This window comes from Streptomyces sp. NPDC052721 (genome assembly GCF_040678315.1).
GTDB lineage: Bacteria > Actinomycetota > Actinomycetes > Streptomycetales > Streptomycetaceae > Streptomyces.
The window spans coordinates 1-53,166 of record NZ_JBFATL010000046.1; the positions used below are offsets into that span (position 1 = coordinate 1).

Sequence of the window (53,166 nt, forward strand, 5' to 3'; positions counted from 1 at the left end):
CGAGGGCCGGGGCCCGGCACGCCGAGAGCACGCACCTGACGCCGCGCGGCCCGCCCTCCGGGCGGACGACGGGAGTTTGACGACAGGACCTAGGTCCCCGCCCTCCCCGCCCCGGCATCCAGGTGCGCGGCTCCCGGCCGGCCGTACCCCACCCCAGGAACAGAGAGCGACCATGAAGATCACACATGTCGAGGTCCACCGGATCGACGTCCCCGCCGCCGACCCGCCCTTCTCCTGGCGGCACGGGCTCAGCGGCAGCGCACCGGTGGGCGACGGCGCGGTCCTGCACATCGGCACCGACGAGGGCGCCGAAGGGGTGGCGGTGTTCGCGCGGCCGGGAGCGGCCGTCACCCTGCGGGAGCTGGTCGACCGGGTCTTCCGGGACGAACTGCTGGGAGCGGACCCCTTCCGGCGCGAATGGCTCTGGCACCGGGTCTGGGAACTCGACCGCATCCACGAGCTGCCCCTGCCCGTGCTCGGTCTGATCGACGTGGCGCTGTGGGACCTGGCGGGGCGGGTGCACGACCGGCCGGTGTGGCAGCTGCTCGGCGGCTTCCGCGAGGCCATCCCCGCCTACGCCTCCACCTCCACCTTCGCCACCACCGAGGAGTTCCTCTCGGTGGCCGACCAGTGCCTGGCGCTCGGCTACCACGGCATCAAGCTGCACGCCTGGGGCGACGCCCGCCGCGACGCCGCCCTGTGCCAGGCGCTGCGCGACCACGTCGGTGCGGACGTGCCGCTGATGTACGACGGCTCGGCGGGCTTCGACCTGCCCGACGCCCTCTACCTGGGGCACGCCCTGGCCGAGGCGGACTACCTCTGGTACGAGGAGCCGATGCGGGAGTTCAGCATCAGCGCCTACCGGCGGCTGGCCGAGTCCGTCGCCGTACCGCTGCTGGTCGCCGAGACCTCCGACGGCGCCCACATGAACTCCGCCGACTTCATCAGGAGCGGCGCCGCCACCTTCGGCGTCCGTGCCGGTACGACGCTGCGCGGCGGTGTCACCGGCGCCATGCGCACCGCGCACCTGGCGGACGCCTTCCGGCTGCGTGCCGAGGTGCACGGCTCGGACATCCCGAACCAGCACCTGTGCATGGCCATCTCCAACACCACCTACTACGAGTCCCTGGTCACCTCGACCACGGTCGTCCGCGAGCGTCACGTCGACGACCGGGGTCTGGTGCACGCCCCGACCGGGCCGGGCATCGCCCTGCCCCTCGACTTCGGCTACGGCAGCGCGCTCCAGCGGTTCGTGGAACAGCCCCGCTGACCGGCCGCCGTCACCACCCCCGCACGATCCCGAACCACGAAAGGCAAGACGATGACGTCTTCGCGCGTTTCGACCACCGGCCGGCGCGGCAGAGCCGTGCGCGCCCTCGCCGCCGGAGCCGCCCTCGCGGCCGTCGCCGCGCTGGCCGGCTGCGCCAGCGCCGACCCGTCCACCGGGTCGGACCACCAGGGCAGCGCCTCCCGGTTCACGCCCGCCCCGCAGAAGGACGGCTCCGAGATCACCGTCTGGACCGACTCCACGCGGCTGCCGTCCGTGCAGGCGTACCAGAAGTCGCACCGGGACGTGAAGATGAAGATCGTCACCTACGACGGCGGCGCCGACGGCTCAACCTACCTCCAGACGAAGGTGCAGCTGTTCGACCGTACCGGCAAGGGCTGGCCCGACGTCGTCTTCGGCACCCCCACGGACGTCACCTGGGCCTCCTCCCCCACCAAGCCGGGCGCCGCCGCCTTCGCGGCCCCGCTGGACGACAAGCTGGTCCCGCGGAGCACACTGGACGGCTTCGCCAAGGGTTCCCTGACACCCTGTCAGTTCCACGAGCACACCTACTGCCTGCGCAACGACATCGCCCAGGTCGTCCTCTGGTACGACAAGTCCCTCATGGACAAGTGGGGTTACCAGGTCCCCACCACCTGGGCCGGGTACGAGGCCCTGGGCCTGAAGGTCGCCAGGGAACACCCCGGCCATCTCGTCGGCTCGGTCGGCGACACCAACTCGCACGAGTCGTACTTCTGGTCCAGCCGGTGCCCGGCCTTCCACCTGACCACGCCGGACACCCTGCGGGTCGACCTCAAGGACCCCGCGTGCACGCGCATGGCGACCTTGCTCGACAAGCTGATCTCCGCCAGGGCCGTGACCACCCAGGGCTTCTTCAGCCAGGGATTCGCCAAGAGCAGCGGCTCCAAGGTCCTGATCGCCTACGGCCCCTCCTGGTACGGCCAGTACCTGTTCAAGGCCGCATTCCACACCCCGGCCAAGCGGATCGCCGCCGCGCCCCCGCTGAAGTGGCCGGGTGAGACCACGGCCAGCACCGGCAATGTGGGCGGCGGCGTCTGGATGGTCTCCTCGCACAGCGCCAACCTCAAGGCCTCCACCGACCTGGTGACCTGGCTGACCACGTCGGACGCGAACCAGGCCACGGCCCCCACCTACCCGGCCTACGCCCCCGCCGCCAACGCCTGGCTGGCCGACCCGGCGCACCGCGGCTACTTCGCCGACGACGTCAGCGGCCCGTTCCGGCAGGCGGCCGACGAGGTGTGGACCGGCTGGTCGAACACCAGGTTCTCCGACGCCACGTCCTGGTCGAGCGTCGTCCTGCCGGCCCTGACCGCCGGAAAGACCCTCACGGCCACCCTGCCGGAGTGGCAGAAGGCCATCAGCGACCAGGCCAGGGCCAACGGGTACCAGGTGACCGACCGATGACACTGCTGGACGCCCAGCCCGTCGCCGTACCCGCTCCCACCCGCCGCGGCGACGCGCCGCGGCGGCGGGGCGGCACGGCGGGTTGTCTCTTCGTCGCCGGGTACACGCTGCTGCTGCTCGCCTTCGGCGTCTTCCCCACCTGCTACGCGTTCTACCTGGCCTTCACCAACGACCGGGGCCGGTTCACCGGCCTCAACCAGTTCACCCGGGTCGCCCGGGACTACCGCTTCCTGCCCGCCTTCGGTCACATCCTGCTCTACCTCGCCCTCTGGCTGGTGGCCCTCGTCGTGCTGACGGTGCTGACGGCCGTCGTCCTGCGCAGCCGGGTCAGGGCGGGAGTCTCCGCGCTGCTGCGGTTCCTCTACTACATACCCGGCGCGCTCGCCGGGGTGGCGAGCGTCCTGGTCTGGCTGTTCATGCTGGACCCGGACGTCAGCCCGGCGTCGTGGCTGCTGCACCGGATGGGCCTGGACAGCTTCGCCGCCGTGCTGGCCCCCGGCAACCTCCCGGTGATCCTCGTGCTGATCGCCTTCTGGACGGGGGCCGGCGGCTGGATGGTGGTGATGTACGGGGCGCTGAACAACATCCCCGACGAGGTGATCGAGGCCGCCCGGATCGACGGGGCCGGGCCCTGGCGCACCGCCTGGTCCGTCCAGATCCCGATGATCCGGCAGTGGATCACCTACATGACCATCCTCGCCTTCGCGGGCGGCACCCAGCTGTTCGTCGAGCCGCAGCTGCTGCAGACCGCCAGCCTGGGCCGGGTCAGCCCGACCTGGTCACCCAACCAGCTCGCCTACGTGTACGCCTTCCAGCAGGGCGACTTCAACGGCGCCGCCGCGATCTCCGTCTTCCTGCTGGCCCTCGGCCTGCTCTGCGCCGGCCTGCTGGTGTGGCGCTCCAGCATGTTCACACTGGAGGAGAGATGACGACCCGGCTCCTCGCGCTCACGCGCTCCCGGAACACGCCCTCGCGGGCCGTCTCCGCCCTGGTGGTCGGCCTGCTGCTCGCCGTCCTGCTGCTCTTCTTCGTGCTGCCCGTGCTGTGGCTGCTGCTGGCACCCAGCAAGACCGCCGGGCAGATCGTCCACGACAACCCGCTGTCGTTCGGCTCGTTCGGCAGGATCGGGGACGCCTGGCGGCACCTGTTCTCCTTCGAGGACGGCGCGGTCCTGGTGTGGTTGCGCAACTCGGCCGTCTACGCTGCCGGTTCGCTGCTGCTGACCCTGCTCACCAGCGTCCCGGCGGGCTACGCCCTGGCCCTGACCCGCTTCCGGGGCCGCAAGGTCCTCCTGGCGGTCACCCTGGTCACCATGATCATGCCGTCGGCCACGCTCGTCCTGCCGGTCTTCCTGGAGCTCAACGCGTTCCATCTGATCGGCACGGCCTGGTCGGTGATCCTGCCGTTCTCGTTCTACCCGTTCGGCGTGTACCTGGTCTACATCTACTTCGCCACCAGCCTGCCGCGCGATCTGCTCGCCGCCGCGCGCATCGACGGCTGCTCGGAACGGCAGGTGTTCCTCCGCGTCGCGCTGCCGCTGGCGAAGCCCGTGATCGGCCTCGTGGCGTTCTTCAGCTTCGTCGGCAACTGGAACAACTTCTTCCTGCCGTATCTGGTGCTGCCGAACAGCGACCAGTTCCCCATCCAGGTCGGCCTGAACCAACTCCTGTCGTCCACCCCGTCGTTCAACCCCGTGGCCGGGGCGGGCCTGAACATCACGATCCCGGAACTCGCCCTCGCCGTCATCATCGCCATCCTCCCCGTCCTGGTCCTCTTCCTGTTCTCCCAGCGCACCCTGGTGTCGGGGATGCTGGCGGGCTCGACGAAGGAGTGACCCGGCCCGGGGCATCCCGGGTGTGCGGGCAGCCGGGCGTGCCGCCGTGGCACAGCCCGAGGCGGTCGCCGGGAGTGTCGGGGAGTGTCGCGGTAGAGAGGTGGAAGGTCTCGTCGTAGTGCGCGGCGAGCGTGGTGAAGGCGGTGGCGGCCATTCGGACGCCGGCGGCGTCGACAGCGCCCAGGCGACCCCCGGGGTGCCGTCCAGGCCCGGCGGGGGTGGGCCGCCCGGTCCGGGGGCCGGACCAGGCGCGGATGCCCCGCTCGTCGCCGTACGCCTGACGAACCAGCCAGCCGCTCGCCCGGCCGAGCGCCCCGGCCCACGCCGGCGTCGAACCGCGCCCGGGCCGCCCGGTCCCGGCCGGACGGCGGCACTGAAGCTGGTGGCGGCCGCCAGGATGGCGGGCGGCTCCACCCCGCCCGCGCCGTACGCGAGCGCGTAGGCGAGCGCCGCGCCACCGAGCACCAGCACGTTCCCCACGACGATCCGAAGCCATCGCTTCCGCAATGCGTTCATGGGCCAACCACGCCAGACGATGAACAGCCACACCTGCCACGCACCGCACACGGCGAGCACAACGGAGATGTGCTCCCGGGACCGGCGGCGTCGACGTGACCGATCACCCATTGCCCCGCCACCGCCGGGGCGATGCCCGCTGCCGCGATCAGGACTCCCACCAGAAGGCGATCACCGTCAGGGGCGGCAGCGCGAATGTGACGAGGGGCGAGAGGACGACAACCGAGTTCTCCGCGCCGCCCAGCCCGAACGCGAACAGCAAGGCGACCGGAACGACCACCAGGAGGCCGGCCACGCCGAGGCCGGGCTGCGTGGCTATGCGGGCACGTTCGGCATCGAGAAACGCTTTGGCGTGCCGGTGCGCCGGAGTCGTCACCGTCGGCTGGTCCGGCAGCTTGCCGAACTGAGTACGGGACGTGGACGTCGGTTGTTTGTGGGGCATGACCCCTCCCTGTTCATGAATGCGGTGGCACTGCCGCAACCATGGCGCGGATCAGCCCTAACGTGCGTCGGACATATCGTTGGACAGCATGTCCGACGTTGCTTTAGACTCCTGAAGCGTGCTACTGCAGCGTGAGTTGCTCGACCGCGAAAGCGGGATTTCCGTGACTGCCGGTGAGGTTGCCCTTCCGGCCTTACTCCTGGCGCACGGGACATGGCACGGCTGATCTGCCATTTCGAATCCAAGGAACCCCATGCCCAAGACGACGTCGGACCGCGCCGATGTTCGCGACATGCTTGTTGTTCACAACGCCTTTCGCCAGGCTTACGAAAAGGCGCCTGGCCTGGTCCGCGATGTGGCTCCGGGCGACACCGGGCGCGCAAAGACCGTCGCGGATCACCTCCAGCTCATCGAGGATTTCCTTCACCTGCACCACAAGGGTGAGGACGAACTGCTCTGGCCGAAGCTCGTCGAGCGTGCCCCGTCGGAGCTGAGTCCGACGCTCCATCTACTGGAAGAGCAGCACGTCGAAATCGACAAGCTCATGTCCGAGATCTCCTCGCTTCTCACGACGTGGCGTGGTGACGCCAACACCGCCGACGGCGAGAAGCTGGCCCACTCACTCGGCCTTCTGGGAAGCAAGCTGGAAGATCATCTGAAGCTGGAGGAGGAAGAGGTCCTCACTCAGGTCGATCAGTACCTGACGGCGAAGGAATGGCACCAGCTCGGCGATCACGCGATCAACGGGCTGCCCAAGAGCAAGCTGCCGATCGTCTTCGGGATGCTCGCAGAGCTTGCGGAGCCGGCCGTGGTCACCCTGATGCTTTCGAGCGCCCCACTCGTCCCGCGCCTGATCATGCCGCTCCTCGGCCCGCGCGCCTACGCCAAGCACGCCAAGCGCGTGTACGGAACCTCAGCACGCTAGACGCCGAGTCTCGCCCAGCGTTCCCAAGCACCCCGTGAACGAAGGTCCCCACATATGAAGATCGCCAACTCGGTCGCACTCGTCACCGGCGCCAACCGCGGCATCGGCCGGCGCTTCGCCGCACAGCTGCTGGAGCGGGGCGCGGCCAAGGTGTACGCGACCGCGCGCAACCCCGAGAGCATAGACATCCCCGGAGTGGAGGTGCTGCAGCTCGACATCACCGACCCGGCCTCCGTCGCGGCCGCGGCGGCAGCCGCCTCGGATGTGACGCTGCTCGTCAACAACGCCGGTGTCCTGACCTTCAGCAACCTGGTCGCCGGGGACATGGACAAGATCAAGCTGGAGATGGACACCAACTTCTACGGCACGCTGAACATGGTCCGAGCGTTCGCCCCCATCCTCAAAGCAGGCGGTGGCGGGGCGATCGTGAACGTCCTGTCCGCGCTGTCGTGGTTCTCCTACGAGGGAGCCAACGCCTACGCCGCGGCAAAGGCGGCGGCGTGGAGCCTGACCAACGGTGTCCGCATCGAACTCGCCGGACAGGGCACCCTGGTCACCGGTGTGCATCTGGGCTCCGCCGACACCGACATGGCCGCCGGCTACGAGGGAGACAAGCTCGACCCCGCTGACGTCGCACGGGCCGCGCTCGACGGCGTCGAGGCGGGCAAGCTCGAAGTCCTCGCAGATGACTGGAGCGCCATGATCAAGGCCACCCTGGCCAACGACCCCAGCCAGTTCTACAGCCAGACGGTGCCCACTACCTGATCCTGATCGGACCTGGTTGGTACCCCGGGTGGGCGCCGTCGACCGACGGCGCTCACCCGCGCGCCGCCGACCCGGCTCCCACCGTCGTTGCCCCGTTCCGCCTCAGGCGATCGTGTTTCCGTCGGGGAAGTCCGTGGATTCGGACAGCTCGCGCCAGCGTGTGAATTCCTCGTCCACGGCCGCGCGCGCCTCGGTGACGAGGCGGACGGCGTCGCTGCCGAGCAGCAGGTGGCCCGGCGGGTTGGGCGCGTCGAGGACTTCGAGCAGCGCCCTGCCCGCACGGGCCGGATTGCCGAGCTGGCTGCCCCTCATGGCCAGGCGGCTGTCCCGGATGGGCCAGGCGCAGGCCGACGAGCGTGCCGGCCAGGCCCCCGTCGTACAGGGCGGGGTGGGACGGCCCGCGTCCGGCCGTCCGCGACCAGGTGTGCCGGCACGGGGATCCCGGGACCGCAGGGGTGCCGGTCCCGGTCGGGCGCCGTGGCCCAGTCCACCGGGTAGCGGGCGGCGAAGCCGTGGACGCCGTCGAGCGGGGTGGCCGGTGCTGCTGCCGTGGCGTACGCCATCGTGGTCCTCGTTGGGGCTGTCGGTCAACTGCCGTGCCGAGTACGCGAGTTGACGGTACGGCCCCGCCCGCCCACAGGGCGTGCAGTCCGGCCGTCCGGAAGGTCCGGCGGGCCTCGGCGCAACCGGCGTCGTCCTCCCCCAAGCAGTCGGCCGGCAACCGCTCGACCCGCGCCATGTGGCCTCCTCACCGGGAAGCGGAGGCCCGTTCCACGAGGACCTTCCGGAGTGAGGGCCGCCCTGCGGCGGGCTCGGCACCTGTGTGGATCAACATTCGATCGACGCCGCTGACCAGGGGCGGAGTCGGTGCCATGGGTGAGCGGGTGCCGGGGGCGGGCGGGGCGTCCATCCGTCGTCCAACGGCACAGCCGTACGCACTGATCGTGCATTGACCGGTGGCTGTCAGTGTTCGGAAGGGGCCGGAACGGAAAGCGCTCCGGCCCGCCCCCCCCTGTGGCCGAACACCGACGAGAGGGAGTCCTGGTGAGCGCGAACACCAACCCGCGGCCTCGTCCCCACCTCCCTTCACCCTCCCCCACCGTCCCACCGCTGGTGCCGCTGGACGAGCGGCAGCGCAGGCTCATCTCCCTTCTGCTGGCCGGTCACACCGACTCCAGCGCCGCCCACCGGCTCGGGATCAGTCCCCGCACCGTCACCAACATCCTGCGGTCCCTGATGGACCGGCTGGGCGTGGACAACCGCTTCCAGCTCGGCGTGGCCCTCGGCATCCAGATGCGCCCCTCCGCGTCCCCCGCGCGCCGGCCGATGGTGCCGGGCCTGCTGCTGGACCGGGTGCACGACGGGAGTCCTCCCGCCCAGCGGGTGCCCGGCCGCCGTACGGCCCGCCCCTACGACTGACCACTGCCCCGCCCCCGCCCGACACCATCTCCACGAAAGGCGACATCGATGAACTTCCACGGCAAGGACATGAGCGCGGCCGGCGACCGGGCCGAGGAGGAGCGCGCGGAGCGCCGTCCGGCCCGGCGACCGGCGACCGGCGGCCGGCGCTCCCTCGCGGTCCGGGCCGCGGTCCTGCTTCCCGTGGCCGCGCTCACCGCCGTGGCCGCGCTCACCGTGCACAGCGCCGGCCACACCGGAACCGACCGGACCAGCGTCCGCGCCGTCGACCCGGTCGACGACTGGAACAGCACCGGGTCCTGACGACCGGTCGGCACACGAACCCGGAGAAGCCGGCAGGCATGGACACGAGATCACGAACGGCCGAGGAGACATGGGCCGCGATCCGAGGGCTGCTGCCGCGAGCCGGGGTGACCCGGGTCGCGGACGTCACCTGGCTCGACCACATCGGGATACCGGTGTTCCAGGCGGTCCGCCCCAACGCCCTGACCCTGTCGGTGTCGCAGGGCAAGGGCACGACACCGGCGGCGGCCCGGGTGTCGGCCGCGATGGAGGCCCTGGAGGTGTGGCACGCGGAGCACTTTCCGCCCACGGGCGTCCACGCACGCGTGACCGATGTCCAGCGGTCCCTCACCTACGAGGTCGTCGATCTGCGGGCGGCACCCCGCAGTTGTCTGAGCGGTGACACGGTACTGGAGTGGGCGCCCGCCCGGACCCTTGAAGAAGATCCCCGCGAGACCCTGCTGCCCGCGGCGCTGTTCCGGCTGGACGCCCTGGTCGCGCCGGAGTGGCAGCCTCCGCTGTTCACCGTCAGCAGCAACGGCCTGGCGAGCGGCACCACCTACGACGAGGCGGTGACGCACGCCCTGTACGAGGTCGTCGAACGCGACGCCCTGGCCACGAGCGCGCGAGCGGGCGGCCGGACCCGGGTGGCACCGGACAGCGTGACCGGGACCCCGCGGCTCCTGCTCGACCGCCTGGCCGCTGCGGGCATGAGCGTCCTGGTGGAGCACTGTCCGTCGGCGGTCGGGACGCCGTGTTTCACCGCGCGGCTGCGCAGCGAGGACCTGCCGGTCGAGTTCATCGGCAGCGGTGCCCACCGCGACCCCGGGCGGGCCCTGACCCGGGCCCTCACCGAGGCCGCCCAGTCCCGGCTCTCCGCGATCGCCGGCACCAGGGAGGACCTCACCAAGGCGATCTACGGCGGCGGCCCCGGTCCTGCCGGGGAACCGTGGGACGACACGGGCGACGGGGTGGACTTCCGGTGGTTCGGCGCGGTGCCGCCCGACACCGCCGGACCCGAGTGGCTGGGGCTGAGCCGTGCGGTGGCGGCGGTGTACGGCACCGCGCCCGTGGTGGTGGATCTGCGCCGCGAGGAGTTCGGCATACCGGTCGTACGGGTCGTGTGTCCCGGTACGTCGTGTCCCGACGATTACTGAACAGGCCCCGCTGATGAACAGGGCTCCCCGATGAACAGGACTCCCCGATGAACAGGACGTACTTCTTCGTCGGCCCGTCCCTGCCCGATGCGGCGGGCCTGGTCGACCCTTCCGTGGTCGGCCTGCGCCCGCCGGTCGGTTCCGGTGACCTGCTGGCCCTGCCCGCGGAGCCCGGGGACTCGGTGGTGATCGCCGACGGCTACTTCCATCACGTACGGGCCGTCCGGCACAAGGAGATCCTGGCGCTCATGGCGCGGGGCGTCCGGGTGTGGGGCGGCGCGAGCATGGGGGCTCTGCGCGCCGCCGAACTCGCCCCGTTCGGCATGACCGGCGTCGGCAGGATCTTCGAGGGCTTCCGTGACGGAACCCTGGAGGCCGACGACGAGGTGACCCTGGTGCACGCGCCGGCGGAGGAGGGGTACCGGCGGCTGTCCGAACCCCTCGTCAACCTCCGGGCCACCCTCACGAGAGCGGTCACGGGCGGGCGGTGCACACCGGACGAGGCCGAGGCGGTCGTCACCGGGCTGGCGGGCATGCCCTATCAGAACAGGGCACTGGGGCAGGTGGCCGTGGTCGCGCGGCGGGCGGGCATCGACCCGCTGCGGGCCGGCGAACTCGCGGACCTGTGCCGCCGGGACTACGTGGACCTCAAGCGCGCCGACACCCTGGAACTGCTGGCGGCGGCGACCGCCCCCGACCCCGGTCCGGCTCCGCCGCCGGTCCGGGTCAACGAGACGATCCACCTGCACCAGTGGCGCGTCGCCCACGGGGATCCCGGGGGCGCGGCGCACGGCGCGCTGCGCGTCTGCCAGCTCCTGGACCCGGAGTACCCGCGGGTGCACGAGCAGCTCGTCATCCGCTTCCTCGCCGGGTGCGCAGGCTGCGCCCGGGCGGCCGGGGAACGCGTCGTCCCCGGGCTCCTCGCCGGTCCGGCGCGGGAGGCCGACCGGGGGGTCGACGCGGCGATCCTGCATGCCGAGCACACGGGGATCCTGCGGCTCGGCGGGGCCGGGCTGCCGTCCTGCGTCGAGCGGTGGACCAGCGCCGAGGAGCGGCGGACGCTCGGCGTACGGGAGCTGCTGACGGCGTTTCTCGTGCGCAGTTTCCGGCTCCGGCCCGGTCTTCCCCCCGATGCCCTGGCCCTCCCGGTGGTGCGTGCACGGCCCTTCCACCGCGAGGCCGAGCGGGTGTGGCGCAGGGCGGCCGAGCTGAACCGGCTCGCGCGCACGGTCCGCCCGGAGTTCGAGCCGGGCCGCCTGCCGGCGCGGGTGGTCCTGCCCTGGCTGGCGGAGCTGTGGCACCGTGCTCCCGACGACCTCGAACTGGCGGCGCTGGACCGCGGGTTCGCGGATCTGCGGCACGCCCTCGACGCGGCCCGCACGGTGTATCTGGCCGTACGGCACGGCGGCCCGGCCCCGCACCGGGCCGGGGAAGCCGCCACGGGGTGACGGGGTGGGCCGGGCAGCGGTGGGTCACCGCCCGCCGCCGGGGCTGGTCGTGAGCGCGGGGTCGGTGAGCGCCACGGGTGCCAGGATCTCGTCCATCGCCGCCTTCAGATCGTCGTCGAGGACGAACTCGCAGGCCGTGGCGTTGGCCTGGATCTGCTCCGGACGGCTGCCGCCGATGATCGCGGCCGACACGTTCGGCTCGCGCAGCACCCAGGCCAGTGCGAGCGTCGCCAGGGGCACGCCCGCCTGGTCGGCCAGGGGCAGCAGCCGCTGGACCGGGCGCAGGATCTCGTCGCGCAGGAGTCCGCCGACGAATTTCCGGCCGAAGCCCTTGGTGTCGGTCGCGCGGGAGCCGGCCGGCGGGGGGCGTCCGGGCGCGTACTTGCCGGTGAGGACGCCCTGGGCCAGCGGGGAGAAGGCCAGTTGGCCCAGGCCCTCGGCTCGGCAGGCGGGGATGACCTCGGCCTCGATCACCCGGTGCAGGGCCGAGTAGCGGGCCTGGTTGGACACCAGCGGCACCCGCAGGTCACGGGCGAGCGCCTGGGCCGCCCGGATCTCCTCGGCCCGCCACTCGGACACGCCGATGTAGAGCGCCTTGCCCTGGCGTACGACGTCGGCGAACGCGACCAGGGTCTCGTCCAGGCGGGTGCCGTGGTCGTAGCGGTGGGCCTGGTAGACGTCGACGTAGTCGGTGCCCAGTCGCCGCAGGGACGCCTCGACGGACTCCAGGATGTGTTTGCGGGACAGGCCCCGGTCGTTGGGGCCGGGCCCCACCGGCCAGAACACCTTGGTGAAGATCTCCAGTCCTTCTCTGCGCTCGCCCTTGAGGGCGCGCCCGAGGATCTCCTCCCCGGCGCCGAAGGCGTACCCGTCGGCGGTGTCGAAGCTGGTGATGCCGGCGTCCAGCGCGGCCCGTACACACCGGGTGGCCCGGTCCGCGTCGATCTGGCCGCCGTGTGTGATCCAGTTCCCGTAGGCGATCTCGCTGACGTACAGCCCGCTGTCGCCGAGCCGGCGGTGTTTCACGTCAGCTCCCGCCCGTCCGGCCCCGGGGACTTCGTCCAGAAGTGGACGGTGACCATCCTGCGCGGGCGGGAGCCGCGCACCTGGGAGACGCCGTGCAGGGACCGGTCGGTCGTCTCGATCAGCACGCTGCGGTTGAACACGGGCAGGATCTGGGCGCTGGGGCCGTCCGCGCCGGGCCGCCAGAGTTCCAGCAGGCCGCCGTCGTCGTCCTGCCAGCCCTCGTTGAGGTAGGTGAACAGGGAGTACCGGCGCAGCCAGCCGGTGACCGGGTGGCGGTTGCCGCCGATGTGGGCGGTGTGCACGGCTCCCCGCGCGGAGACGCGGTAGCTCCCCCAGTCGCCCGCCGGGTCGGTGCACAGATCGGCCGTCCCGGTGACGGCACTGATGTGCTCGGCCAGTTCGGCGGACAGGAGCGTCCGGCACAGCGCGCGCAGGGCGGGGGACGCGGGCTCCAGGTCGAGCGAGAACCAGCGGGGGATGCCGGGCTTCTGGGTCATCCGTCCGACGTCCGGATACCCCCGGGCCGCGGCCCGCAGCGCGTCCGGGTCGAACAGTCCGTCCCAGACGTAGTGCTCGTAGGGGTCGGTGCGCCGGCAGTTGGAGGCCGGGTCGGCGAGCCGGTGGTGCAGGGCGGTCAGGTCGATCACGTCAGTCGTCCTCTCGTCGGGGGTCGGCCGCGCCGGGGTCGTCCGCCCCCTCGGGCGGGGCCGGTACGATGCCCAGCCGGGCCCGTCCGTTGAGGCATCGGCCGCCGGGTACTTCGAAGCGCCAGCCGTGCTGGGGGCAGACGACGACGTTCTGTCCGGGGTCGTGGTCCTCCGCCTGGAGCCGGGCGCCCATGTGCGGGCAGGTGTCCTCGACCAGGTACGTGCCCTCGGCGGTGGTCAGCCGGAAGGTGCCGCCGGGCTGCCGCCGGGCCCGGTCCAGCTGGGCGGCGTGCTCGGCGAGGTCGCCCGGCGAGCTGCGCCGCAGGACGGACATCAGCTCTTCGTTGTAGGCCTCGACCGAGGGCCGCCACGCGGTGAAGCGGAAGGAGAAGAAGAACTCCTCCCAGGTGCTCTCGCCGCTGAGGATCGGCGGCAGGAACCGGGAGTCCAGTGTGAAGCGGTAGTCGTGGCCGGCGTCTTCGGGATCGCCGCCGCGCCACACCCGCAGCCGGCGGAAGTCGACGAGCCAGAATCCGCCGCCCGCGCCACGGATGTCGAATCCGACGACCGCGTCGACGGCCCGGCAGGTCTTCTCCGCCGACCGGAACAGGGCCTGGAAGTGTGCGGAGAAGGCGTCGAAGAGGTCCGTGCGGGGCTCGGGGTGGGCGGCCAGCACCCGTGCGATGGCCGGCGCCCGCCGCCGCGCGTACCGCTCCGTGTACTCCTCCAGCCGTGCCCAGTCGAAGTCCTGCCGTATCCGCGCGTCCGGTGTCAGCTCGGCGGGTCCGACGTCGAGGACGTCGCCCGGCAGCGGGGCGACGCAGCGGGCCGCGAGGTCGGGGTGTTCCGCCTCCAGCCAGCGCAGCAGTTGCGGGGGTGTGGTGAAGATGGACGCGGGATCGAAGAAGTGGGGGGTCAGGGCGGGGTCGAGGAGGATCGGCGGTCCGGCGAAGGCCACCGCGGTGCGCGGGTCGAGTTCCCGCATGTAACGGGCCCAGCGGCGCATCGAGTTGGTCCGTTTGCGTGCCGCGGCCCCGGCCGCCTCCTCGGCGGGGAAGGAGTAGGCGAACGGGAACCAGGTCGCTCCGGAGAACTGGGCCATCACCACGTCGATCCGCGGGTGCAGGCGGCGCAGCGTGCGCAGCTGGGTGCGGTCGACCTGGCAGTCGTTGAGGTTGACGACGACCTGGCCGGTCGCGGTGTCCTCGATGACCAGCGCCGAGTCCTGGTGCTGGGCCATCGGCGACATGACCAGGCGCAACCGGAGCGAGCCGGCCTCGAACACCTCCCCGTCGCCCAGCAGGGTCGGTGCCGGTCCCGGGAGCGCCGCCACCAGCCGGTGCCAGCTGGGCAGCCGGTAGTCCGGCATGAGCAGGCGCACGGACGGGTCGAGGGCGCCGAGGACGCCGGCGTCGAAGTGGTCCTCATGGTCGTGGGAGACGTACACGTGCGTCGCACCGTCGAGCAGGCCGGCGCAGGCGCCGTTGTCCGGGAGCTGGTGCCAGCCCGCCAGGAAGGCGCCGGTCTCGGAGAACCACGGATCGCACACCAGCCGGACCTCGTCGGTCTCGATGAGCGCGCCCGCGTGCCCCAGAAACGTGATCTTCATGGTGTCCTCCCGGTACGGGTCCGGCGGCTCGGTGAGGAGACGGGCGTGTCCAGCCGCCGCAGGTCCGGCTGGGCTGTCTCCAGGTGGGCGATCATCGCGGCGATCCGCGTCCGCAGGCCGGTGTCCTCCGCCGCCGCCTGCCGCTCCGCCGGCGGCAGGGCCAGCAGCTTGTCCGCCGTGCGGGCGAGCGGCAGGCCGTAGTGGAAGGCGGCGACGAGCCGGTAGGCCACCGCGACCGTCTCCGGGTCGCCGTGCCAGCCGCCCTCGGCCAGCCCGGCCTGGTGGCGCGCGACCGCGGCGGCGCCCAGGTCCGCCAGCCCCCGCGCGTCCAGGTGCTGCGCGGGGCGGGACGACAGGACCAGCGTCGCCAGGTCCTCACCGGCCGGTCCCAGCCCCGTCTGGCCCCAGTCGATCGCGACCGTCCGGCCGGGAGCGCGAAAGAGGTTGCCCGGGGTCAGGTCGCGGTGCACCAGGGTGCGGGGCAGCCGCCGCAGCAGGTCGACGACCTGGGCGTGCCGCGCCCACAGGGTGCGCAGTGCCGTGGCCGCCGCGCGCGGGAAGAGGCGCCGCAGCAGCGGATCGGCCGCGCCGGCGGCCTCCTCGACCCGGCCGATGAGAGCGGCCCGGCCGCGCAGGGCCCGCTGTTCGAGGAAGGGCCGGCAGAACCAGGGCCGCGGGCCGGTCGGTTCGGCCAGGTAGCAGGCGTGACAGCGGCCGAGGTCGTACGCCGCCGTGAGCAGGTCGTCGGCCGTCCACCGGTCACCGGGCACGCCCGCCACCCGCTCCAGCCACAGCCGCAGTCCCTGTCCGGCGGCGCCCGACGGGGTGGTTGCGAGGCAGCGCGGTGCGGCGAAGCGGTCGGGCAGCCGGTCCAGCAGTCCCGATCCGAGGACCAGGGCCTCGCGACGCCAGTAGGCCCAGTCCCCCGGTCCGTCCCCGCCGTCGTCCATCTGCCGCGCGAGGTCACCGGGCGTGGGGGTCCAGCGGCGGTGGCGGACCTGCTTGAGGACCAGCCGCCAGGCCTGGTCGCCGTGCGCGGTGCGGGCGGTTCCGCTGACGTCGTACAGGCCGTCGCTGGATCTGCTCCAGCTCTCGTAGCCGATCGCTGTGGCCTGTACGCCCGTCACCTGGGCGGCCGGGTCGCCGAGCAGCGTGCGCACCGGCTGCCGTACGTCGGCGGGGAGCAGGTCGAGCGGCGGGCCCGGCCGGTAGGGGGGACCGTCCGCCGGGGTGCCGGGGCCGTCCGGGGCCGGCTCAGGCGGCATGCCGTGCGGCCGCGACGGCCGCCTCCAGGTAGGTCCGCAGCCGTGCGGAGCCGACCAGTTCGAAGCACTTCAGGGCCGCCTCGTGACCGGATTCGAGCGAGCGCAGCTCGTCGGCGAGGCGGTGGCGCAGGACGTCGGCAAGCGGCGAGGTGTCCTCGGGCGCGGGCTGGATGCGCGACAGGTAGGCGATGACATGGGCGAACGCCAGAGCGGCGTGGACGATGCCGAACGCCGGCCGCTCCTCGTTCTTCCACGGCGAGTGGAAGCTGACGTCCTCGGGGAGGGCGACGTTCTCGGCGGCCAGGCATTCGTTGAGCCACGAGTGGGTGGCCTCGTGCACCAGGGTCTCGGCCAGCCGCAGGGGCTCCTCGCTCCAGTTGAGGACCACGCTGCCGGGCAGGAAGTCGAACGTGTAGCTGCGGCAGGTCTCCGCCAGGGCCCGGACCTCGGTCCAGATGACGACGGCCGTGGAGGAGCGCAGCACCTCGCAGCCGACGGCCAGGGCGGCGTCGATCGCCTCGTTCAGCGTCCGCGCCATCTGCTCCGGCACCTCGGGGACCGGGTCTTCGAGGAGGAACATACGGCTGCCCAGCCGGCCGTCCTCGACCTCGGCGCAGTCGGCGGCGCGGACCACCAGCACCGGTCCGACGGCGGTGGGGACGGCCCGGCGGCGCAGCCGGTCCCGCTCCTGCCACAGCCGCAGGGCGCGCCGGGCGCGTGCGGCGTCCCGGGTGCGCGCGGCGAGCTGGGCCTGCTGGAAGGCGTGGTGGAGGATCGCGGTGTCGAAGGCGTCCGGCGTGCCCTCGGTACCGGCGAGTCCGGCTGTGGGCGCCAGCGCGCCGAGGCTCGCCAGGACGCGGCGTTCGCGCTCGGCGCGCTCCGTGAGGAGGGTCCTGGTGAGCCCGTCCAGCAGCTCGGAGAGGTCGACGGCGGTCGCGACCATGCTGGTGTTCCCTTCTGGTGCTGTGGGGTGGTTGCGGTCTGGCGGGCCGTTGCCGGCCCGGGTGTCAGCGGGCCGCCTCGGGGGCCGACCACTTGGCGAGGTGCTGCGCCTTCTCCGCGTCGGTCAGGGCCCGCAGGGCGCGCATGTAGTCGAACGGGGACTTGGTGGCGAACTGCCGCCGGTTCCAGCACGGGTACATGAAGCCGACGAGTTCGCAGAGCACACCGAAGCCGGCCGTGCGGCCGAGCCGCTCGTCCAGTCCGGGGCGTTGGGCCAGCAGTGCCGCGTACAGCTCGTCGGCCCGTTCCCGCGAGGGGCCCGGCTCCCCGCCGCGCCGCCCGGCGAGGCGGTCGTGGAGCTGGTAGCCGAAGCAGTCGCCGAGCAGGGCGGCCAGCCAGTCCCGGTCCGGGTGGCGCAGCGGGGCGGTGCGCATCCCGACGGACTCCTCGGCCCGCAGCCACTGACCGGTCCAGGCACGGGCCCCCTCGCGCAGCAGGGCCTCGGCGACGGCGACCGGGTCGTCGGGCCGGCCGACGATCCAGGCGAGTTCGCAGGAGCCGTCGGAGTAGGGGCGCGGGTGCGGCTCCGGTGCGTAGACGACCGCGCCGAGCGCGAGGTCCAGCACGTAGCGCAGGCCGGCCTCGTCCAGCACGGCGGACGCGGCCGTGGTGACCTCCCGGGCCGCCGGGCCGGCCGCCAGCAGGGGCCGGGGCCGGCCCGGGGCCCGCGGCTCGTCCGCCGGGGTCTCCAGGACCAGCACCTCCGGTCCGTCGTCGGGGGTGTCGCCGAGCGTGAGCGACGCCGCGGACGGGTCGAACCGGTCCAGGGCGACCCGGGCGGGGGCCGCCTCGGCGAGCGCGACCAGGGCGGTCAGGGCCCGGCCGAGGGGGGTGACGGCGCGGTCCGGGTCGAGGGGTACGGCGCCGGGCGCGGCCGGTGTGCGTACGGCGGCCCGCGGAGCCCGGTCGGCGGCCGTCGGCTCGATCCACAGCAGGTAGGAGTGGATGGCCCGGCCGTCCAGCGAGGCGTTCCAGACGCGGTTGTCCGACTGGTCCAGGTCGATGGCGGGAAGCAGGAACATGGGACGGGGTGCCTTTCAGACGGCGGCCGGCAGCGCGGCCGCCACGTGGTCGATGACCTTGCGCCGGTGGTCGCAGTAGTCCTCCTCGAAGCCGGTGCCCGCGAACCGCAGCCGGTCCGGCAGGGCACCGCCGCGGCAGGTCGCGGCATGGGAGCAGCCGGCGCACTGGGCGAGGAGGGCGGTGAGGTCACCGCGCAGGCGGGGGTTGGTGTCCAGGGTCAGCAGGTCGTCCAGGGACGCGGTGCTGTCCACGGAGCCCAGCAGGGCGCCGGGCATGGTGAGTTCGTCGGAGCTGCCGATGCGGCCGTCGGGGTAGAGCGTGACGATGTACGGCTCCTTGCGCTCGCTGTAGCTGGTGTAGCTGGTCGGCAGGCCCGACAGCGCGCGGATGATGGTGAAGAACGGCTCCAGGACGTAGGAGCGGTACGCCTTGGTGGCACGCCAGTGCTCGAAGGCCTGGACGAGGAAGTCGGCGTACTCGTCGGGCGTGGTCGCCCAGCCGGGCATGCCGCGCCCGTCGGGGTTGAGGATCCGCAGGGACTCGCGGTTGGCGGTCCGGTAGTCCTTCGTCTTGACGTTGAAGTCCAGGCAGCCGGAGAGCTTGACGCCCTTGACCGCCTCGAAGCGGCCCAGAGAGTCGAGGACTTCGTCCGCCCGGCCGAGGATGCGCCGGGTGACGACGACGATCACGCCCACCTGCCGGCCCCGGGCGGCGAGCAGTTCGAGCGCGCGCACCACCTTCGGGTACGTGGGCTTGTCTCGGAAGTCGACGCGGTGGGCGTTGCCCCGCTCGTCGCCGTCGAGGCTGACGCCGATCTCGATGTCCGGCCACTCCCGGTCGAAGAAGTCCAGCCACGCGGCGTCGAGCAGGATGCCGTTGGTCTGCATCGACAGGGTCACCCGGCCCTCGTAGCCGCGCAGCACGGCGAGCAGCTCACCCAGCCTGCGCCGCCCGAGCAACAGGGGCTCCCCGCCGTGCAGTTCGACGGCCAGCGGCCGTCCCTCGCACGCGTCGAGAAAACGCCGGAGCACATCCGGCTTCAGCATGAGGGCGTTCGGGTACGGCTTGCGTCGCTCATAGCAGTAATGGCAGTTGATGTTGCATATCTCACCGGGGAGTTTCAGCATCGCCAGAATTGTCTCGCCGGGCGCCGGAAGCCTCAGCTCCATGGGGAATTCCCATCCTTCGGAATGCGGTGTGCAGAATGCTTTCTGGTCCGGGATTCGCGCGTCAACGCGTCACCGGTCATGTTGCGAGAACCCGCACCCGGGACCGGGCCGGCCCGGCGGACATGCTCGCGACGATCTCCGCGGCCGGCAGCCAGCGCGTCTCGCCGACGACGGCGCGCAGCCGGTCCGTCGCGGGGACGCGGCCGGTGACGTCGCTGCGGCCGGGGAAGACCTGCTCGTAGGGCACGTGCACGACGCCCGCCGTGCTTCCGGTCGCCGCCAGGACGAGGCGGGCCAGTTCGCCGATGCTCGTCTCGCGGGTGGACCCGATGTTGTACACGTTGCCGCCGGGCCGCCAGGCCGGCGCCGCCGCCATCAGGCGCAGCAGCCGGTCGGTGAACTGGGTGACCTCGGTGAAGCAGCGCCGCTGGCTGCCGTCGCCGTGGACGGTCAGCGCCTGCCCGGCCGCGGCCTGCCGCAGGAAGGTGGGCAGGACCATGCCGTAGCGGCTGCGCTGTCCCGGTCCCACGACGTTGAAGGGGCGCACCACCAGAACGGGCCGGCCGGCGGCCACCGCCTCGGCGCCGAGCCGCTCCAGCTCCCACTTGCCGGTGGCGTAGCCCTCGCTGCCGCCGTCGTAGGCGAGCGGTACGGACCGGTCGATCGGTGTGTCCTCGGCGAGCGGGGCCCGCCCGTCCGAGAGGCCGTAGACCGCGGAGCTGGAGAACAGCACCACCGGCACGTCACCGGTGTGCGCGAGGACGTTCGCCGTGCCGGTGCGGCCCACCCGGTGGGCGAGCCCCGCCTGCTCGGCGGCGAGACGCATGCCGACGACGCCGGCCAGGTGCAGGACCAGGCCGGTGCCGGCCGCCGCCGCGGCCACGGCGCCGGGGTCGAGCACGCTGCCGCGGACGAGTTCCACCCCCGGGAGCCCGGCCGACGTGTCGGGCCGGCCCGTCGACAGGTCGTCCAGGACCCGGACGCGGTGCCCGGCGCGCGTCAGGGCGCGGACCAGGTGACCGCCGATGAAGCCGGCTCCGCCGGTGACCAGGACCGGCCTGCCGGGCGCGTTGATGTCCCACATGGAGGACCCTCCTCGGGTGTGCTGTGTGGTCGGTGGGGCTGGGGTTCACGGTGCGCGGCGGTCCGCGCCGTCCAGGAGGCCGATCAGCCGTCTGGCCCACCACAGAACGCGGGGTGCCCAGTTCCGCCGTTCGGGCGGGGCGGTCTCGTCGTGGAACCGCACGTAGGTGACGACTTGGTTCAGGGCCGCGACCGGCTCGGCGATCCGCCAGACCGCCGCGCACCGGGCGGGCGACATCAGGGGCGCCCACCCGGCGAAGCAGCGGGCGAGGGCCCGTGCCCGTTCGGCGGGATCGGCCGCGCTCCGCAGCGCGGGGGCGATGTCCAGGAAGGGGTGGCCGACGGCGGCCTCCGCCCAGTCGAGCAGCGTGATCCGGCCGCCGGCCGGATCGACACCCCAGTTGCCCGGGTGCAGGTCACCGTGGACGAGCGTGTCACCGGGCGGCTGGGTGGCCAACTCGGCGCACCAGGACGGAATCCGGCGCAGCGCGTCGGCCCAGCCGCGGGCCTCCCGTGGCGTGAGGGCGTCCGGGAGCGGGGCGTCCGGCCCGAACACGTCCGCCCGTTCGGCCAGGGTCCGCGCTTCCCGCGCGAGTGAGTCCGCGCGGCGGTCCCAGCAGCCGAGCCCGGTCAGCTCCGCCGCCCCACCGGGCCGCTCGGTCAGCCGGCGCTGGAGCCCGGCGAGTTCGCGCAGCGCGTCGCCCCGGGCCCGGTCCGGCAGCCTGGTGCCGGGCAGCAGGCGGACTCCGCGCGTGCACCAGCCGGGACCGGGCAGGTCCGGGGCCAGCACGGTGGGCACGAGGCCGGGCCGGCGCTCGCCCAGCCGGGCGAGCAGCGGTCCTTCGTGGGCGAGGCAGGGCAGGGCCTGTTTGTAGTAGACGGGGCCGTGCGAGGTCGGGCAGCGCAGCACCGCGGACAGGACCCAGTTCTTGACCTCGGTGACCGGGCCGGTGCGGGTGATGCCCTCGTGGGCGAGCGCGGCGTCGATGCGTGCGGTCGCCGCGGTCGCCCAGCCCGGGTGCCGCCACGGCGCCGCCTCAGTGCCGGAAGAAACGCTCACCGGTCACGATCCAGCTGATGCCGTGCCGGACGCAGGCCTCCCGCAGCGCTTGGGCGTCGGTGCAGCCGCTGGGGGTCACGAGTTGGGTGACGCCCGTCCGTGCCGCCAGTTCCACCACCTCGACGAACGGGAAGTGGTTGTCGGCCGCCAGGGTGACACCGGTCAGGGGCGGTGTCCGGGACCAGTCCGGTTCGCGCCCGGCCAGCCGCGGATCGCGGAGGACACCGGCCAGCTGGTCGCGCACCGACGGCGTCAGGTCGCCCTCGGCGACGCGGGCCCGCCAGACGGCTCGCTGCGCGGCGTCCACATGGTCGGCGAAGCGCAGGGACAGCAGGTCGGGGTGGTGGCGGCGCTGCCAGACCAGCGCGCGGTGCGCCGCGAGGCGGGTGCAGTCCAGCCGGTGCTGCTGCCCCATGCCGATGCCGATCGTCTGCCCGCCGACGGCGAACACCATCGAGTTGGACTGGGCCTGCGCGACCGCGAGGACGGCCACCGCGAGGCTGTCCGGGTCGTGGAGGTCGCCGCAGACGGTGTGCAGGCCGCCGGCGAACCCGGCCCCGCCGGGGATCTCCCGGGTGAGCCGCAGCCCGTGCGTCTCCTGGACCTCCCGCCGTACGGGGGGAGGCGCGGGGGCCGGTCCGCGCAGCACGATGAACGTGCCGTCGTTGAACCGCCGCAGCCGGTCGGCGACTTCGGGGGCGTAGTCCGGGGCGATCACACCGACGGCGTTGGCGAAGAGGGACGGGTCGACGTCGCCGGTGACCGGGCGGGAGACGGCCACGAAGTCGGCGTACGCGTACTTGGGTGTGGTGCTGCGGGCCCGCAGGACGGCGCGGCCCACCGGGTCGGCCGGCAGCGGGCCGCGGTCGTGGAACTCCTCGGCACCGGGGGCCAGGGGCGTGCCGAGCGCGACACCGGCGGGCGAGGTGTGCTTCGAGGTGGCGCAGGCCGCCTCGCCGGTCTGCCGCTCCAGCCGGTCGGCCAGGTCCCTGGCGAGGAGCGCGTCCAGGACGTTGATGTACGACGGGACACCGGACAGCAGCTCGAAGGGCGGGTCGGAGACGGTGACCGGCTCGGCGTGCGCCGTCTCGTGGGGGTTCATGCCCCGGGACAGTGTGATCACGACGCCTGCCCCTTCCACGGGCGCACCGGTACGGAGGACCCGGCCGGGCGCGGGACGGTGCGGACGCGTCCGGTCCGCCGGGCGCCGCGCAGGGTGTCGAGGGTGCCGAGCTGCCAGCCGAGCTGCCACGCCAGTCGGGCACGGCCCGCCGGGCGCACGACCCCCGGGAGGAGTCCGGCCAGCCGGATCCACTGCCGGACGTGCTCGGCCCAGCCGGCCGGGTCGAGCCCCTGGCCGGCGAACTTCTCCCGCAGGACGACGGCGTCCCTGGCCTGGAACCGCGCGCGGCGCAGCCGGGCCAGGTGGGTGGTGCGCACAGCGACCGACACCACCGTGGCGGCGACGGCGATGCGCCGGCCGGCCAGCTGCGCCCGCCAGGACAGGTCGATGTCGGCGAGAGCGGGCAACTCCTCGTCGAAGCCGCCCAGTTCGTCGAAGAGTTCGCGGGTGGTCCCCATCAGGCCGCCGGGTACGTTCGGCAGGAACAGACTCGGCGTCAGCACGTCGCAGAGCTGGTCGGGTGGGGTGCTGCGCAGCACCCGCGGGGAGTTGAGCCGCCGGTAGTCGATGTCGGCGGTGACCATGCCGGCCCCGTCCAGTGCCGCCGCCATGGCGTCCAGGTAGCCGTCGGCCACCTCGTCGTCGGCGTCGAGGAAGAGCAGCAGGCGCGCGTCCGACGCCCGGGCGCCGGCGTTGCGGGCGGCGCCGGTGCCGCGGCGCGGGTGGTGGGCGACGATCCGCACGGCGGGCAGGACGTCGCGGTACCGGTCGACCGCGCCGGACAGGTCGTCGCGGGAGCCGTCGTCGACGACGACCACCTCCCAGTCGTACCGGGTCCGCTGGCGGGCCAGGGCGGCGAGCTGCCCGCCCACCAGATGCGCCGCGTCGTGGCAGGGAATGATGACGGCGATGTCCTTCACGGCCGCCCCAGCAGCTGCGGCGCGGGCGCCAGCCGGCCGTCGATGGTGTCGAGGAGTTCCGCCAGCCTGGCGTCGTCGTGGGCGCCGGCGGTGTTGCGGAAGACGTGCACGGGCGGCAGGTAGGGCGGCGGGTCCTCCAGCAGCAGCGTGCGATAGACGCCGCTCACCTGGTCGAGGGTGTAGCTGTTCTCGTAGTGGCGGATGCTCTTGGCGCGGGTGACCACGCGGTGCGCGGCCTCGTCGACCGGCACGTCGAGATAGATGATCAGGTCGGGGAAGCGGGTGCCGGCGGCGTGGTGGCGGTCCAGTGTCTCGCGGGCCGGTATCCCGTACAGCGCCTCCAGGTAGGCCGCGTCGCTGAAGACGTACCGGTCGGAGAGCACGGTGCGGTGCTCCAGCAGGTCGCCGATGGCCCGCGCCTGGAGCCGCTTGTCGCGGAAGTACGCGTCGGCGATCTCGGCGGGGGTGTGCCGGCGCGGCCGGTGCTCCCGGACGTCGATGATCACCCGGGCGGCCCTCGGGTCCAGCCAGGAGTGCTGCCCGATCCGGGACAGCGGGCGGCCTGTGCCGCGGACGTGGCGGGCGATGAGCCGTGCGGTGGTCGTCTTGCCGGATCCGTCGATGCCCTCAAGGGCGAGGAAGCGGTGTGGGCTGGTGGGCAGCAAGGGGTTCTCCGTACCTGCGAACGGTGGACAGGGAAGAGCGCGGGCGCCGGGCTCAGGGCATCCCGGGCGCGGTGGCCGCCGGTGGCCGGGCCGCGGGTGCGGTCAGGCCTTCCGCCCAGGCGAAGGCCGACTCCATCACCTGGGACATCGACGAGTACGTCCAGGAGCCGTAGCGGCCGAGGGCCGTCAGTCCACGCTCCGCCAGGAAGCCGAGGGCGCGTTCGGTGACGGCCTGGGCGGCGGGCGTGAAGACGACGTAGCCCGGGTCGGCGTGGAACACGCGCGAGGCGACGACCTCACCGCCGTCCAGCATCCCCACCGCGCGCACGCCCCGCAGGACCTGCGCGGTGAGTTCGGCGTCGGTCACGGCCGGCTCGCCGGAGGGTTCGACGACTTCGGCGAGCACGCCCCACCCGTCGGCCGGGGCCATGGCCGGGTCGAACTCGGTCATGAACACCAGGCGGGTGAAGGGCACGTCCGCGCGCGTGTAGTAGCGCCAGTGGCCGGTGCCCTCGGGGCGCGGGCCGCGCACCGCGAGCGCCACCGAGCGGACCCGGTTGCGCGGCAGCTCGCGGCAGGCGGCGACCAGGTCGGCCGGGGCTCCGCCGCACCGCTCGACCGTGTTCGGCAGCGGCAGGGTGGACAGGCACTCCCGGGTGTAGTGGAAGCGGACCGACCCCTCGGGTGTCCGTACCCGCACCAGGCGCCGCTCCGGGTCGATGTGCTCCACGGTGTGCCGCAGCCGCAGGTCGGCGACCCGGCCCGCCAGCGCCTCGGAGAGCACCTCCATGCCTCGTCGGCCGGGGCCGGACGGCCGGGGATACCAGCCGCGGGCGTTGTAGGGCGCGGTCACCGGCCGGGCCGGATCGGCGCCGCGCTCGACGTCCGCCAGGCCGGGCCGGGTGAGGTTCCAGTGGAAGCCGGAGGCGGACAGCTGGTTCAGCGGGCGCCGCCACAGCTTGGCGTTGTAGGGGAAGAAGAACAGGTCGCACAGGGTGCGTCCGAACGCGTTGAGCAGCAGCTCTTCGTAGTCGGCGGCGTCCCGGCGGTCTGTCCGCGCGGCCTCGGCGAAGTCGGCGAGGCAGGCGGCGCGGGCCTCCGGTTCGAGTCCCGCCAGGTGCAGCTGGACCGGGAAGCGGGTGGTCCCGGCGGCCGTCTCCACCCAGGCGACCGGGGGGCAGGGCCGGAGCGTCTCGCCGAGCAACCCGCGGATCCGCTCCTCCACGGAGGGGTGGCTGAAGTAGAGCAGGTGGATGACGTGGTCGAACCAGTACGCGCCCACCCGCTCGGTGCGGACCAGTCCGCCGGGACGGGGCTCGGCCTCCAGCACCGTGGCCCGGTCGCCGAGCAGCGAGCCGGCCGCGAGGCCGGCGAGGCCGCCGCCGAGGATCAGCACCTCGGTCTCGACGATCTCGTCGCGGCCGTGCGGCGGTTCGGGAGTGGGGTGGGACATCGCGGACGACCTCACATCGGTGCGCGGAGTCGGGTCGGGGCCAGGGGAGCGGGCCGTGCGGGTGGCCGGAGGCCGGCCACCCGCCGGCGGTGCACCGCGGCGACGATCAGGCGTCGGCCTGGGCGGCCTGCTCGTCCACGTGCTGCCACGGCTTCACCGAGACCGCGGACGAGTGGGCGGTCTCCGTGGCGCCGACCGTCTCCAGGTCGTAGGACTTGACCGCGTCGACGAACTCCTCGAATTCCAGCTCATTACCCTCGGACATGTTCCACCTCTTTCGTAGATGTGCGAGATGCGTGGGAGGGTCGAATTTCCCGCCCGCCGAAAAAGCTAGCAGCCCGCGAGAATCCACTTCAATGAATTCCAGGGGCGGAGATTTCCGATATCCGCAGCCGTGCTTTTCAGAGGTGCACGACGTCCGGGCCCACCGCCCGGCCGCTGGTGTCGAACATCAGCCGGGCTGCGTCGGCGATCGCGGGCAGGTCGTAGTCGAGATGCGGCTGGAGCAGCACGACCAGGTCCGCCTCGGCCACCGCGGCGTCCAGCGCCGCGACCCGCCGCAGAGTCCGCCCGCCGGCCGGCAGCCGCGCCACGTACGGGTCGTGGAAGGACAGCTCCGCGCCGAGGCCCACCAGGCGTTCGGCGATGGCCAGCGCGGGGGCGCCCCGCCCGTCGGCGACATCGGGTTTGTACGTGGCGCCGAGCAGCAGGATCCGGGCCCCCCGGACGCTGCGCCGCGCGTCGTTGAGCAGGTCGGTGACGCGCCCGACGACGTAGTCGGGCATGCGGTTGTTGATGTCCTGGGCCAGCTCGGTCAACCGCAGGGGATGGCCGAGACTGCGGCCCCGGAACGCCAGGTACCCGGGGTCCACGGGAATGCAGTGGCCGCCGACGCCCGGCCCGGGCCGGAAGGCCTGGAAGCCGAACGGCTTGGTGCCGGCGGCGTCGATGACCTCCCAGACATCGGCCCCCAGGCCGTGGCAGAACACCGCCAGCTCGTTGACCAGTGCGATGTTGACCTGGCGGTAGGTGTTCTCCAGCAGCTTCGCCAGTTCCGCCGCCGCCGGGGTGCTCACCGTCACCACCTTCTGCACGAGCCGGTCGTACAGCGCGGTGGCCGCGGCCGTGCACTCCGCGGTCACCCCGCCGACGATCTTGGGGGTGTTGGACAGCCGGAAGGCCCGGTTGCCCGGGTCTGTGCGCTCCGGCGAGAAGGCCAGCCGGAAGTCACGCCCGACGACCCGGCCGTCCACGGCCAGGATGGGCAGCAGGACGTCCGTCGTCGTGCCCGGGTACGTGGTCGACTCCAGCACCACCAGCGCCCCCGGCCGCAGCCGGGGTGCGATCAGCCGGGCCGCGTCGGTGACCGCGGTCAGGTCCGGCACCGAGTCGCGCAGCGGCGTGGGCACGCAGATCGCGATGGCCTGCGCCCGCGCCAGCACCTCCGGATCGCCGGTGGGGTGGAACCCCTGGGCACGTGCCGCCGCGACCTCGGCGTCGGAGATGTCGTCGACGTAGGAGAGGCCGGCCGCGAGGCGCGCCACCCGCTCCGGGTCCTGGTCGAGACCCGCGACCCGCATACCGGTGCGGGCCGCCTCGACGGCCAGCGGAAGACCGGCGTAGCCGAGTCCGATGACGACGAGATCGTACGGTCCGGCTGGTCCAGCCATGGCCCGACTCCTTCTCGTGACGGGGAGACGAAGCGTTCTTTTTCGGCTGCCGTAAGGGCGTCCGGCCCTCAGGCTTACCGGACCGCGCCGGCCGGCGGCGACTTCCTTGCGGATATACGAACCCCGGCCGGGCCGGATTTACGGAAATACGCAGGGAAGCGCTCCCCGGAAGGGGCGGAGCCACATAATTCGCCAGGCAATGGACGCGTACTGAACGGCCGAGCACGGGAGGTTTCTTGAACACCGAGACGAAAGCGGCGCCGGCCGGCACCGGGGCCGCTCCCCCGCCGTGCCGGATTCTGGGTTTCCGTGACCGGCACCCGAATGTCATGCCCGATGTCGCCGGGTTCCTGGCCCGCTGGGACAGCCCCGGCACCGCCCGGCGCCCGGCCCGGCTGCACCGCAGCGAGGCCGGCAACATCAACACCGTCGGGCTCCCGGGGATCCACGAGGCCGAGGATCTCGACCCGGCGCACCCCGACTGGCGGGCGGCCATCGAGGACGGTGTGTGGCCGTTGGTGCGCACCCTGACCTCCGACGGCTGGTCGCTGACGACGTACGACAGCTGCCAGGGACACGCCTATCGGGACCCGGCGCTGCCCCCGGCCCAGCGGCGGGTCGGGGTGCTGCCGCGCTCCGGCGCCGAACTCCTGGCGGTGGCCGCCGCGTTGTGCCGGGCGGTTCGCGCCGCCGCGCCCCTGGTGCCGGCACCCGTCCGGGTGTCGCTCAACCGGTGCCTGCTGACCTGCGGTCGCACCGGCGACGGCCACCCGGTGCTGGATCTGAGCCTGGACCGGGCCCCGGGAGCGGGCTGGGACGCCTATTTCGCCGCACTGGACGAGGCCACGGCCGCCCTCGTGACCTGCCTCGCGGCGGAGCGGCCGACGGCGGACGCCGGCTGCGGCTGCCGCTGAGCCCGAGGCCTCCCGGGGCCGGGCCCGAGCGCGCCCTCGCCACGACGGCGGGGCGCGCTGCCGCTCGTACCGGCGCCTCGGCTGAGATCGGCGACTCGGCTCAGGTCGGCGACTCGGCTCAGATCGGTGACTAGGCTCAGAGGGCGCTGCCGCTCGTACCGGCGCCTCGGCTCAGATCGGCGACTCGGCTCGGATAGGCGCCTCCGCTCAGGTCGGCGACTCGGCTCAGGTCGGAATCTCGGCTCAGATCGGCGACTAGGCTCAGAGGGCACTGTCACTCGTACCGGCGCCTTGGCTCAGATCGGCGCCTCCGCTCAGATCGGCGCCTCCGCTCAGATCGGCGACTCCGCTCAGGTCGGCGCCTCCGCTCAGATCGGCGCCTCCGCTCAGGTCGGCGACTCGGCTGAGGCCGGCGACTCGGTGGAGACCGGCAACTCGGCCGCAACGGGCAACTCGGTTGAGGCCGGCCCGAGTCGGCACAGACCCACAGGCGGGCCCGAGACCGACAGCCCGGCACAGACCCACACGCCGACCCACACCGACAGCCCGATACAGACCCACAGGCTGGCCCACACCGACAGCCCGGCACGGACCCACGCCCCGCCCCACACCGACAGCCCGGCACAGACCCACACGCCGGCACAGACCGACGGCCCGACCCACACCGACAGCCCGGCACGGACCCACCCGCCGGCACAGACGGTCAGGCCGGCTCAGACCGACAAGTCCAGCGTGCCGGCCCGTCGGGCGGGCACCGCGACCAGCCAGCGGAACGTGCCGAACGCGGCGAGCAGCCAGATCAGGCCGGTCAGCAGGGCCAGCGTCGCGGGCCACAGCGGTGCGGTCCAGCCGGAGCCCTCGTTGACCAGGCGCAGCGCCCGCAGCGTGTGGGTGAGCGGCACCGCCTGGGCGGCCCAGCGCACCGGGGCGGGCCAGTAGCCGAGGGGCACCTGGACACCGCAGAACGCCATCATCGCCAGATAGGCGCAGTTGGACACCACGTTCCGCAGGCGGGGCACGCTCAGCACGATCATGGCCAGGAACAGGCCGACGCAGTAGGTGGCCAGCGCGGTGAGCGCCACCAGGGCCACCACGCCCGGCACCTGTGCCGGGCGCCAGGTCACGCCGAACAGCGGCCCCAGCCCGAACAGCGCCACCAGGGAGGTGACGACCCCGCTGGCGGGCCAGTGCAGGCTGCGGCCGACGAAGACCCAGACGGGGTCGGCGGGGCCGGCGATCAGCAGGGACAGTGTCCCGGCCCGCCGCTCCCCACTGGTGCTCGCCACCACTGCCATGGTGTCGATGACACAGGTCATCAGCGCGTTGCCCAGGGCGAGATAGCGCACCGTCGCCGGATCGCCGAGGGCACGGCCGAGGCCGGTGAAGAAGACCACCTGGGCGAGCATCCGGCCGAGCCAGCCGAACAGCCAGCTGCGCCAGCTGTAGGTGGCGCGGAAGTCGGCCAGGGCGTTGAGCAGGCCGTAGCGCACGAGCAGCGGGGCGGTGGGGTAGGGGGGCCGGGAGGGCGTGGCGGCCGGTGAGGGCGTGGGGGACGGGGCGTACGAGGAAGGCAGGGACATGCGGACTCTCACCAGCTCTCTCAGGTGTGGCTCAGCGTGCCGGTCCTGCGGACCCGCCGGAGTACGGCCGCCAGCAGCAGGGCTCCGGTGACGTAACCGAGCAGTCCGAGGACCGCCACGGCCGTGATCCGCAGCAGCGGCTGGTGCATGGCCGGAGCCGCCAGGCCCTCCCGCAGCAGGTCGGCGCTCCAGCTGAGGAAGATCACCCGGCCGGCGGGCCGGAGCCACTCGGGGAGCGTGGTGACCGGCACGAGCACGCCGCTGAGCAGGAACACCGGGTAGTTGAGCGTGTTCTGCACGATGCGGGCGGACGGCAGCAGCACGAACAGCGGCGACAGGATGCTCGCGGTCGCCGCCATGGCCGCCGCGGTGGCCAGCGTTCCGGCGGCCAGGGCGAACGGGTGCGGTACGGCGATCCAGCGGCCGAAGAAGAGGCCCGCCGTCAGCCACGCCTCCAGCATGGTCGAGGTGCCGAGCAGGCTGACCGCGCAGATCCGGCCGACGATCACCCCGGAGAGCCGGCCGGGGGCCGCGATCAGGCCTTCCAGTGTGCCCTGGTTGCGTTCGTCGGTGATCAGCTCGCCGGCGACGCCCAGGGCGAGCGCCCACTGTCCCATCAGGGTGGGGGCGACGATCGCGTAGGGCGCGATGTCGTGGCGGCCGGCGTGGTCCGCGATGGACAGGAAGACCGCAGTGAACAGGGGTGCGGTGCACCAGACCTGGAGGGTGCCCGGGGAGCGGGGCGCGAGCCTCAGCTGGAAGCGCAGGGAGGCCAGGAACAGGTTCATGAGGAGACCGCCATGCCGCGTCCGCCGACGAGACGGAGGTAGACCTCCTCCAGACCCGGCGGCGCGGTCGTCACCCGGTGCACTCCGGCCCCGGCCAGCAGGCCCAGCGCCTGCGCCGCCGCCGCGGAGTCGCGCGTCTGCGCCTCCAGCCGGCCGGTGCCGGGATCGTGGCGGACCTCGACCACGCCGGCGACCGCCTCCAGTGCCGGTACGAGGCCGGCCGGCACGTCCTCGGCCACGATCCGCTCGTATCCGGACAGCAGGCGGCCGATGGCGGCCGGGTTCTCGGTCACCACCGGCCGTCCGCGGTCGATGAGCGTGACCCGGTCGCACACGGCGGCGGCCTCCGCCATGTCGTGCGTCGTCAGCAGGACGGTACGCCGCTCGGCACGCAACTCGGCGACGAGCGCCCGGAAGTCGAGCGCGGCGACCGGGTCCATGCCGACCGTGGGCTCGTCGAGGATCAGCACGCGCGGGTCGCCGACGAGGCCCCGGGCGAGGTGCAGGCGCTGTTTCATGCCCCGGGAGAAGGTGTCGACCCGCGACGCCGCACGCTCCGCCAGGCCCACCCGGTCCAGCAGTTCTTCCGTCCGGGCCCGCAGTGGCCGGCCGCGAAGTCCGTACATCGCGCCCCAGAACCGCAGGTTCTGCCGCGCGTCGAGCCGGCCGTACAGGCCGCGGTCCCCGCCGAAGACCAGCCCGATGGACCGGCGGACGGCGCGGGCGTCGCGCACCACGTCGTGGCCGAGGACGGTGGCCCTGCCCGCCGTCGGCTCCAGCACGGTGGTGAGGATCCGGCACAGCGTGGTCTTGCCGGCACCGTTGGGGCCGAGCAGACCGTGCACCTCGCCCGCTCCGACGGTCAGGCTCAGCCCGCGCAGGGCGTGCACCTCCTTCGCCGCGCCGCCGCGCCGGTCGGTGTAGGACCGGGTGAGGTCCTCCATGACGATCGCGTCCACCGTCGCCGCCTCCTGCCGCCTTTCGTCGTTGCCGCGCCTGCCCGGGGACCACCACGGTGTGCGGGGCACCCGGGCGATGCCGGCCGGTGCCGGGCCCGTCACGGAACGGCCCGTCACGCCGGGCTCCGGACGGCCCGCCGTCGCGGACTCCGTACGGCCCCTCACAGCGGGCTCTCCCAGAAGCAGTGGTCGACGGACCAGCCGGCGCGGAGCAGGCCTTGGAGCACCGTCTCCGCCCGCCGGCCCTCCGCCGGTTCGTGGGGATGCACCACGTGGCCGCAGAGCTTGCGGCCACGGACCGCCTCCGCGACGGCGGCCACCAGTGCCGCGGTGGCCGCGCCGCGGTGCTCCACGGGGTCGATGAGGATGTCCACGAGTTCGGCGAACGCCTCACCGGTGACCTCGTCCCGTTCCCCGGTCAGCACGGTGCCGTGCCCCACCGGTTCGCCGGCGACCTGGGCGATGAACGACCGCCTGGCGGGGTTCGCCATGATCGCCGCGATGCCGGTGTGCCCGGGGTCGACCTCGTGTCCCGGGTAGGCGTTGCGGAAGGCCTGGACCAGCCAGGCGTGCACGCGGGGGTCGTCGGCGGGGGTGGCGGGGCGCACGCTCACCGCCGTACCGGCCGGGACGGCGGTGGTGCCGCCGTGGCGGATGTAGGTCAGCCGGGGCTGCCACGGTCCGGCCGGTCGGACGTCCCCGGCCGACCGGAGCAGCACCGAGGTGGCGCCGGGGTGCCGCTCGCGCAGCCGGCGGCGCAGCGTGGCGAGGGCCAGGGCGTCGCCGGTCAGCCGCGGGTCGCAGTACTCGACGAGCACCTGCGGACGGCCGCTGATGGGATCGTCGCAGCGGTCGGCGACGTAGGCGAGTCCGCGCACCTCGTCCGCCAGCCCGGCCCGCCGCGCCCGGTCGAGGTAGTGCTCGACGGCGTTCACCGCGGCTCCGGGCGGACCACGGCCCGGAAGCCGTCGAGGACCTGTGCCGCGGCCTGCCGCAGGTCCTCACCGGTCACCCCGGCGAGGAACTCCACTTCGGCGGCCGGCGACCAGGCGGCGGGGCCGCCGCTGCGCATCGCGAGGAACCGAGCGCACTCCAGCGGGTTGTCGACGGAGGTCAGGATGCGCATCTGCGCCTGGCGGCGGGCCGAGGCCAGGTCGTCCGGCTTGGGGCCGTCGGCCGCTATCTCCTCCAGCGCGGTGCGGATGACCCGCAGGGCGTCGGGGCCGTTGCCGGGCTCGACGCCGGCCAGCACCCGCCAGGCGCCGGTCTCGCCGTAGCCGCGGTTCCACGCCTGGAAGGCGTAGGCGAGCCCGGCCTCCCCGCGCAGCCGGCGGTAGAGCAGCGAGGAGGGGCTGGAACCGAGCAGTTGCGCGAGGACGTTGAAGTGCGGTCGGCGCGGATCGTGGTTCGGCACCGAGCGGCCCCCCGCGCACACCCACGCGAACTCATCGGGCCAGGCGGGCGGTTCGGGTGTGCCGGAGGCGGGCAGCGGGAGCGGCGCGGGCGCGGCGGTGCCGATCGTGGCCAGGACGTCCCGGTCGATACCGGCGGCCAGCGGGTTGATCGCCTCGGGGACACGGGGTCCGACGACGATGGCGGTCAGGGACGCCGGCAGCAGCCGTCGCGCGTGTCCAGCGGCGACGGCCGCCACGTCCATCCTCTCCACGTCCGTCGCCGTGCCGCCGACCGGGCGGCCCAGGGGGTGGTCGGGGAACAGGTGGGCGAGGAAGGCGTCCTGCACCACGTCGCCGGGGTCGGCCGCGGCGGTGGCGAGTTCCCGGAAGACGGCACGCTTCTCCTGCGCCAGCGTCTCCTCGCCCAGGCGGGGCTGGAGCACCGCCTGGTACAGCAGGCCCGCGATCTCCTCGGCGTCGTCGGCGTGCACCCGGGCGTGGAACAGCATCCGGTCGAGGCCGGTCTCCGCGTTCGCGTAGCCGCCGAGCCGCTCGACGTACTCGCTGAACGACGGCACGGCGCCCACCGGCGCCGACATCAGCACGTGTTCCAGTACGTGGGCCAGCCCGCACTCCCCGGCCGGGTCGTGCCGAGAGCCGTACGTGGACGCCAGACACACGGTCGTGGTGCTCAGCCGCTCGTCGACGAGCGCGATGACGGGTACCGGGCCTTCCACCCTGCCGAACTCGTACACAGCAAACCCTCCTTGAAAAAGTCGTCGCGTCTCTTACGTGCGCCGGCGCGAAGCGGAATGCCGCCACCCGGAGGTGGCGGCATCCGGTGTTCCTCCCGCTTTTCAGCGGTCCTGCGGCTTCACCTTGTCCAGACGCGGACGCAGGATCGAGGCGTGGTTCGCCATGGTGTACCTCCTCAGGAGTGGACGGAATCCGACGGCAGTGACCGTAGCCAGCCCGAATCGGCGACGGCAACAGGCATTTCTGCATTCCGCACCCGGAATTCTCCGCAACGTCTCCCGGACGGCAGCGCACTGCTGATTCCGGAAATCCGCTCTGCCGTTTACGGAAAAAGCGGGCCGGTGCCGGATCGGCCGCCGTTAGGCTCCGCCCGTCCCTGCTTCGACGCGTCCCCCCGGGAGTGGACTTGCGGTTGTCAATGGAGACGGTGCGCGCGGTGCTCGGCGTCGCCGAGGACATACGGCTGGGTCTCGTCCTGGAGCGGGCGGGCCGCCGGGAGCACCGGCTGAGCGGCACGGTGTGCTCGCTGGCGGCGGTGGAGGGCGCGCGGCTCGGCCGGCTGGGCGAGGCCCTGCTGGCCGCCGAGCATGCCCGGCACGAGGAGTACGGCCGCCTGGCGGACCTGGCGCGTGGGTGCGGGCGGGCGGAGGTGCTCAAGGGCGCCGCTCTGGAGCGGCTGTATCCCCAGGGTGTCCTCAGGTCGAGCCGGGACGTGGACCTGCTGATGCCTGACGAGGACGCGCTGTGGCGGGCGGTCGCGGCCGTCGCCGCCTCCCGCCCGGTGGACGAGGCCCGGGTGAGCATGATCGAGAGCCCGGGCCGCAGGGACTGGGCGGTCGCCCTCAACTGGCCCTCGCCCGAGTCCGATCTGGACCACCCGTACGCGGTGGAGTTCTTCACGGCAGCGTTCGTCGGCGACCACGCGACGGTCCCGGTCCGTCCCGGCCGCCCGGACGATCCGCTCCTCGCCGGGCTGCTGCTGATCGCCGAGGAACTCTTCCAGCAGCCGCCACGCGGTCGCGATCTGGTCGACACGGCTCTGCTCCTGGCAGCTCTGCCGGAGGCGGAGCGCGGCGCACTGCGCAGGGCCGCGCGGGACTGGTCGCTGGCACCCGAGCTGCACCAGCTCGCCGAACGGGTCTGCGGCGTCCCGCGGTTGTCGACGCCGGCCGCGCGCTGGGTGGCCGCCGAGCTGGCGGACGAGGCGGAACGGGAGCGGGCCAGGCGCGCCGCCGTGGCGTCCGCACCCGGCGGCGGCACCAAGGTCCGCTACGGCCTCTTCCTCGGAGAGGCGTTGCGCAGTGTCCCGGCGCGGGTGGAGGAATCCCCCGGGCTGACCGTGCTGCGCTGCCCGGTCGGCGGTTTTCTGCTGGTGGACGACCTCCTCGTCCCGCAGGAACTGGCCGAGGCGGCCCTGGCCCGATATCCGGAAGCGGTCCTGCCGGACTGAGAAACCCGACCGTCATCGAACCTCAGGAGCAGATCCCATGAGCGAAGCCCCCGTCCTGGGCCAATGGGTCGGCGACACCGACGTCTTCTTCGAGAAGTACTGGCGCCGCCTGCCGCAGCGCTTCACCCCGGAGGGCGGAGCGTCCAGTCCCTTCGCGCTGACCGACGTCGACCAGGCCCTGGCCACCGGATTCTTCCGCGAGCCGTACATCGAGATGTGGGCCGACGACAACCGGCTGCCCGCCCGCAAGTTCACGGCCTCCCGGACCGTCGCCCGTGCCGAACCGGGAGGCTTCGCCGATCCGGCGAAGATCCGCGCCCTGCTCGACGCGGGGGCGACCCTGCTGCTGCGCTGCATCGACCAGTGGCACGCGCCGACCCGTGCCCTGCTGCGCGCGCTCGCCGGCGAACTGGGGCTGGCCGTCGAGGCGTTCTACTTCGTCACGCCCGCCGGACGGGCGGGGCTGCCGCTGCACCGTGACGACGCCGACGTCCTCGTCGTCCAGGTGGCGGGCAGCAAGAGGTGGAGCGTGCACGAGGGACCGGCCGACGGCCACTGGCACGCGGGCCGGGTGGCCGGCCACGAGCCGCAGCCGGCCGAGGTGCTGACGGCCGTCACACACCCCGGCGACGTCCTGTACATCCCGCGCGGCTTCGCCCACCGCGCCCACGGTCAGGACGGGCTGTCCGCGCACTTGTCGCTGACGGTCCGGGAGATCGGTGTGGCCGACCTGTCCTGCGGTCTCCAGCGGGTCGCGCTCGGCGACACCGGGAGCGCGCTGCCGCCGCTGCCGGTCACGGAGGAGGCGATCACGGCCGCCGCGGCGGCCCTGCTGGAGGGGGCGCGCCGGCGCCTGGCCGCCATGGACCCGCAGGACCTGGTGGCGTGGGCGCGGCGGGCCCGCCTCGACGCGATGCCGACGCCTCCGGCGGACCTCTCCCTGACGGCCCTGGCGGCTTCGCTCACCGCGTGACGCCGCCCTGCCCCGCGCGGGGAGCAGGCCACCCCCGCGCGTGGTGGCCGGTGTTCGGAGGGGCGGCGAGGCCGAGGCGGCACGGTCCGCAGCTGCCGGTCGCGGCCGAGGCGCACACGCCCGGCCCTGCCCCGGGGCAGCGGCGCCGCGATCCATCGCGAATTCCGGAATCCGTGGCAGGGAATGCGAAAAGGCATCCCGACCCGCAGACCGGGCGCGCCTTTTCATCGTCAAGGCGCATGTCCGTCATCGTGCCGGGCCGGCGGCCCGGCCACCACAGTCCCGAGAACACGGGACAGCCGGCCCGCTCCTCGGGCGGCCTGGAGGTCCCTGAGCGATGGCGTCGTAGGTGCCACCGGTGGGAAGCCGCCTGCTCGCCACGCGCCGGCCGCGTGGTTTTCATCGGCTCCCCTTTCACCGGGTTCCTGCGGAATCCGGTATGCGGCGACGGGGTAAAGCCAGGCCGGCCCGTGGCGCGTACCGACCGCCGCGCTTGACCGGCCATCCGGGGTATGAAATAACCTTCCCGCCGGGTGTCAGGCTGGATTTCACGCGCGTTCCCCCCGGCGAAATCCTGGTTCCGCGCTGCCGGAAATCTCACACGTGCCGGAGGGAAGAGCAGTGGAATGCGGGTGCCGGCCTTTCGTCCCCCTCGTCCGTTTCGCGGGCCCGGCCGGCGGCAAGGCGGCGGGACTGCGGCGTCTGATGACGGCGGGACTGCCGGTCCCCGAGACCTGGGTGATCACCGACGCCCTCCTGGAACGGACCTCGGACGGGTGCCTGAGCGCCGGGGCGCGGGCCCTGGTGGACACCGCCCTGCACGGCGCCCCGGCGGTGGTGCGCAGCTCGGCCGAGAACGAGGACGTGCCGCTGGCGACCGGGGCCGGGGTGTACCGCAGCCATCTGGACCGGCGCACCCCGGAGGAGATCGTGTCGGCCGTGCGGTGGGTGCGCGCCGCACGGGCGGAGGCGGACGCGCGGGCCTACCACCGGATGCGGCGCGGGAGCGGCGGCGGACGGGTCCACGTGCTGGTGCAGCGCATGATCGACTGCCGGACCTGGGGGGTGCTCTACACCCGTGACCCGGTGTCGGACGAGCCGGGCATGCTGGTGGAGTCGAGCCGGGGCACGAGCGTTCCGGTGGTCGCCGGGCTGGGCTGCGAGGAGTCCTACGTCCTGCCGCCGGCCGCGGCGGGGGTCGCCGGGCCGGCGTCCTGGGAGCTGGACGGCCGCCCGCTGCCGGACCTGTTGTGGCGGCTGGGCGGCGTGCTGGAGCGGGAGTTCGGCGGTCCCCTGGACGTGGAGTGGGGCGAGGACGGGCAGCGCCTGTGGGTGTTCCAGGCCCGCTCACTCGCCCCCGCCGGCCCGGTGCCGGCGGCCCGGTACCGCCCGCGACCGCCCTCGACGGCGCTGCGGGTCACTCCCCTCAGCCGCGGGTACGCCGTCGGGATGCCGGTACCGCCCTCCCCGGGACCGGTGCGACCGGGCGCGATCGTGCGGCTTCCCGTCCTGCCGACGGCCGGTGAACTGGAGGGGCTGCGGCGGGCCGCGGGGCTGGTCGTCCACGCGGGCAACGTGCTCTCCCACTCCGGGGCCCTGTGCCGGGAGGCGGGGCTGCCGGTCGCGCTCGCTCCCGGCGGGTTGCCGGGCGACTGGGCGGGACCGGTGCTGCTGGACGCGGTGGCCGGCGCGGTGGCACCGCTGTCGGCGCTGCCGCCGCGCGAGCGGGCGGCGGCGGTCGCGGCCGTCCAGTTCCGCGCCGGGCTCCGGCCGGAACGGGACGGCGGACCACGGTACCCGGCGCCGCTGCACGCCGGCCGGCGCCGTCAGTCGGTGGGGCACCGCCGGCCGCCCGCCACGGCGCGGCGACGGGCCGCCGGACGGGCCGAACTGTGGCTGGCGGAGCGGCACATGTCCGCCTTCGCCGGGGGCCGTGCCGTGCTGCTGTCGGTCGCCGGCACCCCCCGGGTCCGCTTCGGCCGCGCGGGCGGCGCGGGCGTGGAGGTGGCCGTACCGTCGTGGCGGGCCGGTGGCGCGCTGCTTGACCGGCTCGGTTTCCGGCGGGTCCGCCGTGTCGGGAAGTCGGCCGTCCGGCACGGGGGAACGGGCCGGTGACCCGCCGTGTGGTGATCTTGTCCGACTGCACGGACGTGGCGGCGGCCGAGCTGCAACTGGCCGTGGACCGGGCGGTGCTGGAGACCGACCGCACCCTGTCGGTGCAGGTCGGTCCGCTGGTCCCGGTGCTGCCGTACTCGGTGCTCAACACGGCGTTCCTCACCCGGCTGATCGCGGATTCGGCCGCCCCGGGGACCGTGCTCATGGTCGTGGTCAACAGCCGGCCGGAGCGCACCGAGCGTCTCGTCGGCCGTACCGAACGCGGCGACCTGTTCTTCGCCGGGGCGAACACCGGCGCCCTGGGCTGGCTGGCGGCGGACCTGGGCGTGCGCGAGTGCTACGAGCTGACCGACCCGGGATTCGTGCCCTTCGGCGGCAAGTTCGTCCACGCGCCGGCCGTCGGCGCGCTGGCGGCCGGGACGCCGCTGGCGCGGCTGGGGAGTCCCTTCCCGGCCGGCCGGATCCGCCGGCTGCTGCCGCAGGAGGGAACCGTCGTCCACGTCGACAACTTCGGCAACGCCAAGTTCCCGCTCGCCGCGGACGGGTTGCGGTTCGGCGACCGGCTGCGGGTGGGCGTCGGCGACCGTGTCCTGGACGCGGTCTACTGGAAGCGGATGATGGACCTGGCCGACGGCACCTGGGTGGTCTACCCGGGCAGTTCGCTGGGGCTGCACGAGCTGGGCCAGGTCCGCGCGGCGGGGCTGCACGGCCTCGGCTGCGCGGTGGGCGACCGCGTCCGGGTCGACGTGGCCGACCGCTCCGGGCGGCCGTTCGGGGCCGGCTGACCGGGGTGGCGATCCGGCCGCGCGGGCCGCCGGGACGGAGCCCGCCGCACGCCCTCGCTCCGGCGCGCCGCGTCCCCCGTTATCGCCGGTAAAACTATTTTATACAAGCCTCTTTTCCAAACCGAGGCCGTGATAGCTTACCCGCGAACTGCGCATATCACTCCGGCAACCACCCGCTAGGAGCCGACCGAATGATTGGCCTGCCCCCGACCAACGCGTCGCTCCATTTCTCTCTCTTGGGTGAAGTCAGGGCATACCGCGGCGAAACAAGGTTACCGGTGGGAAGCCCCCAGCAGCAGGCCATGCTCACCGTGCTGCTGCTGAGCGTCGGCCAGTCGGCCACGGCCACCGACCTGCTCAGCGGCCTGTGGGGGGACAAGGGTCCGCATTCGGCCATTACCACCCTGCGTACCTACGCTTGGCGGCTGCGCAAGGCGCTGGAGAACGACAGCAGGACGCCCCGTGTCCTGATATCGCTGGGCGACGGCTACCGGCTGAATCTCACCGGTTCCACGGCCGATTTCCTCATGGCCGAGGAACTGGCCCAGGACGCCAGACGATTGCGGCAGTCCGGCGATGTCGAGGGCGCGTTCCAGCGGCTGGAGCAGACGCTGGCGCTGTGGCGCGGGACCCCGCTGACGGCCGTCCCGGGTCCGTTCGCCGAGCGCGAGCGGGAACGTTTCGAGGAGTTCCGGCTGCGCCTCCAGGAGGAGCGGATCGACGCGGCGCTGGCCATGGCCCGCGGTCCCGAGCACACCGCGGAACTCGTCTCCCTGGTGCAGGCGCATCCGCTGCGCGAGCGGCTCGTCGGACTGCTGATGCGCGCCCACTACCAGTCCGCGCGGCAGGCGGAGGCGCTGGCCGCCTACCGGCGTACCCGTCAGCTGCTCATCGACGAACTGGGGATCGAACCCGGTCCCGAACTGAAGGCCCTGCACGACGCGATCCTCCAGGGCAGCCTGGAGGAACAGCCCGCCGCACCGGGCAGGACCGTCACGCTCCACCCGCCCGACACCGCGGCGGCCGACACCGGCACCGGCGCCCCTCCTCTCTCCCCGGCCCCCGAGGACGAGACCGGCCGTACGGGCGTCGGCCTGGTGCCCGTCCCGGCCGGGGACGCGGCCGTCGCGCCCTTCCGGGCACTGGCCCCCGTCCCCGCCCAGCTCCCCCCGGGCCCGGCCGACTTCACGGGCCGGGCGCACTCGACGGTGACCCTGTGCTCGGCGCTGAACGTGCCGACCCGCACCTTCCTGCCCATCGTCGCCCTGGTCGGCATGGGCGGCGTGGGCAAGACCAGCCTCGCCCTGCATGTGGCCCACCAGGTGAGGGACTTCTACCCGGACGGCCAGCTGTACGCGGATCTGCGGGGCGCCGGGGAACCGGCCGCCCCGGAGACGGTGCTGGCCGGGTTCCTGACGGCCCTGGGACTGGCGCCCGTGGCGATCCCCGAGGGGGTGGAGGCCCGGACGGCCCTGTTCCGGACCATGACCGACCGGCGCCGCATCCTCGTCGTGCTCGACGACGCCCGGGACTCCGCGCAGGTCCGCGCGCTGCTGCCCGGAACGGCCATGTGCGGGGTGCTGATCACCAGCCGGACCCGGCTGGCGGGGCTCCCCGCGGCCGTACAGACCGAACTGCCGCCCTTCTCCACCGACGAGGCGCTGGACCTGCTGGCCCTGATGATCGGCCGCGAGCGGGTGGACGCCGAACAGCACAGCGCCGTCACGCTCGTCTCCCAGTGCTCCCTGCTGCCGCTCGCCGTACGGATCGTCGCCACCCGGCTGGCCGCCCGGCCGAACTGGTCGATCGCCTCGATCGTCCAGCGCCTCGCCGACGAGCACCGGCGCATCGACGAGCTGAAGGTCGGCGAACTCACCGTCGACGCGGTCTTCGAGGTGGGATACCGGCAGCTGACCGGCGAACAGGCCCGCGTGCTGCAACTGGTGTCCATCGTCGAGACCTCCAGCCTCTCCGCGAGCGCCGCGTCCGCGCTGCTGGGTGTCGGCCAGCCGGAGGCGGAGGAACTCCTCGAAGGTCTCGTGGACGTCGGCATGCTCCAGTCCCCGGCCCCCGGGGTGTACCGGTTGCACGACCTGCTGCGTGCCTTCGCACGGCGCAAGGTCACCGGTGACCTCCTCCCCCTGCTGCGCCCGCTGGTGTCCTTCCAGCTGGCCTCGGCACTCTCCGCGTTCGAGCACGTGGTCGCCGGCGACCCGGTACGCGGCGCGCTCCAGCCGCGCGAGGCCACCGGACTGCGCTTCACCTCGGTCGAGCAGGCGCGGTCGTGGGCCGTGGCCGAGGGCGAGAGCGCGCTGCTGCTGGCCGCCCAGATCGCCGGCGCCGTCCTGTCCCGGCCCGCCGTCGAGGCGGACGGTCACCGGCTCGGCGGCGACCTGCTGCGCTCGGCCGTCTCCCTGTGCATCGCCCTCAGCCCGTTCCGGACGGACCTGCACACCTGTGACTGGGCCGGCGTGTCCCGCCTGTTCACCACGGCCGCGGCGCACTGCGACGACCTGACGGCCGAGGCCCGCGCGCACTTCCTGAGCGGCAACAACGCTCTGGCCACGTGCCAGCTCGCCGAGGCGGAGCACGAGACAACGTTGGCGATCCAGCAGTGCCAGGCCACCGACGACATCGTCATCCAGCGGCAGGCACTCAACGACCTCGGTCTGGTACGGCAGTTGCAGGGCCGCTACGAGGAGGCGATCGCCTGCTTCGACGAGGCCGTCGCCCTGGCCCGGCAACTGGGCCACCGCTCCGGTGAGGCGACCTCCGTCATCAACAGCGCGCTGGTGCGGGTCTACAACGGGCAGCCGGCGGACGCCGTGGAGATCTGCGACCGGGTGCTGCGCGACCGGCTCGCCGACCACGACAGCGCGAGCATCGCCTACGCCCAGTACGTCCTCGGATTCGCCCACCACACCCTGGAGGACTTCGACACGGCCGTGGGGCACTACGAATCGTCCCTGGCCATGTCGACGCTGCTGGGCCTGCGCGGCCACGAGGCCAACGCCCGCTTCCGGCTGGCGAAGACGCTGCTCGCCGTCGGATCGCTGCAACGCGCTTTCGAGGAGGCGTCCGCCGCGGCCTTCCTGTGCGAGACCATCGGCGACACCCGGAACCAGGCGCACGCGCTCCTGGTGCTGAGCGCGCTGCACGAGCGGCTCGGTGACCCGGGCGAGGCGGAGCGCTCCCGGACCCGGGCGCAGGAGATGTTCGCCCGGCTGGGGCTGGCCCCCGACGGCACGGCTCCGGCCGGCCCGGAGAGCATGTCTCCCGCGGCCGGCCGGGGCACCCCGGGCGTGACCGGGGCCGGGGTGGTCACCTCAGCTCGATAACCACCCGGACGGGGGCTCCTGGAAGGGCACCTGGCGTGCGGTGGCGGCTTGCCCGCGCCGCTGCACCGCACGCCAGGGGCTGCGCGAGGCGACGACGAACAGGTTCACCCCCCGAGCCGCGGAGTCCGGGTCCACGAGTAGTTCCTTCTCCATGTTCAGCACCCGGCGGAAGACGGCTCCGTCGCTCAGGTACTCCTCGGTCAGGGGTCCGCCGTTCGCCGCTCCCGGGCGCGTGTCCGGCAGCACCAGGCTCGGGAAGCCGACCAGCAGATCGACGGTGAGCCCGGCGGCGTAGTGGATCGCCCGGATCTCGCCCGGGGTGAACAGGTGCCGGTAGGGCTCCGCCGCGCGCACCCAGCGCTCACCGGTCAGGCTGATCTCGGCGTCCTCGACCCGCCCGGCGGCCAGGTCGAGGGAGGCCGCGTACCAGCGGCTGGGCAGGAACGAGGCCATCACCCCGTTCTCCGTGAGGAGCGTGGCCAGTGAACGGACCACGGCGGCGGGATCGTCCACGAAGCCGAGCACGTGGTGGGTGTTGAGGATGAGGTCGAACCGGCGGTGGCCGAAGTGCTCGGCGGCCGTCTCCACCTTCCCCAGTCCGTGCGCCACCCGGTCCGCGTAGCCGTGCCGCGCGCTGCGGCCCTCGGCCAGCGTCAGCATCTCGGGCGTCATGTCGTACAGCACGCCGGTGGCGTCCGGCCGCTCGACCGCGAGGCGGCAGCTCCATCTGCCGGTGCCTCCGCCGGGCTCCAGGAAGGAGAATCCCGGGGGCAGCCGGGTGAGCACGGACTGCTGCAGCGTGGTCCACAGCAGTTCGTCGCTCAGCTCCCCGAAGAATCCTCTTCCTCGCTCGTCATAACTCCTCGCCTTCTCCGCGAAGTACCCCTGGACGTCGACGGCTTCCCTCGTTGTCATCCCGCACTCAGACCTCTCGCCGCCTCGTCAGGCGAAGACGGCGTCCACATGGTTGGTTTCCGGACGGCAAGATCACGGGTGCGTACACCTGCGGCTGTCGGTACGGGACGGCTGCGGGCCCGGCACGGACGGCCTTCCCGCTCCCCTCACCTCCCGGTCGGCAACGCGGTCCGTGGTCGGCGGAACCACTCTAGACACTCCGCATCGACGTGGCGTCAACGGCCGATCTCCGCGGCCGTCGATCGCCCGGGTTCTGCCCGTTCGGCGGCTTCCTGGACGTGGATCGCGGTGAGTGTGGGGATCCGGTACCAGTCGTCGGCGTCCGCGGCGCCCCCGAGATGCTCGATGAGATAGACGTCCGCGAGGTCCTCCAGCAGCTTCCCGGCCGTGCCGCGGTCGACGCCCAGCACCCGGGACGCGAACCTCGCGTGGAACGGGCCGGCGACGCTGCGGGCGAGCGCGAGCAGCAGCGTCCGGTGTTCCGTGGACAACTGGCACAAGGCGGCCTCGATGCCGGCGCGCACACTCAGCTCACCGTGCACGAGTTCGTCGAGCCGGCGCCGGGGGTCGGCCAGCCGGGCCGCCATGGTCTCCAGCGACCAGTACGGACGGCCCGCCATGCGCGCGCCGACGATCCGCAGCGCCATCGGCAGACCGCCCGTCAGCTCGGTGATCCGGTGCGCCGCCGTGGGCTCGGCGCGGACCCGCTCCCATCCGGCGGTGGCACCCAGCAGTTCCAGGGACTCCGCCTCGTCCAGGGCTCCGAGCTGCACCAGTACGGCTCCCGGCGGGACCGCGGCCCGGCGGCGGGAGGTGAGCAGGACGCCGCAGGACGAGCCGCCCGGCAGCAGGGGGCGGATCTGCGCCTGGGTGGCGATGTGGTCGAGGAACACCAGCACCCGCCGGTCGGCCAGCAGGCTCCGGTAGAGCGCGGCGCGCTCCTCGGTGCCGGCCGGTACGTCCGCGGCGGGCACGCCCAGTGCCAGCAGGAACCGCCGCAGGATCCGGTCGGGCGGTGCCGCGTAGGCGCTGCCGCCCAGGTCGGCGAAGAGCTGCCCGTCCGGGAAGTGACTGTGCGACAGTTCGTGCGCCACCCGCAGGGCGGTGACCGTCTTCCCCGTTCCCGACGCCCCGGCCAGGCACACGACCGGCAGGTGCCGGCCACCGCCCCGGCCGGTGACACAGGCCTCCGTGACCAGGGCCAGCGTCGTGCGCCGGCCGACGAAGTCCCCGATGCCGGGCAGGAGTTGCCGGGGTACGGCCGTCCGGGTCACGGTCTCGGTCACCACCGCGGTGCCCGGCCAGTCCAGGGCGGGGTCGCGGGCGAGGATGCGCGCCTCCAGCCGGGCCATCTCCTCGCTCGGCTCCAGCCCCAGTTGTTCCACGAACTCACGTCGTCCGTGCCGGCAGACGTCCAGCGCCTCGGCCGTACGACCCGACCGGTGCAGCGCCTGGACGAGCTGGAGCCGGGGCAGTTCGCGCAGCGGATGACGGGCCACCCGCTCGATCAGCTCGCCGATCACCTCGCTGTGCCGGCCGAGCGCGAGGTTCCATTCGACGCAGTGGTCCATGGCGCGCTGGAACTCCTCGTCCAGGTGCACCACCCTGCTCTGGATCACCTCGCTGTCCACGTCCGCGCAGCCGGGGCCCTTCCAGTGGGCGAGCGCCTGCCGCATCAGGGCGATGGCCTCCTCGTAGCGGCCCTGGCGGGCCCGTTCCGCCGCCTTCGCCGACGACGTCCGGAAGAGCTGGAGGTCGACCTGGTCGAACGGCACCCGCAGCAGGTATCCGCCGGGCAGGGTCTCGATGGGGGTCTGCGCGCCCATGCGCGCCAGCAGGCGCCGCAGCGCCGACACGCAGGTGTGCACCTGGTTGCGGGCGGTGTCCGGCGGCCGTTCGGACCAGATGGCCTCGATCAGCGTCTCCAGCGACACGACGCGACCGGCGGACAGCAGCAGTGCCGCGAGGACCACCCGCTGCCGGCGCGAGGCCACGTGGACGCGCTGTGTCCCCCGTACGACGGCGACCGGCCCCAGCACCTCGAAGAAGACGTCCTGCGCCTCCCGCACCGGGTGCGGTTCGCCCGGCGTGGCCGGCGGGGGGACCGGGACGCTCTCCGGCGCCCGGGCCCGTCCGTCGGAGCCGGTACGGTCCCTCCGGGGGGCGCGTACACCGGCCTCACCGCCCGGGTGGTGCATGAGCATGGCTTCGCCCCCGTCCACCGTCACTGGTTCCTCCGCATGACCTGACCGGAGACCAACGGTGGCAAAGGCGGTTCGACGTGCGGTCGATCCCGGATGACCGACGATGTACGCGCGATGAGCGGGCCGGGCGGGCCGGGTGCGCGCGACCGGATCACGGCCCCGCGGCACCCGGCCGCGTCCCGCCGTGCCGGGGACGGACCGGATCACGGCCCGGCCCCGGCACGGCCGCCTACAGCCCTTGTAGGACCGCGAGCAGGCGAGCGCAGAAAAGCTCTCCCAGGCCCTCGGGCAGATCACGCCCCCACTGCACCTCGTACGTCAGCGCGCCGGCGTCCTGGAAGAAGCGCACGGCCAGCTCGGTCTTCGCCGCCGGGTAGCGCTGATGGAGCCGGGACGAGAAGCGCAGACCGTCGTGCTCCCACGTCAGGGTGCTCGGCAGCTGCCGGTGGCTCACCACCACGCTGTCGATCGCCGCCGCCTCGCCCGGCACGGGCTGCGCGACCCGTGCCGCGAGCTGGGCGAAGGGGAAGTTGCGCCGGCGCAGGTCCTCGCGCCAGCCGGCCTGGTGGGCGCGCGCGGTGTCGATGACGGACTGCCCGGGCGCCACCTGCGCGAGCAGGGGGACCTCGTTGATGAAACAGCCGATGACCTCGCCGACCGCCCCTTTTCTGGGCCGTACGGACGCCGCGCCGCACACGGCCATGGGGCTGCCGGACCGGACCGGTGCCGCGTGGTGGACGGCGGCCGTCAGCAGGTGTGTCAGGCGTGTTCCGGCCTCGTCCGCGCGGCGGATGAGCCCGTGCGCGCACGAAGCCGACAGGGTCCGCCGCAGCGTCCCGGACGGCCCGGGCCGCTGGGGCGTTCCGTCCGGGCGGGCGCCGGGGCCGTCCCACCGGGGCAGCTCCAGCGCGGACGGCACCCGGGCGTGCCAGTGGGCGCGGTCCTCACGCACCGCGGTCCGCTCGGCGTCCCTGACCCGGCGCACCGCCTCGCGGTACAGCGCCTCGGGTTCGTGGTGCGGCCGGCCGGCCAGGGCGAGGCCCAGCCGGCGCAGCAGCGGGATCTGGCTCAGCCCGTCCATGGCGAGGTGGTGGATGATCAGCGCGACGCTGTGGTGGCCCGGGCGGTGCTCGGCGACGACGAGCCGGGCGAGCGGTTCGTCGTCGGTCTCGACGGGCCGCCGGGTCTGAGCCGCCAGCAGCGCGGGCAGCTCGTCCTCGGCGGCGGTGTGCCAGGTGACCTCCAGCGGCTGGTCGGAGAAGGAGTGGACGACCTCGCCGGTCCACGGGTCGATCGTCATCCGCAGGCGCAGCGCCGGCGTGCCCGCCGTCAGCGCCCGGGCGGCCCGTGCCACCCGCGCGCGGTCCAGCGGGCCGTGGACCGAGGCGGTGAACTCCGTGGTGAACGAGCAGCCCGTCGGATCCTTCTGGGAGGCGAGGAACATGGCGGCCTGGCCCGCCGTCACGGGTTCCGGCCTGTCCTGCGCCGAGATGCCTGTCGTGGTCATCGCGCACCTCCGCCGGGGCGGTCGCCGTCGCCGGGCGCCCCTCGGTCGTGTTCCGGGTCGGTGAAGACGAGTCGCAGCTCCGAGGTGTACGCGGCTCCGGAGGCGTCCCGCAGCCAGCACTGCTCCGCGTCCGGGAGCATCTCGCTGACCGTCACCGACGCCTCCGGGTGGTCGGCCGCGCCCCGGCGCAGCGCGCCGGCGGCCAGGTTCACCAGCGCGGGCGATGCGAAGTCGAGGAAGAGCGGCTTGTCCTCGCCGGGCACCTGGTAGAAGACGCGCTCCGGGAGTTGCTGGTCGCGGCGCCACCGCCAGGCCGCCCGGTACCGCGCCGCCTCGTCCTTGATCCGGGGCCAGTCGACGCCGGTCAGCGGGAAGGACCACGCCTCCCTGGCCAGGACGAGCCGCCCGGCGCAGACGCGTGGGCGGTGCGGCTGCGCGGCGGCGATGCCGAAGGCGCCCACGACGACGCCGGACAGGTACTCGCCCAGCACCTCCAGCAGGTCGTGCACGGCGCCCGTGCCACGGTCGTGTACGACCAGTCGCCCGCCGTCCGCGCGGACCACGAGGTCGGCGGCCGGGGTGATGGGTCCCGGCGCTCCCGTGGAGTCGGCGTACATGGTCCAGTAGTGGTACTCCGGGCTGAGCAGGGCCGGCGGATAGGTGCGGGACGTCACGCCGGCGGAGGCACGGGCGGGCACCGCGACGACACGCCGCCCCTGGTGGTCGGCGGCGGCCCTGGCCAGCAGCCGTCCCGGGTCGGGGTGCTGTTCCACGAAGAACCGGGCCTCCAGGGTGTTCATGGCGACGTGCATCTCGCCGAGGACGAGGAGGAACTCGCCGCGCTCCACCGCCTCCGGGTCCGACGCCGCGATCATGACGTCCGGTGCGTGGTGGCGGGCGGCCGACCAGCGGGCCGGCAGGAGCGGGAACTCCCGCGCCACCCGCTCCGCCAGCACGCGCGGCGCGATGGAGCAGCGTGCGCCGTGCCCCGGGAGCCGCAGCACCCGGGCCCAGCGGGCACGGAACTCCTCGGTCAGCCGGCGCACCAGCGGCGGCGGCGTGCGCGGGGTGTACACGAGGTCCGGGGTCGCCGCGCCGACCAGCAGGGCCAGCGGAACCTCGTCGGTGCCGTGGCGCAGGCTCACCTTCCGGTGCAGTTCCAGCAGCCGGGCCGAGTAGAGCTGGGCGGCGCGGCCGGCCAGCCACTGGGCGGTGTGCAGTACGGGCGCGAGCGAGGCGGCCACCTCGTCGAGGACGCCGGCGCCCAGCTCGCAGCCGAGGTCACGGACGGTGTCCTCGTAGACGAGGGTGCGTCCCGCGTACATGGCGCCCGCGCGCCGTACCGCGCCGGTGCCGGTCAGCCGCTCGAACGTGGTGTCCAACGCGCCCAGGGCGGCGGTCAGTCGCTCCGGGTCCCCGGCGGCGGCGGCCACCCGGTCCCGGGCGGCGATGAGGGTGTCGAGGTCGGCCAGGAGGCGGTCGCGCACGCGCTCGTCCGCGATGCCGAGCAGCTTGGCGCGCAGGGTCCGCTCCGGTCTGGCCTCCACCGGCCCGGTCAGGGACAGCGTGATCAGGCCGCGTTCGGCCAGGGACCGGAGCACGGTCAGGACGCGGGCGGGGTCGGGTCCGGCCGTGAGGTCCCGGACGGTCCGGGTCCCGTCGCAGGCCCGCAGGACGTCCGCCTCGTCCGGGTCGAGGCCGACGGTACGGCCGTGCGGTCCGCGTACGGCCGTACCGTCGTGGCTCCACCCGTCCGACAGCCGCGGCCTCAGCCACGGGTAGGCCTCGGGATCGCGGGACATCGCCGCGGCGACCTCGTCGATCGCCCAGGTCTCGAAGTACACCGTGCGCCGCGCCGGCAGCGACGCCCCGGGCCGTACGGTGAGGGCCGGGCCGCCGGGCTCGACGGTCGCCCAGCAGACGGGCCCGAAGAAGCCGATGGTGTCGTTCTTGACCGTGTACCGCTGGAGGTACTTGGCCAGCGTCACCTCGCTGCGCCGCCGCTCCGAGCCCGGGAGCGCGCGGTCCGCGGCGAGTTTGTCCAGGCAGTTCCGCACGACGGCGGGGTTCTGCCAGGCGATGGCCTCCCGCAGGCGCGGGTCGGCCGCCAGGTCGCGCAGTTCACCGGTGAGCCGGCGCACGGCGGTGGCGTAGTGGGCCGCGAACGCCTCCGGCGGCAGGTCGGAGCCGGCCGGTCCGGCCAGTTCCGGGGCGCGCAGGCGGGCGATCCCGGTCAGCGGGAACCCCGCCCCGCGCAGGGCGAATTCGCGGTGCAGCCACCACCGGGTGTCCGCGAGCCTGACCAGGTCCGGCGCCGGTGCGCGGCCGTCGCCTCGCCGCGGGAGGTGTCCCGCGGGTGCCGCGGTCACGACCGCCCCGCACGCGAGTCGATCAGGGCGGACAGCCGGGTCACGGTCCGGTGCACGTACAGGTCCCGGGGCGACAGGGCGGCGAAGCCCTGGTCGCGCAGCGCCGTCAGCAGGCGCACGGCGACCAGTGAGTTGCCGCCGCTCTCGAAGAAGTCCTCGTCGGCGGTCACGGAGTCGTCGGCGAGCGCGGCCCGCCAGGCGGCCAGCACGGTCGCGGTCGTGGTGGGGGGCGCGGTGGCGGGCACGGTGCCGGGCGCCGTCGTCCCGTCGGCCGTCGCCGTCGTACCGTCCGGTTCCGTGCCGGTGCCCGCGCGGTCCGGCAGGGGCAGACGGGCCCGGTCGAGCTTGCCGTTCACGGTGAGCGGCAGGCGGGGCAGGGGGACGAGCACGGCGGGGACCATGTGCTCGGGCAGGACGCCGGCGACGCGCCGGCGGACGTCGAGGGCGGATCCGTGCCGCAGGACCACGTATCCGACGAGCCGGGTGTACGCCGCGTCCGAGCGCTCGTCCAGGACGACGGCCGCCTCCGCGACGGCCGGGTCGGCGAGCAGCACGGAGCGCACCTCGCCCAGTTCGATGCGGAAACCGCGCAGCTTCACCTGGTCGTCCAGCCGTCCGAGGTGGTCGAGGGAGCCGTCGGGGCGCATCCGGCCCCGGTCCCCGCTGCGGTACAGACGCTCACCGGTGACCGGATCGGTGGGGAAGCGCTCGGCGGTCAGCTCCTCGCGGCCGAGGTAGTGCCGTGCCACCCCCGCGCCGCCGACGTAGATCTCGCCGACCGCGCCGACGGGCAGCGGGCGGCCCCGGTCGTCCCGGACCGACACGGACCAGCCGGGCAGGGCGCGGCCGACGCAGGCGGAGCCCGTGTCCGCGTCGACGGGGGTGACGTCCCGGGCGGTGACGTGCACGGTGGTCTCCGTGATGCCGTACATGTTGACCATGCGGCACGCTTCCGGCGTGTGACGGCGGAACCACGGTCGCAGCATCCGGGGATCGAGGGCCTCGCCGCCGAAGACGACGAGCCGCAGGGCGAGTTCCCGGTCCGGTCCGGCCGTGGCGTCGGCGTCGAGGAGCCCGCCGAAGGCGGACGGGGTCTGGCTGAGGACGGTCACCCGCTCACGTACCAGGAGCCGGTGGAAGTCGGCGGGGGAACGGGTGGTCATGAACGGGACGACGACCAGGTGCCCGCCGGTCAGCAGGCATCCCCAGATCTCCCAGACCGAGAAGTCGAAGGCGCTGGAGTGGAAGAGCGTCCAGACGTCGTCGGGACCGAACTCCATCTCGTCCCTGGTGGCGGCGAGCAGCGCCGTCACGTTCCGGTGCGGTACGACGACGCCCTTGGGCCGTCCCGTGGTCCCGGAGGTGTAGATGACGTAGGCGGCGTCGTCCGGGGAGGTGTCCGGCAGCGGTCCGGACGCCGGGCCCGTGAGCCGGGCGGGGTCGATCACCTCGACCCCGGCGCCGGCCGGGAAGTCGGCCAGGGTGGTGAGGACCAGGGACAGTCCCGCGTCGTCGGCCGTGAAGCGGAGCCGGTCCGCGGGGTAGTGCGGATCCAACGGCACATAGGCGGCGCCGGTCTTGAGTACGGCGAGCAGGGCGACGACGAGGTCGGCGGTGCGGTCCAGGCAGACCCCGACGAAACCGCCGCGGCCGGCGCCGCGCTCCCGCAGGGCGTGCGCCCAGGCCGTGGCCCGGGCGTCGAGTTCGGCGTAGGTGAGGGTGCCGTCCTCACCGGAGACGGCCGTGCGGTCCGGCTGGGCGAGCGCCACTTCGCGGACGGCCTCGTGCAGGGTGCGCGCGCTGCCCTCCAGCGGTGGTCCGGTACGGCCCAGTGCGCGCAGGACGGCCGTGTGCGCGGGGTCGGTCGTCTCGATCCGGGCGAGGACCGGGTTCCCGTCCGCGCGCAGCCGGCCGAGGACGTACCGCACGCACCGCAGGAAGCGGGACGCCTGGGCGGGATCGACCACGCCTGGGTCGGGCAGGACGCCCGCCGGTGTCCACAGCCCGTCGGCCGACCGCCAGTGCAGCAGGAGCGGCAGCACCGGTGCGAGGAACGGGCGGTACAGCTCGTCGGGGTGGTCCCCGGTGAACAGCACCCCGGCCGCGGGCAGCGCCGCGCCGGCGGGCCAGGTCAGGTTCCGCGCGGCCTGGCGTACCCGCTCGACGAACTCGGCGGCGGTGTCCGTCTCGTCGACGCGGACGGTGAGGACGCCGCCGGCGCCGCCGTCCTCGGCGGGCGAGGCCGGCAGGGCGAGCCGTACGGTGGCGGTCTGCTCGTACCGGGACAGGACGAGCGCCACGGCGGCGATCACCTCGAACGGGTCGGCGGTCCCCGGCACGGCGTCCGGTCCGGACGGTGCCGCGTCCTCCTGCCCGGCCGGTGCGCCGGCCAGTCCCCAGGCGGGCCGCTCCGTGTCCGGCGCCACCGGCCGCGGGCGGACCGCGGCGGCCTGCGCCGGCGGCTCCGGCAGGGCGGCCGGCTCGCCGGGGGCGCGCCCGGCGAGCGTGTGCGCCAGCCGGCGCAGCCCGGTCCGGCCGAGCACGTCGTGCCGGCTCACGACCACGAGGTCGGCCGCGTCGTCCCGGTAGCCGAGCAGCACCGCCCGGACGCCGGGCCGGTCCTCGCCCAGGCCGCGCAGCCGCTCGCGCTCGCGCAGCCGCAGGGCCAGTGGATCATCCGAGGCGAACGGCAGGTCCTCGGACCACAGGGTGACGCGGTCCGGGTCCGCGAGGCCGTGGCCGGCACGGGCGAGCGCCTCGCGCGCCGCCCGGACGGCGGGTGCCCCGGTCAGCGTCAGGACCAGGGAGTGCTCGGCGGTCTCGCCGAACGGACAGCGGTGACGCGGCTCGCGTGGAGGCGGGGCGGACACGGCGTCGTCCGGCCCGCCTGACGTCGTCGCGCCGGCTGGGTGCGTAAGCATCGGCTGCTCCTCTACGGCTCCTCGTACGCCGCGTGGGACGGTGGGGCGGGGGATCAGTGAGCGGTGAAGCCGCCGTCCACGGTGAGGACCGTGCCGGTGACCTGGTGGGAGTCGTCGCTGCCGAGCCAGACGGCGGCGGCGGCGATGTCCTGCGGTTCGATGAGCGCGTTCATCGGCTGTGCCTGGACGAAGGTGTTCTCGTGTTCCTCGACCGCGACGTCCAGGGACCGGGCGATCTCCGAGAGCATCCTGGACTCGACCCGGGGATCGTCCCGGACCGAGCCCGGGCACAGCGCGTTGACCCGCACCTTCACCGGCGCGTAGTCGAGCGCGGCGGCCTTGGTGAGTCCGACGAGTCCGTGCTTGGCGGCGACATAACCGGCGAAGTGCCGGTAGCCGACCAGCCCCGCGGTCGAGGCGATGTTGATGACGCTGCCGCTGCGGGCACGCACCATGTGCGGCGCCACCGCCCGGATCAGCCGCCACGCGCCGAAGAGGTCGACGTCGAGCATCAGCGACCACTCCTCCTCGGTGATGGCGTGCGCGGGCTTGCCCGAGGGCGCGGCGATGCCGGCGTTGTTGACCAGGACGTCGACGCGCCCGTAGCGGCGGACCGCGTCGCGGACGGCACGGTCGACGGCCGCCGTGTCGCGCACGTCGCAGTGCACGGTGAGTACGGAGGCCCCGGCGCGCCGGCACAGCTGTGCCGTGCGCTCCAACTGGGTTCCGGTGGCGAGCGGATAGGGGACGCCGGGCACCTCGGCGCACACGTCCAGGAGGACCAGGTCGGCGCCCTCCTCGGCGAAGCGGACCGAGCAGGAGCGGCCGATGCCGCGCGCCGCGCCGGTCACGAGCACGAGTTTGTTCTTCAGTCGCATGGTCGGCCTCACCGTCGGTCGGGTGGGTGCGGGGCCGGGCCTAGGCCCTGTCGTGGAAAAACCCGCTGGCGCGCGCCCGGGGGGCGACGGGGGTTTTACAACAA

At 73.6% G+C, this 53,166-nt stretch carries 44 protein-coding genes; 16 read left to right on the plus strand and 28 right to left on the minus strand.

Going from position 1 to position 53,166, the window contains the following annotated elements:
• The first annotated feature begins 172 nt into the window (after positions 1 to 172).
• The 4 genes from AB0L21_RS32580 to AB0L21_RS32595 are packed head-to-tail and all read left to right on the plus strand — an operon-like array spanning position 173 to position 4,547.
• The gene (locus tag AB0L21_RS32580) at positions 173 to 1,270 is read left to right on the plus strand and encodes an enolase C-terminal domain-like protein (protein WP_365788013.1); all 1,098 of its coding nucleotides are present in this window, start codon (positions 173 to 175) and stop codon (positions 1,268 to 1,270) included.
• A gap of 51 nt (positions 1,271 to 1,321) precedes the next feature.
• Complete coding sequence (locus tag AB0L21_RS32585; RefSeq protein ID WP_365788014.1) at positions 1,322 to 2,713, plus strand: extracellular solute-binding protein; 1,392 nt, start codon at positions 1,322 to 1,324, stop codon at positions 2,711 to 2,713.
• Positions 2,710 to 3,642: a sugar ABC transporter permease gene (locus AB0L21_RS32590; RefSeq protein ID WP_365788015.1), complete on the plus strand. Its 933-nt coding sequence runs from the start codon at positions 2,710 to 2,712 to the stop codon at positions 3,640 to 3,642. The genes AB0L21_RS32585 and AB0L21_RS32590 overlap by 4 nt, the downstream gene beginning before the upstream one ends.
• Entirely contained in the window at positions 3,639 to 4,547 is a 909-nt protein-coding gene (locus AB0L21_RS32595) for a carbohydrate ABC transporter permease (RefSeq protein WP_365788016.1), read from the plus strand. The genes AB0L21_RS32590 and AB0L21_RS32595 overlap by 4 nt, the downstream gene beginning before the upstream one ends.
• 664 nt (positions 4,548 to 5,211) lie before the next feature.
• Here the strand turns inward: AB0L21_RS32595 and AB0L21_RS32600 are convergent.
• Positions 5,212 to 5,505, minus strand: a complete 294-nt coding sequence (locus tag AB0L21_RS32600; RefSeq protein WP_365788017.1) for a hypothetical protein — start codon at positions 5,503 to 5,505, stop codon at positions 5,212 to 5,214.
• Positions 5,506 to 5,758: 253 nt separating this feature from the next.
• Here AB0L21_RS32600 and AB0L21_RS32605 point away from each other — a divergent pair, with 253 nt between their 5' ends.
• On the plus strand, positions 5,759 to 6,430 hold the full coding sequence (locus AB0L21_RS32605) for a hemerythrin domain-containing protein (protein WP_365788018.1): 672 nt from the start codon (positions 5,759 to 5,761) through the stop codon (positions 6,428 to 6,430).
• A 54-nt stretch (positions 6,431 to 6,484) separates the two neighbouring features.
• Positions 6,485 to 7,195 (plus strand): SDR family oxidoreductase, encoded by a 711-nt coding sequence (locus AB0L21_RS32610; RefSeq protein ID WP_365708783.1) that lies wholly within the window; start codon positions 6,485 to 6,487, stop codon positions 7,193 to 7,195.
• 102 nt (positions 7,196 to 7,297) lie between these two features.
• Here AB0L21_RS32610 and AB0L21_RS32615 read toward each other — a convergent pair whose 3' ends face one another.
• Positions 7,298 to 7,507: a hypothetical protein gene (locus tag AB0L21_RS32615; protein ID WP_365708785.1), complete on the minus strand. Its 210-nt coding sequence runs from the start codon at positions 7,505 to 7,507 to the stop codon at positions 7,298 to 7,300.
• A 732-nt stretch (positions 7,508 to 8,239) separates the two neighbouring features.
• Between AB0L21_RS32615 and AB0L21_RS32620 the strand changes: the two genes are divergently transcribed.
• The 4 genes from AB0L21_RS32620 to AB0L21_RS32635 are packed head-to-tail and all read left to right on the plus strand — an operon-like array spanning position 8,240 to position 11,501.
• Positions 8,240 to 8,614, plus strand: a complete 375-nt coding sequence (locus AB0L21_RS32620; RefSeq protein WP_365788019.1) for a helix-turn-helix transcriptional regulator — start codon at positions 8,240 to 8,242, stop codon at positions 8,612 to 8,614.
• Between the two features lie 48 nt (positions 8,615 to 8,662).
• Positions 8,663 to 8,917 carry a hypothetical protein gene (locus AB0L21_RS32625; RefSeq protein WP_365788020.1) on the plus strand — a complete coding sequence of 85 codons (255 nt, stop codon included), beginning with the start codon at positions 8,663 to 8,665 and terminating at the stop codon, positions 8,915 to 8,917.
• A 38-nt stretch (positions 8,918 to 8,955) separates the two neighbouring features.
• Positions 8,956 to 10,053, plus strand: coding sequence for a YcaO-like family protein (locus AB0L21_RS32630; protein ID WP_365708790.1), 1,098 nt, complete (start codon positions 8,956 to 8,958; stop codon positions 10,051 to 10,053).
• A 47-nt stretch (positions 10,054 to 10,100) separates the two neighbouring features.
• Positions 10,101 to 11,501 (plus strand): TfuA-like protein, encoded by a 1,401-nt coding sequence (locus AB0L21_RS32635; RefSeq protein ID WP_365788021.1) that lies wholly within the window; start codon positions 10,101 to 10,103, stop codon positions 11,499 to 11,501.
• A gap of 24 nt (positions 11,502 to 11,525) precedes the next feature.
• Here AB0L21_RS32635 and AB0L21_RS32640 read toward each other — a convergent pair whose 3' ends face one another.
• From AB0L21_RS32640 to AB0L21_RS32710, 15 genes are all read right to left on the minus strand, one after another.
• On the minus strand, positions 11,526 to 12,527 hold the full coding sequence (locus AB0L21_RS32640; protein ID WP_365708794.1) for an aldo/keto reductase family protein: 1,002 nt from the start codon (positions 12,525 to 12,527) through the stop codon (positions 11,526 to 11,528).
• Positions 12,524 to 13,174, minus strand: a complete 651-nt coding sequence (locus tag AB0L21_RS32645; RefSeq protein ID WP_365788022.1) for a 2OG-Fe(II) oxygenase — start codon at positions 13,172 to 13,174, stop codon at positions 12,524 to 12,526. The genes AB0L21_RS32640 and AB0L21_RS32645 overlap by 4 nt, the downstream gene beginning before the upstream one ends.
• Before the next feature lies 1 nt (position 13,175).
• Positions 13,176 to 14,783 (minus strand): MBL fold metallo-hydrolase, encoded by a 1,608-nt coding sequence (locus tag AB0L21_RS32650; protein WP_365708798.1) that lies wholly within the window; start codon positions 14,781 to 14,783, stop codon positions 13,176 to 13,178.
• Positions 14,780 to 16,048: an aminoglycoside phosphotransferase family protein gene (locus AB0L21_RS32655; RefSeq protein ID WP_365708800.1), complete on the minus strand. Its 1,269-nt coding sequence runs from the start codon at positions 16,046 to 16,048 to the stop codon at positions 14,780 to 14,782. The genes AB0L21_RS32650 and AB0L21_RS32655 overlap by 4 nt, the downstream gene beginning before the upstream one ends.
• Positions 16,038 to 16,991 (minus strand): HEXXH motif-containing putative peptide modification protein, encoded by a 954-nt coding sequence (locus AB0L21_RS32660; protein WP_365708802.1) that lies wholly within the window; start codon positions 16,989 to 16,991, stop codon positions 16,038 to 16,040. Before AB0L21_RS32660 ends, AB0L21_RS32655 begins: the two co-directional genes overlap by 11 nt.
• A 64-nt stretch (positions 16,992 to 17,055) precedes the next feature.
• Complete coding sequence (locus tag AB0L21_RS32665; protein ID WP_365788023.1) at positions 17,056 to 18,072, minus strand: hypothetical protein; 1,017 nt, start codon at positions 18,070 to 18,072, stop codon at positions 17,056 to 17,058.
• A gap of 15 nt (positions 18,073 to 18,087) precedes the next feature.
• Complete coding sequence (locus tag AB0L21_RS32670; RefSeq protein WP_365708806.1) at positions 18,088 to 19,242, minus strand: radical SAM protein; 1,155 nt, start codon at positions 19,240 to 19,242, stop codon at positions 18,088 to 18,090.
• A 76-nt stretch (positions 19,243 to 19,318) separates the two neighbouring features.
• On the minus strand, positions 19,319 to 20,326 hold the full coding sequence (locus AB0L21_RS32675; protein ID WP_365708808.1) for an NAD-dependent epimerase/dehydratase family protein: 1,008 nt from the start codon (positions 20,324 to 20,326) through the stop codon (positions 19,319 to 19,321).
• Positions 20,327 to 20,371: 45 nt separating this feature from the next.
• Entirely contained in the window at positions 20,372 to 21,385 is a 1,014-nt protein-coding gene (locus AB0L21_RS32680; protein WP_365788024.1) for an aminoglycoside phosphotransferase family protein, read from the minus strand.
• On the minus strand, positions 21,363 to 22,508 hold the full coding sequence (locus tag AB0L21_RS32685) for a hypothetical protein (RefSeq protein ID WP_365708812.1): 1,146 nt from the start codon (positions 22,506 to 22,508) through the stop codon (positions 21,363 to 21,365). Before AB0L21_RS32685 ends, AB0L21_RS32680 begins: the two co-directional genes overlap by 23 nt.
• Positions 22,505 to 23,428 carry a glycosyltransferase family A protein gene (locus AB0L21_RS32690; RefSeq protein WP_365708814.1) on the minus strand — a complete coding sequence of 308 codons (924 nt, stop codon included), beginning with the start codon at positions 23,426 to 23,428 and terminating at the stop codon, positions 22,505 to 22,507. The genes AB0L21_RS32685 and AB0L21_RS32690 overlap by 4 nt, the downstream gene beginning before the upstream one ends.
• Positions 23,425 to 24,093, minus strand: coding sequence for an AAA family ATPase (locus AB0L21_RS32695; protein WP_365708816.1), 669 nt, complete (start codon positions 24,091 to 24,093; stop codon positions 23,425 to 23,427). Before AB0L21_RS32695 ends, AB0L21_RS32690 begins: the two co-directional genes overlap by 4 nt.
• 52 nt (positions 24,094 to 24,145) lie before the next feature.
• Complete coding sequence (locus tag AB0L21_RS32700) at positions 24,146 to 25,546, minus strand: FAD-dependent oxidoreductase (RefSeq protein ID WP_365788025.1); 1,401 nt, start codon at positions 25,544 to 25,546, stop codon at positions 24,146 to 24,148.
• Between the two features lie 106 nt (positions 25,547 to 25,652).
• A complete protein-coding gene (locus AB0L21_RS32705) occupies positions 25,653 to 25,811 on the minus strand; it encodes a hypothetical protein (RefSeq protein WP_365708821.1) in 159 nt (52 codons plus the stop codon).
• 136 nt (positions 25,812 to 25,947) lie between these two features.
• Positions 25,948 to 27,216, minus strand: coding sequence for a nucleotide sugar dehydrogenase (locus AB0L21_RS32710; protein WP_365788026.1), 1,269 nt, complete (start codon positions 27,214 to 27,216; stop codon positions 25,948 to 25,950).
• A gap of 329 nt (positions 27,217 to 27,545) precedes the next feature.
• Here AB0L21_RS32710 and AB0L21_RS32715 point away from each other — a divergent pair, with 329 nt between their 5' ends.
• Positions 27,546 to 28,130, plus strand: coding sequence for a hypothetical protein (locus tag AB0L21_RS32715; protein WP_365788027.1), 585 nt, complete (start codon positions 27,546 to 27,548; stop codon positions 28,128 to 28,130).
• 713 nt (positions 28,131 to 28,843) lie between these two features.
• Here AB0L21_RS32715 and AB0L21_RS32720 read toward each other — a convergent pair.
• The 5 genes from AB0L21_RS32720 to AB0L21_RS32740 are packed head-to-tail and all read right to left on the minus strand — an operon-like array spanning position 28,844 to position 33,606.
• On the minus strand, positions 28,844 to 29,710 hold the full coding sequence (locus AB0L21_RS32720; protein WP_365708827.1) for an ABC transporter permease: 867 nt from the start codon (positions 29,708 to 29,710) through the stop codon (positions 28,844 to 28,846).
• Positions 29,711 to 29,730: 20 nt separating this feature from the next.
• Positions 29,731 to 30,498, minus strand: a complete 768-nt coding sequence (locus AB0L21_RS32725) for an ABC transporter permease (protein ID WP_365708829.1) — start codon at positions 30,496 to 30,498, stop codon at positions 29,731 to 29,733.
• Entirely contained in the window at positions 30,495 to 31,574 is a 1,080-nt protein-coding gene (locus AB0L21_RS32730) for an ABC transporter ATP-binding protein (RefSeq protein WP_365788028.1), read from the minus strand. The genes AB0L21_RS32725 and AB0L21_RS32730 overlap by 4 nt, the downstream gene beginning before the upstream one ends.
• Before the next feature lie 44 nt (positions 31,575 to 31,618).
• Positions 31,619 to 32,392 carry a hypothetical protein gene (locus AB0L21_RS32735; RefSeq protein ID WP_365708833.1) on the minus strand — a complete coding sequence of 258 codons (774 nt, stop codon included), beginning with the start codon at positions 32,390 to 32,392 and terminating at the stop codon, positions 31,619 to 31,621.
• Positions 32,389 to 33,606: a pitrilysin family protein gene (locus AB0L21_RS32740; RefSeq protein ID WP_365708835.1), complete on the minus strand. Its 1,218-nt coding sequence runs from the start codon at positions 33,604 to 33,606 to the stop codon at positions 32,389 to 32,391. Before AB0L21_RS32740 ends, AB0L21_RS32735 begins: the two co-directional genes overlap by 4 nt.
• A gap of 407 nt (positions 33,607 to 34,013) precedes the next feature.
• Here AB0L21_RS32740 and AB0L21_RS32745 point away from each other — a divergent pair, with 407 nt between their 5' ends.
• The 5 genes from AB0L21_RS32745 (at position 34,014) to AB0L21_RS32765 (ending at position 42,268) form a co-directional block, all read left to right on the plus strand.
• Positions 34,014 to 35,057 (plus strand): hypothetical protein, encoded by a 1,044-nt coding sequence (locus tag AB0L21_RS32745; protein ID WP_365788029.1) that lies wholly within the window; start codon positions 34,014 to 34,016, stop codon positions 35,055 to 35,057.
• Between the two features lie 37 nt (positions 35,058 to 35,094).
• Positions 35,095 to 36,030, plus strand: a complete 936-nt coding sequence (locus AB0L21_RS32750; protein ID WP_365708839.1) for a cupin domain-containing protein — start codon at positions 35,095 to 35,097, stop codon at positions 36,028 to 36,030.
• A 705-nt stretch (positions 36,031 to 36,735) separates the two neighbouring features.
• Complete coding sequence (locus AB0L21_RS32755; RefSeq protein WP_365788030.1) at positions 36,736 to 38,145, plus strand: PEP/pyruvate-binding domain-containing protein; 1,410 nt, start codon at positions 36,736 to 36,738, stop codon at positions 38,143 to 38,145.
• Positions 38,142 to 38,930, plus strand: a complete 789-nt coding sequence (locus AB0L21_RS32760) for a hypothetical protein (RefSeq protein ID WP_365788031.1) — start codon at positions 38,142 to 38,144, stop codon at positions 38,928 to 38,930. The genes AB0L21_RS32755 and AB0L21_RS32760 overlap by 4 nt, the downstream gene beginning before the upstream one ends.
• A 278-nt stretch (positions 38,931 to 39,208) precedes the next feature.
• A complete protein-coding gene (locus AB0L21_RS32765) occupies positions 39,209 to 42,268 on the plus strand; it encodes a BTAD domain-containing putative transcriptional regulator (RefSeq protein WP_365788032.1) in 3,060 nt (1,019 codons plus the stop codon).
• Here AB0L21_RS32765 and AB0L21_RS32770 read toward each other — a convergent pair.
• The 6 genes from AB0L21_RS32770 to AB0L21_RS32795 all read right to left on the minus strand — a co-directional run bounded on the left by AB0L21_RS32770 (position 42,257) and on the right by AB0L21_RS32795 (position 53,062).
• Entirely contained in the window at positions 42,257 to 43,183 is a 927-nt protein-coding gene (locus AB0L21_RS32770) for a methyltransferase domain-containing protein (protein ID WP_365708847.1), read from the minus strand. The genes AB0L21_RS32765 and AB0L21_RS32770 overlap by 12 nt on opposite strands.
• A gap of 215 nt (positions 43,184 to 43,398) precedes the next feature.
• On the minus strand, positions 43,399 to 45,405 hold the full coding sequence (locus AB0L21_RS32775; protein WP_365788033.1) for a BTAD domain-containing putative transcriptional regulator: 2,007 nt from the start codon (positions 45,403 to 45,405) through the stop codon (positions 43,399 to 43,401).
• 211 nt (positions 45,406 to 45,616) lie between these two features.
• A complete protein-coding gene (locus AB0L21_RS32780) occupies positions 45,617 to 46,894 on the minus strand; it encodes a condensation domain-containing protein (protein ID WP_365708851.1) in 1,278 nt (425 codons plus the stop codon).
• Positions 46,891 to 49,263 (minus strand): lantibiotic dehydratase, encoded by a 2,373-nt coding sequence (locus tag AB0L21_RS32785; RefSeq protein ID WP_365788034.1) that lies wholly within the window; start codon positions 49,261 to 49,263, stop codon positions 46,891 to 46,893. The genes AB0L21_RS32780 and AB0L21_RS32785 overlap by 4 nt, the downstream gene beginning before the upstream one ends.
• A complete protein-coding gene (locus AB0L21_RS32790; RefSeq protein ID WP_365788035.1) occupies positions 49,260 to 52,184 on the minus strand; it encodes an amino acid adenylation domain-containing protein in 2,925 nt (974 codons plus the stop codon). The genes AB0L21_RS32785 and AB0L21_RS32790 overlap by 4 nt, the downstream gene beginning before the upstream one ends.
• A 53-nt stretch (positions 52,185 to 52,237) precedes the next feature.
• Positions 52,238 to 53,062 (minus strand): SDR family oxidoreductase, encoded by an 825-nt coding sequence (locus AB0L21_RS32795; protein WP_365788036.1) that lies wholly within the window; start codon positions 53,060 to 53,062, stop codon positions 52,238 to 52,240.
• Between the last annotated feature and the right edge of the window lie 104 nt (positions 53,063 to 53,166).

Coding starts and splice junctions, on each gene's coding strand:
- AB0L21_RS32580 (WP_365788013.1), top strand. CDS start 173: ATGAAGATCACACATGTCGAGGTCCACCGGATCGACGTCCCCGCCGCC.
- AB0L21_RS32585 (WP_365788014.1), top strand. CDS start 1,322: ATGACGTCTTCGCGCGTTTCGACCACCGGCCGGCGCGGCAGAGCCGTG.
- AB0L21_RS32590 (WP_365788015.1), top strand. CDS start 2,710: ATGACACTGCTGGACGCCCAGCCCGTCGCCGTACCCGCTCCCACCCGC.
- AB0L21_RS32595 (WP_365788016.1), top strand. CDS start 3,639: ATGACGACCCGGCTCCTCGCGCTCACGCGCTCCCGGAACACGCCCTCG.
- AB0L21_RS32600 (WP_365788017.1), bottom strand. CDS start 5,505: ATGCCCCACAAACAACCGACGTCCACGTCCCGTACTCAGTTCGGCAAG.
- AB0L21_RS32605 (WP_365788018.1), top strand. CDS start 5,759: ATGCCCAAGACGACGTCGGACCGCGCCGATGTTCGCGACATGCTTGTT.
- AB0L21_RS32610 (WP_365708783.1), top strand. CDS start 6,485: ATGAAGATCGCCAACTCGGTCGCACTCGTCACCGGCGCCAACCGCGGC.
- AB0L21_RS32615 (WP_365708785.1), bottom strand. CDS start 7,507: ATGAGGGGCAGCCAGCTCGGCAATCCGGCCCGTGCGGGCAGGGCGCTG.
- AB0L21_RS32625 (WP_365788020.1), top strand. CDS start 8,663: ATGAACTTCCACGGCAAGGACATGAGCGCGGCCGGCGACCGGGCCGAG.
- AB0L21_RS32630 (WP_365708790.1), top strand. CDS start 8,956: ATGGACACGAGATCACGAACGGCCGAGGAGACATGGGCCGCGATCCGA.
- AB0L21_RS32635 (WP_365788021.1), top strand. CDS start 10,101: ATGAACAGGACGTACTTCTTCGTCGGCCCGTCCCTGCCCGATGCGGCG.
- AB0L21_RS32650 (WP_365708798.1), bottom strand. CDS start 14,783: ATGAAGATCACGTTTCTGGGGCACGCGGGCGCGCTCATCGAGACCGAC.
- AB0L21_RS32655 (WP_365708800.1), bottom strand. CDS start 16,048: ATGCCGCCTGAGCCGGCCCCGGACGGCCCCGGCACCCCGGCGGACGGT.
- AB0L21_RS32660 (WP_365708802.1), bottom strand. CDS start 16,991: ATGGTCGCGACCGCCGTCGACCTCTCCGAGCTGCTGGACGGGCTCACC.
- AB0L21_RS32665 (WP_365788023.1), bottom strand. CDS start 18,072: ATGTTCCTGCTTCCCGCCATCGACCTGGACCAGTCGGACAACCGCGTC.
- AB0L21_RS32670 (WP_365708806.1), bottom strand. CDS start 19,242: ATGGAGCTGAGGCTTCCGGCGCCCGGCGAGACAATTCTGGCGATGCTG.
- AB0L21_RS32675 (WP_365708808.1), bottom strand. CDS start 20,326: ATGTGGGACATCAACGCGCCCGGCAGGCCGGTCCTGGTCACCGGCGGA.
- AB0L21_RS32700 (WP_365788025.1), bottom strand. CDS start 25,546: ATGTCCCACCCCACTCCCGAACCGCCGCACGGCCGCGACGAGATCGTC.
- AB0L21_RS32705 (WP_365708821.1), bottom strand. CDS start 25,811: ATGTCCGAGGGTAATGAGCTGGAATTCGAGGAGTTCGTCGACGCGGTC.
- AB0L21_RS32710 (WP_365788026.1), bottom strand. CDS start 27,216: ATGGCTGGACCAGCCGGACCGTACGATCTCGTCGTCATCGGACTCGGC.
- AB0L21_RS32715 (WP_365788027.1), top strand. CDS start 27,546: ATGCCCGATGTCGCCGGGTTCCTGGCCCGCTGGGACAGCCCCGGCACC.
- AB0L21_RS32720 (WP_365708827.1), bottom strand. CDS start 29,710: ATGTCCCTGCCTTCCTCGTACGCCCCGTCCCCCACGCCCTCACCGGCC.
- AB0L21_RS32725 (WP_365708829.1), bottom strand. CDS start 30,498: ATGAACCTGTTCCTGGCCTCCCTGCGCTTCCAGCTGAGGCTCGCGCCC.
- AB0L21_RS32750 (WP_365708839.1), top strand. CDS start 35,095: ATGAGCGAAGCCCCCGTCCTGGGCCAATGGGTCGGCGACACCGACGTC.
- AB0L21_RS32755 (WP_365788030.1), top strand. CDS start 36,736: ATGACGGCGGGACTGCCGGTCCCCGAGACCTGGGTGATCACCGACGCC.
- AB0L21_RS32770 (WP_365708847.1), bottom strand. CDS start 43,183: ATGACAACGAGGGAAGCCGTCGACGTCCAGGGGTACTTCGCGGAGAAG.
- AB0L21_RS32780 (WP_365708851.1), bottom strand. CDS start 46,894: ATGACCACGACAGGCATCTCGGCGCAGGACAGGCCGGAACCCGTGACG.
- AB0L21_RS32790 (WP_365788035.1), bottom strand. CDS start 52,184: ATGCTTACGCACCCAGCCGGCGCGACGACGTCAGGCGGGCCGGACGAC.
- AB0L21_RS32795 (WP_365788036.1), bottom strand. CDS start 53,062: ATGCGACTGAAGAACAAACTCGTGCTCGTGACCGGCGCGGCGCGCGGC.